This window comes from Aeromonas sp. 600724 (assembly GCF_049175135.1).
Lineage (GTDB): Bacteria > Pseudomonadota > Gammaproteobacteria > Enterobacterales > Aeromonadaceae > Aeromonas > Aeromonas veronii_A.
In genome coordinates, this window is the sequence record NZ_JAAKUM010000006.1 from 171,819 (window position 1) to 212,763 (window position 40,945).

35 protein-coding genes and 1 pseudogene (1 of these 36 running past the window's edge) are annotated in these 40,945 nt (G+C 53.7%); 24 read left to right on the forward strand and 12 right to left on the reverse strand.

The features are described from left to right. The 12 genes from G5168_RS07845 to G5168_RS07900 form a co-directional block, all read left to right on the forward strand. On the forward strand, positions 1-356 hold the 3' end of the coding sequence (locus G5168_RS07845; protein WP_421252052.1) for a tyrosine-type recombinase/integrase. It extends 850 nt beyond the left edge of the window; the window shows 356 of its 1,206 coding nt (coding positions 851-1,206); its start codon lies off the left edge, out of view; the stop codon is at positions 354-356. A gap of 129 nt (positions 357-485) precedes the next feature. Continuing rightward, the gene (locus G5168_RS07850; RefSeq protein ID WP_421252053.1) at positions 486-779 is read left to right on the forward strand and encodes a type II toxin-antitoxin system RelE/ParE family toxin; all 294 of its coding nucleotides are present in this window, start codon (positions 486-488) and stop codon (positions 777-779) included. A gap of 14 nt (positions 780-793) precedes the next feature. Then, positions 794-1,120 carry a HigA family addiction module antitoxin gene (locus tag G5168_RS07855; protein ID WP_057108202.1) on the forward strand — a complete coding sequence of 109 codons (327 nt, stop codon included), beginning with the start codon at positions 794-796 and terminating at the stop codon, positions 1,118-1,120. A gap of 69 nt (positions 1,121-1,189) precedes the next feature. Then, positions 1,190-2,038, forward strand: a complete 849-nt coding sequence (locus G5168_RS07860) for a Hachiman antiphage defense system protein HamA (RefSeq protein WP_057108201.1) — start codon at positions 1,190-1,192, stop codon at positions 2,036-2,038. Then, positions 2,028-5,180, forward strand: coding sequence for a DEAD/DEAH box helicase (locus G5168_RS07865; protein WP_421252054.1), 3,153 nt, complete (start codon positions 2,028-2,030; stop codon positions 5,178-5,180). Before G5168_RS07860 ends, G5168_RS07865 begins: the two co-directional genes overlap by 11 nt. 1,218 nt (positions 5,181-6,398) lie before the next feature. After that, entirely contained in the window at positions 6,399-7,271 is an 873-nt protein-coding gene (locus G5168_RS07870; RefSeq protein ID WP_069140164.1) for an integrase domain-containing protein, read from the forward strand. Between the two features lie 19 nt (positions 7,272-7,290). Continuing rightward, the gene (locus G5168_RS07875) at positions 7,291-7,620 is read left to right on the forward strand and encodes a hypothetical protein (RefSeq protein WP_089643898.1); all 330 of its coding nucleotides are present in this window, start codon (positions 7,291-7,293) and stop codon (positions 7,618-7,620) included. Positions 7,621-7,751: 131 nt separating this feature from the next. Next, positions 7,752-8,840, forward strand: a complete 1,089-nt coding sequence (locus G5168_RS07880; protein WP_421252055.1) for an XRE family transcriptional regulator — start codon at positions 7,752-7,754, stop codon at positions 8,838-8,840. A gap of 9 nt (positions 8,841-8,849) precedes the next feature. Further along, positions 8,850-9,359 (forward strand): hypothetical protein, encoded by a 510-nt coding sequence (locus G5168_RS07885; protein ID WP_089643900.1) that lies wholly within the window; start codon positions 8,850-8,852, stop codon positions 9,357-9,359. 308 nt (positions 9,360-9,667) lie between these two features. Then, positions 9,668-9,922, forward strand: a complete 255-nt coding sequence (locus G5168_RS07890; RefSeq protein WP_089643901.1) for a hypothetical protein — start codon at positions 9,668-9,670, stop codon at positions 9,920-9,922. Between the two features lie 78 nt (positions 9,923-10,000). Beyond that, positions 10,001-10,318: a hypothetical protein gene (locus G5168_RS07895; protein WP_089643902.1), complete on the forward strand. Its 318-nt coding sequence runs from the start codon at positions 10,001-10,003 to the stop codon at positions 10,316-10,318. Positions 10,319-10,410: 92 nt separating this feature from the next. Then, the gene (locus tag G5168_RS07900) at positions 10,411-10,680 is read left to right on the forward strand and encodes a hypothetical protein (RefSeq protein WP_096002393.1); all 270 of its coding nucleotides are present in this window, start codon (positions 10,411-10,413) and stop codon (positions 10,678-10,680) included. A gap of 337 nt (positions 10,681-11,017) precedes the next feature. Here G5168_RS07900 and G5168_RS07905 read toward each other — a convergent pair whose 3' ends face one another. After that, a complete protein-coding gene (locus G5168_RS07905) occupies positions 11,018-11,452 on the reverse strand; it encodes a hypothetical protein (protein WP_089643904.1) in 435 nt (144 codons plus the stop codon). Beyond that, positions 11,449-12,324: a hypothetical protein gene (locus G5168_RS07910; RefSeq protein WP_421252056.1), complete on the reverse strand. Its 876-nt coding sequence runs from the start codon at positions 12,322-12,324 to the stop codon at positions 11,449-11,451. Before G5168_RS07910 ends, G5168_RS07905 begins: the two co-directional genes overlap by 4 nt. A gap of 207 nt (positions 12,325-12,531) precedes the next feature. Between G5168_RS07910 and G5168_RS07915 the strand changes: the two genes are divergently transcribed. The 3 genes from G5168_RS07915 to G5168_RS07925 all read left to right on the forward strand — a co-directional run bounded on the left by G5168_RS07915 (position 12,532) and on the right by G5168_RS07925 (position 17,749). Then, a complete protein-coding gene (locus tag G5168_RS07915) occupies positions 12,532-15,969 on the forward strand; it encodes a conjugal transfer protein TraG N-terminal domain-containing protein (RefSeq protein ID WP_421252057.1) in 3,438 nt (1,145 codons plus the stop codon). Continuing rightward, positions 15,966-16,322, forward strand: a complete 357-nt coding sequence (locus G5168_RS07920; protein WP_421252058.1) for a hypothetical protein — start codon at positions 15,966-15,968, stop codon at positions 16,320-16,322. Before G5168_RS07915 ends, G5168_RS07920 begins: the two co-directional genes overlap by 4 nt. 62 nt (positions 16,323-16,384) lie before the next feature. Further along, positions 16,385-17,749 carry a hypothetical protein gene (locus G5168_RS07925; RefSeq protein WP_421252059.1) on the forward strand — a complete coding sequence of 455 codons (1,365 nt, stop codon included), beginning with the start codon at positions 16,385-16,387 and terminating at the stop codon, positions 17,747-17,749. Between the two features lie 27 nt (positions 17,750-17,776). Here the strand turns inward: G5168_RS07925 and G5168_RS07930 are convergent, their stop codons facing one another. Then, positions 17,777-18,037: a hypothetical protein gene (locus G5168_RS07930; protein WP_089643909.1), complete on the reverse strand. Its 261-nt coding sequence runs from the start codon at positions 18,035-18,037 to the stop codon at positions 17,777-17,779. A 171-nt stretch (positions 18,038-18,208) separates the two neighbouring features. Here G5168_RS07930 and G5168_RS07935 point away from each other — a divergent pair, with 171 nt between their 5' ends. The 6 genes and pseudogenes from G5168_RS07935 (at position 18,209) to G5168_RS07960 (ending at position 24,350) form a co-directional block, all read left to right on the forward strand. Then, positions 18,209-18,397, forward strand: a complete 189-nt coding sequence (locus G5168_RS07935) for a hypothetical protein (protein ID WP_089643910.1) — start codon at positions 18,209-18,211, stop codon at positions 18,395-18,397. A 2-nt stretch (positions 18,398-18,399) separates the two neighbouring features. Next, entirely contained in the window at positions 18,400-18,942 is a 543-nt protein-coding gene (locus tag G5168_RS07940) for a FlhC family transcriptional regulator (RefSeq protein WP_040552118.1), read from the forward strand. An 86-nt stretch (positions 18,943-19,028) separates the two neighbouring features. Beyond that, positions 19,029-21,827, forward strand: coding sequence for a conjugal transfer mating pair stabilization protein TraN (gene traN / locus G5168_RS07945; RefSeq protein WP_421252060.1), 2,799 nt, complete (start codon positions 19,029-19,031; stop codon positions 21,825-21,827). A 439-nt stretch (positions 21,828-22,266) separates the two neighbouring features. Then, a pseudogene (gene trfA / locus G5168_RS07950) lies at positions 22,267-23,115 on the forward strand (plasmid replication initiator TrfA); the annotation flags it as partial. Positions 23,116-23,880: 765 nt separating this feature from the next. Continuing rightward, positions 23,881-24,120 (forward strand): helix-turn-helix transcriptional regulator, encoded by a 240-nt coding sequence (locus G5168_RS07955; RefSeq protein ID WP_089643913.1) that lies wholly within the window; start codon positions 23,881-23,883, stop codon positions 24,118-24,120. Next, positions 24,117-24,350: a helix-turn-helix transcriptional regulator gene (locus tag G5168_RS07960; protein WP_089643914.1), complete on the forward strand. Its 234-nt coding sequence runs from the start codon at positions 24,117-24,119 to the stop codon at positions 24,348-24,350. Before G5168_RS07955 ends, G5168_RS07960 begins: the two co-directional genes overlap by 4 nt. 309 nt (positions 24,351-24,659) lie before the next feature. Here G5168_RS07960 and G5168_RS07965 read toward each other — a convergent pair whose 3' ends face one another. Then, the gene (locus tag G5168_RS07965) at positions 24,660-25,565 is read right to left on the reverse strand and encodes a LysR substrate-binding domain-containing protein (RefSeq protein WP_421236314.1); all 906 of its coding nucleotides are present in this window, start codon (positions 25,563-25,565) and stop codon (positions 24,660-24,662) included. A 120-nt stretch (positions 25,566-25,685) separates the two neighbouring features. Here G5168_RS07965 and G5168_RS07970 point away from each other — a divergent pair, with 120 nt between their 5' ends. Together G5168_RS07970 and fghA are read left to right on the forward strand one after the other, a co-directional pair. Next, positions 25,686-26,813 carry an S-(hydroxymethyl)glutathione dehydrogenase/class III alcohol dehydrogenase gene (locus tag G5168_RS07970; RefSeq protein WP_019446200.1) on the forward strand — a complete coding sequence of 376 codons (1,128 nt, stop codon included), beginning with the start codon at positions 25,686-25,688 and terminating at the stop codon, positions 26,811-26,813. A 48-nt stretch (positions 26,814-26,861) separates the two neighbouring features. Next, positions 26,862-27,698, forward strand: coding sequence for an S-formylglutathione hydrolase (gene fghA / locus G5168_RS07975; RefSeq protein WP_421223236.1), 837 nt, complete (start codon positions 26,862-26,864; stop codon positions 27,696-27,698). A gap of 50 nt (positions 27,699-27,748) precedes the next feature. Here the strand turns inward: fghA and G5168_RS07980 are convergent, their stop codons facing one another. Beyond that, complete coding sequence (locus G5168_RS07980) at positions 27,749-28,471, reverse strand: head GIN domain-containing protein (protein ID WP_421252061.1); 723 nt, start codon at positions 28,469-28,471, stop codon at positions 27,749-27,751. A 363-nt stretch (positions 28,472-28,834) separates the two neighbouring features. Here G5168_RS07980 and ovoA point away from each other — a divergent pair, with 363 nt between their 5' ends. Next, positions 28,835-30,985 carry a 5-histidylcysteine sulfoxide synthase gene (ovoA, locus tag G5168_RS07985; RefSeq protein ID WP_421252062.1) on the forward strand — a complete coding sequence of 717 codons (2,151 nt, stop codon included), beginning with the start codon at positions 28,835-28,837 and terminating at the stop codon, positions 30,983-30,985. Positions 30,986-31,063: 78 nt separating this feature from the next. Here the strand turns inward: ovoA and G5168_RS07990 are convergent, their stop codons facing one another. The 7 genes from G5168_RS07990 to ebgR all read right to left on the reverse strand — a co-directional run bounded on the left by G5168_RS07990 (position 31,064) and on the right by ebgR (position 40,697). Next, the gene (locus tag G5168_RS07990; RefSeq protein WP_129504946.1) at positions 31,064-32,014 is read right to left on the reverse strand and encodes a bile acid:sodium symporter family protein; all 951 of its coding nucleotides are present in this window, start codon (positions 32,012-32,014) and stop codon (positions 31,064-31,066) included. Between the two features lie 293 nt (positions 32,015-32,307). After that, the gene (locus G5168_RS07995; protein WP_158113477.1) at positions 32,308-33,753 is read right to left on the reverse strand and encodes an amino acid permease; all 1,446 of its coding nucleotides are present in this window, start codon (positions 33,751-33,753) and stop codon (positions 32,308-32,310) included. A 166-nt stretch (positions 33,754-33,919) separates the two neighbouring features. Then, entirely contained in the window at positions 33,920-34,258 is a 339-nt protein-coding gene (locus G5168_RS08000) for a tRNA-binding protein (RefSeq protein ID WP_026080427.1), read from the reverse strand. Positions 34,259-34,334: 76 nt separating this feature from the next. Next, positions 34,335-35,780 (reverse strand): amino acid permease, encoded by a 1,446-nt coding sequence (locus G5168_RS08005; protein WP_227341739.1) that lies wholly within the window; start codon positions 35,778-35,780, stop codon positions 34,335-34,337. 103 nt (positions 35,781-35,883) lie between these two features. Then, entirely contained in the window at positions 35,884-36,339 is a 456-nt protein-coding gene (locus G5168_RS08010) for a beta-galactosidase subunit beta (protein WP_149153830.1), read from the reverse strand. Then, positions 36,336-39,410, reverse strand: a complete 3,075-nt coding sequence (gene ebgA / locus G5168_RS08015) for a beta-galactosidase subunit alpha (protein WP_421172659.1) — start codon at positions 39,408-39,410, stop codon at positions 36,336-36,338. The genes G5168_RS08010 and ebgA overlap by 4 nt, the downstream gene beginning before the upstream one ends. Positions 39,411-39,731: 321 nt before the next feature. Next, positions 39,732-40,697, reverse strand: a complete 966-nt coding sequence (gene ebgR / locus G5168_RS08020) for a transcriptional regulator EbgR (RefSeq protein WP_058056272.1) — start codon at positions 40,695-40,697, stop codon at positions 39,732-39,734. Between the last annotated feature and the right edge of the window lie 248 nt (positions 40,698-40,945).

A 40,945-nucleotide genomic window follows, 5' to 3' on the forward strand; every position in this document is an offset into this window, starting at 1 on the left:
TCAAAGTAAGATCACTGGGTTCTGAGTACGTTTTCCCAGCCAGGCGCCGCAGCAAACTGCCCCATATGGGGCCTGACACCCTGAATCGTGCGATCTCCAAGCTGTTTGGACGAGAAGCAGGACGGAAGATCCAGCCACCCAACGTAATGGGCGACATCAAGCACTTCACCGTCCATGATCTCAGGCGAACCTTCAGAAGCCTAGCCTCCTCAGTTGGGACGCCGCGTCACATTGCGCGTCTCTGCACCAACCATCGGCAGGGAGGAGTAGATGGTATCTATGATAGGCATGAGTACTTCGAGGAGCGGAAAGCGGCTCACCAGAAGGTAGCCGATCTGGTCTCGCCATACCTATAGGCGGCTTGTCCGTGCAACCATCCCATATACCAACCATTGGAGTAACCATCCGGGACACTCCAGTCGGAATCAAGCTAGTTGACGCACAATGATGTTGTGCATATCATGAAGTAAAGAGAATCGCACGATATGGCTGTCGAGTTTAGAGACACGTGGCTGGAAGCGTTTTACGAGGATGACCAAAGCCACAGGAGGATACCTAGTATCATCGAAGGTGCATTGTTCAGGAAGCTGGAGATCTTGGACGCAGCGACCCAGGAGTCAGACTTGAGAATCCCTCCGGGTAACCGCTTCGAGCACCTTGAAGGGAATATGGCCGGGTGGTGTTCCATCCGGGTAAACAAGCAATACCGGCTGATCTTCAGATGGATCGATGGCGTTGCCCAAGATACTTATCTGGATCCTCATGTTTACAGGGGCTAGTGGAGGATAAGGTTATGAGAAACACAAAACGTCGCCCAGTTACGGTCGGTCAGATGCTGGTAACCGAGTTCCTGGAGCCTATGAACATCGAGATCAACGAACTGGCTGAAGCCATGGGTGTGCACAGAAACACCCTGAGTCGGATCGTTCACGACAAGGGGGCATTGACCGCACCCATGTCAATCAAACTGGCAGCGGCCTTGGGTAACACGCCGGAGTTCTGGCTCAATATTCAGCACTCAGTAGAGTTGTGGGATGTTCGGCATAGAGCCTTTGAGCAGGAAGCAAAGAATGTTAAACGAGTAACGCCTCACTTGGAGAACAGGGAAGCAGTTATTTAGCAGATAAGACCATAACGCTATGATCATACGGTCTAAGGTGGTCGCAACATAGAAGGATTATTACAACAAATGCCTTGGACTTCGGAGCATGTTAACTGGCTCATTGATACAGGTGAACGACTGAAAACTGCCAATGGCAAGGAGGTAGAAGTTTGGGCGTTCCGTCATGAGAAAGACGAGGCTGTACTCTCCGCTTGGGCAAAACACTTTCGCAACCACTACTGCTTGGACACCGATATAGATTTCCTCAGAGGTCAACAATCTCGTAAAGACTATCTCAATACACTTAAATTCCCTTGTAGCTCTACAAAGCTTGGCCCTGGAATCCGAGCAGGTGATTTTGGTGAAATTCTCGTTGCCGACTATCTTCAATGGCGTCTCGGCTTCTGGGTTCCCAGAGTACGGTGGTCGTCGAAGGTTGTCCGAGATGAGTCACCCAAGGGCAGCGACGTTATTGGTTTTCGCTTCCGCAATCAGGATTACTCGACGTCTCCAGAAGACCTTCTGATTGTATTCGAAGCCAAGACTCAGTTCTCAGGATCTGGGAAAAACAGGTTACAAGATGCTATTAATGATTCAGCAAAAGATCACCTTAGAATAGGTGAATCGCTCCACTTCATTAAGCAAAAGCTATTCGAGAAAGGAAGCAGAGAGCAAGCTCAGCTAATTGATCGATTTCAAAATCCAGTTGACATTCCATATAAAGAGTCCTTTGGTGCTGCGGCAATCATCTCAGATGAACACTTTGATGCGAATGTCATAGGGTCTTCGAATTGCGAGACAATCCCGAAGTCTCCAAAATCAAAGGAACATATCTCTCATCCAAACGGTGAAAATCTGGTCCTCTTGGTTATAAAGGGACCCGACATGATGGCTTTGGTCCACGAGCTCTACAGGAGGGCTGCGGATGAAGCCTGAACAGAAATCCCAACTACTGCTTGGCGTCACACGGTCAAAGGCCAAGATGATCGAGTATAATGTTCCGGAAGAACATCACATCAAAATCATACAAGATCCAGCCAAGCTTTTCCCTATTTCGATCGGGCTACTGGGTGACCTTGCCGCCACAATGAACAGAGACAATCCGGACCCTGAGTTACTCTCGGAACTGAGGAGAAGCCTACTCTTCTCTGCCCATTTTTTTGATTCGTATGTCCAGTCAAAGTTGAATGAAAGTCTAGATCCGTATCTCTTACTAGTTGGAGCTTCGTCGTACTATCTTTGTGATTTACCTGGAAGCGCCTCGGTACTAGCCCGGAAAGTAGATGCTGATTTCCCAGATCTAGATGCCTACGGCCTGGAAAATCTAATTTTTTGGATGTTGCGAGGAGATATATCTACATATTTTGGTGGTGCAGAGGGAAAACTCGGAAATTATATTGATGCCGTTTTCGAGGCGCTAGTCCAGTTTGTACAAAATGGCACTGGTGAAAAAGAAGTCCTCGACCAGCTTAGAAAGCTAAGGGGTGCTGTTTATGAATTAGGTTCTCCTAGGCAGCTTCTTCTCGGTGATATTGCTACCGCCCTAATCAGAAAAAAAATTCAGAACTCCTGTTGGATTGCTCTCCCTTTCTATTCAGGGCTTTCAAGAGATAAATGGCAACCCTCTATTCAGAAGAAGTCTTTCATCAAAGAGTTGTGGCCAGCACAACACCTTTTGGGAAGAGCAGATGTTCTCAAAGGTAAATCTGCTATCGTTCAAATGCCTACCAGTGCGGGAAAAACAAAAGCAACCGAGCTTATTCTTCGTAGCGCGTTTCTGGCAGATCGCGTGGCACTGGCCATTATCATCGCTCCGTTTCGGGCACTATGCCATGAGATAAAAAACAGTCTCATTGAGGCGTTCCACAACGAACCCACTAAGGTGGATGAATTATCCGATGCCCTACAGACCGACTTCGAGATTGCCGAGCTCTTGGGGCACCAACAGATCCTTGTTGTTACTCCCGAGAAGCTGCTTTACGTCCTTAGGCATGCTCCAGAGCTGGCTGATCACATTGGGCTATTAGTTTTTGACGAAGGCCACCAGTTTGACAGCGGCACCAGAGGCATAACATACGAACTACTCCTGACATCGTTGCGCTCAATGATCCCTGAAAGAACTCAGAAGGTGTTAATCTCGGCTGTTATCAGCAACGCCAAGTCTGTCGGAGAGTGGCTGAACGGGGAACCCAATGTTGTTGAAGGCACGACTCTGATTCCGACCTTCAGGTCAGTCGGGTTCGCGAGCTGGCTTGATCAATTGGGAAGGATCGAATACGTCGACAGCCGTGATGCCGAACAAGGCGAGTTTTTCGTTCCGAGGGTAATCGAAAGATTCACTCTTGGACGGAAACCAAGGGAAACAACTGAACGTTTTTTTCCAGAACAAGCGATGAAACCTAATGGCAAGCCAAATCCTGATTTTGGGAAAACAGTAGCACTTTACCTAGGGTTGAAATTGGCCCCGAATGGCAGTATCGCTATCTTTTGTGGGAGAAAATCAACAGCAGCAAGCATCTGCGATAAAATCGTCGATATTATCGAACGAGGCGCCCCCTTGGCCTTGCCGTCAGATTTCTCTGACACCCAGGAAGTTGAGCGGTTGAGACATCTGCATGTCGAAAATCTCGGCGCTGACGCCCCGGCGTCACAAAGCGCGGCTCACGGCATTTTCTCCCATCATGGCAATACGCCGCACGGTATCCGTCTGGCGGTGGAGCATGCCATGCGCAACGACCTTGTGCGATTCGTTGTTTGCACATCCACATTGGCACAGGGCGTAAATCTTCCGATTCGATATCTCATCGTGACCAGTGTTTACCAAGGTATGGAGCGCATCAAAGTTCGCGATTTCCACAACCTCATTGGCCGAGCGGGTCGCGCCGGGATGCATACTGAAGGCAGTATTCTGTTTGCAGATCCGGTAATCTATGATAAGCGAAAGGTCCGTAGGGACAAATGGCGCTGGGAGCAAGTGAAAGAACTCCTTGAGCCTTCTAATTCAGAGCCATGTATTAGTAACCTCTTATCGATCTTCGACGCCATCAAGAGTGATGACGAGAAATTCATCATCACAATGGAGGCTCTGGATTTTGCCAAGGCCTATATCAACGATCCCGATGAAGTTACCCAGTATGCTGCTAGGATAGCCGCACAACATGGGAACAAAGGATTCTCACGAGATGGTGTCGAGCGGCAGGTCGCTTGGAGAATCAGCCTCATCTGTGCCATCGAGAGCTTCCTGTTATCCCATTGGGATGAATCCGAGGATGGTCTTTCGGAAGCTGATGTGACCCGTCTGGCCGAAGGGACTCTGGCTTTCTTCCTGGCCGATGCTCAGAAAAAGGAGCATATCCGCGAGTTGTTTCAGCTTCTCGCTGGGAACATATCGGTAAATATCACAGATCCGGCTCGCCGCAAAATCTACGGCAGGACGCTTTACGGAATTCGGGATGCCCAAGCCATTGAGGGATGGGTTCAAGCCAACGTTGACAGCCTGCTTTCGATTGATGATGAAACAGAAGCGCTCGATCTTGTCTGGCCATTGCTTACCCAGCATATCAACGGGGGAGTGTTCACAAAGTTCGATAAACCGGAGGTTCTTAAAGAAATCGCGCATGGATGGATCAGTGGAAGGCCCTTTAACGATCTCCTCAAAATCATTCGTGAGCGAAAATGTAAGATGATTTGGGGCACCCGACGGCGAGAGTTCAAGGTCGACCATGTTGTCGATGTTTGCGAAGGTACGCTTGCCTACGAAGGAGCCCTCTTAGTAGGCGCATTATGTGAATTCGTGGGGGCATCAGACCAAAAAGAGGCTGGAGAGCTTATAAGTAAGCTACAACTTTTCCAAAAGCGTCTCAAATATGGATTGCCTACAGAAACTGCCATCTCCCTTTATGAACTCGGATTTTCTGATCGTGTGGTTTCCCAAGGCATTGCAAAAGAAATGGGTCTTATTGAAACACAAAAGGATGATTTGATTAATACCTTTAAACAAAAGCGAGACGCGGCTTCTGCTACGATAGAAAAATATCCAAGTTATTTCCATGAGAGGATGAATGAGTTTATTTTCTGATAAACAACGCCCCTCTGAAATCAACTGGACGAGCTAACCTCGTCCTTCTTTCCTGAATGATCAGACCATTGTCAGAGGTGTGCTCTGATTTCCTTTGATGAGATGACTCTTCCACAAGCCCTCAAACTGAGTATTTGGGCTACGTATAGCCATTTCTAGCTAGGCCCGGTTAAACATCTAAACAGCATCCAAAAGTCGCTTTTGGATACTTTACTTTAAAGATTGAACTGAGAGCTACTGTGCCACTATCGAAAACCAATCAAAAAGCGACTTCTTTATTTGTGGATGCTTCTTCTCAGAGCTTAGAAGATACTGAAAAGCCACCGAAAAGCGACTTTACGATGGGCTTGACGCCTCTATCAGCTTGATTAATATATAAGTTGTAAACGGTAGCTGGCCCAAAACAGCATTTTTCCAAATCCAAGGCGTTTGCCTTCACTTCGTTAACCCTCAGGGGGACTGTCCCCTAGGGGCACTCCTCCGTCTAAAACCTATCTCCCCGGAGGAAAAAGAGATGTTTATCATCACTGTGCTTGCTGCGTTCTGCTGCTGCCTGCGTTTGTGCATTCCGCAAGCGACCAGGCTTCCATATCGCGATCTGGCTGACAGCTATGTCGCGTTCCTGGCGCTCAATTCCGAGCGGCCAAACATAAGAGGGCCTCCCTCATCCGTCAGAACGAGTGCTGGATTTCCGGCTTACTCGATGCTCCACCCCGTCTCTGTCGCCGTAGGCGTAAACAGAGACGGGGGTATAACCCCCGACGGAAGCCTTGTGCCTCAACGGCTCAAGGCTTTCGCCCCGCGCACGAATGTGCGCGAACAATACCGCCTTCGGCGGTTGGCGCGCTTCGCGCTTCCTTTCCAGAGAATGACACGACAGTACCAGCCGGATCTGCTGGCAGTTTGTTCCGTCGGAACAGACCAGCCAGTGGAATGAGTAGTTCGCTCCATAGCAGTACCGCTCGTATGAAACGACCGTGGGCATCGGTTTATCTGCCCTGTGCCTGGGCGAGATCCCCAGCGTTGGCCTTAGCATGCAGAGCTAATTAAAAACTGCGTTTCACTTACCACCGAGTACGGACGGGCCAGCAACACGTTGATTAACAAGATCATAAGGAGCACACGATGCGCTCAGAGCGGACTAATCCGGATTCCCGGAATTTTGGTCTCCGAAGTCGCGATATGGGCAAGGCAGGCCTGAATGCACTGAAGGAAGGTATGAAGAGTTTCCAGTCCATAGCCACGATCCACGACCGATGGAGCGTGTTTAGCGACTGGATTAAGTCCGAACAGGGCATTAAGGACATGCGTGATATAGAAAAGGCTCATTTGATCGCTTATGCGGCGCACCTTAATGATCGCTACGAGCGGGGAGAAATCGCGCCATCCACGGCGCAGAACTACCTGAGCGCAGTGAATCGGGTGTTGGAGATTGCGCGAGGCGACCGGCAGGTACGTGTAGACCCCGTCTCCGAGGGTGGACTTCCAAAGCGCTCAGGCATCGCCACTGGCGACCGGAGTGTTTCGGAGGTGGCCCATTATGCCGCAATGGGGGCGGCCTCCGAGCGCCTTGGGGCTTTGCTGGAACTACAGCGTAATTTTGGTCTGCGGTTCGAGGAGTCGGCCAAGCTGGATGCTGCCAGGGCACTAAGAGAGGCCGAGAAAACCGGCTCCGTGAGCATAAAGGATGGCACCAAGGGGGGCCGGGCGCGCACTGTTCCGATCACCAGTGAGGCTCAAATTACGGCGCTCCAGCGGGCCGCCGCCATACAGGATGGCCGCAGCATGATTCCTACTGAGCAGAATTATCGCGAGTTCCGGCAAGAAGCCTACCGGGAGATTGGCCGCCATCCGGTGAACTTCCATGGTGAGCGGCACCACTACGCTCAAACCCGCTACCGGGACCTGCTGGGCGCGGAATGCCCGGTAAAAGCAGGAATAAAGCATGGCCGCGCCCATCATGAATACCTTGCCAAGGAACTTGGAGTATCTGTCGCCCACGCCAGGATGCTGGACCAGGAGATCCGGTCGGAGGTTGCGCGAGAGCTGGGCCACGGTCGTATCGACGTAACAAACTCCTATTTGGGGTAAGCAACATCAGGAGGAACCAATGGAAAAATGGGTTAGAGAAAGATCACATGTCTATGTCCGCCACGGCGGAAAGACCGCAAGGCGGGCGATGGTGAAACGCCTGATAGCGATTCTAGAGGACATTGCGGCCAATGAGAAAGGTGTTAAATCCCCATCCCAGGTAGGAAGAGCCCATATCCACAGATACTACGTCAGGCACCAGAGGCTGAGTGCGACTACATTGCGTGATCACTTCTATGCGTTCCGACTCCTGTGGGAATTGCTTGGTCGCGCTGGCGATCCTCCAAATCCTCCAAAGAAGGCTCACCTCATTGATAATCAAGCAGATACCGCGTTCTTGGATCGCTAAGCGCCCTGATTTAAATTGATTTTTAGAGAAAAGCCTATAGACTTGATGGTGTATCTTGCATTTTTTGATATGCAAGATTAGTATGTGCCGCCTAAACAACACGGGTCGTTATCATGCTTAGCGTAAATACTATGGTCGAAAGACTTGTAGCATATAGATTGCTGAAAAACGTAAATCAAGACGAGCTAGCCACCGCAATGGGGTTCAATGCTCGTCAAACTCTCTCTGCAATTGAAAAATATGAAAGAGCTTTAAAACCAGAAGAATTGCTAAAAGCATTAGATTACTTAAAGGTCAACTTTGAGGATTTTGTCGATCCCTACTCGTTAGTTGGTGAGGCTGTATATTCTTGGCGTCAGACTGACTCATCTCAGGACACTTTAGATTCTTTTGAAGCTGACACTAGCCGAATAATTGCCTTATATCGAGATCTACACAAACAGTTTTCATCAAAGAAACCAAGTGTTTTGCTGCCTAAAATATCGATAAAAAAGACCAGTAGCTTTGATGAAGCAGAGCAAATTGGGCAATCATTAGCTGATGAACTTGAACTTGGTGACTATCCAGCAGAGAGATTGGAAGAACAATTGTTCGATAAATTTAATATAGCTACTCTTTATCTGGATATGCCAAGTTCTGTTTCAGGAGCTGCTACAAAGTTGAATGATATGTTTGTCATTTTAGCAAATAGAAATGAAGTTATTGGTCGTATAAATTTTGATATTGCTCATGAGACTTTTCATTGCTTAACATGGGATGCGATCCCTCCAGCTTATATTGAAAAGGCATATTCTTCAGCAAATAGGCCTCATGAAGAAAAGCTGGCGGATGCATTTGCAAGCGCATTGTTAATGCCTAAAAAAAATATAGAGAAACATTTTCCTAATTCGTCTGAGTTTATCACTGAAGATTCTATAAATGTATTAGCCACAAAATTTGGAGTTTCATCTCAAGCGATGAAGTGGCGCCTAAAAAGTTTAAGGAAAATGACGCAAAGACAAGTGCAATCTTTGGATGAGCGTCTGTTAATTAATAATGGAAATCTAGTAAACTCAAACAAACCAAAACGTTATAACGCTCAATTTGTTGATTATTTATATAAAGCAATTGATACCGGATATTTATCGGTGCGTAAAATATCATCAACCTTAAAGATATCTTTTGACGAGTTAAGTTTGCTCTTTAAAGACTATGGGAAAGACTCCCCATTTGATCTATAAGGACTAATGATGATCAAGTCTGGTGATATTGTTTTAATTGATACTAATGTGATTTTAGAGTCCCACAGACTTTCTTGCTGGGGACATTTAGTTCAAGAATTTGAGCTTCATACTGTAACTAAGGTACTTGAAGAAACCCAAAATGGTTACTGCAATCGTAGCACTCAAATAGACTATGGGACTCTAAAAGATAGTTTTCATCACGTCTATGACGTAACACAAGTCGATCTGCTCACATGCGATATGACTTATCCTAACGCAAAAATTATGACGCTTGACCCTGGCGAGAGAGACCTTATCACTTATGCAACATCATTAGGGAAAGATTGCTGGCTACTTTGCAGCCCAGATAAAGCCGCGATGAGAACGACTCACGCCCTTGGTTGTTTGGACTCGGTAGTATCCCTTGAGACAATGCTTAGTGTTACTTCATTACAGCTGAAGTCAAAATTAAGGGATAACTATACAGAAAACTGGAACTCAAGAACCAAAACTTCAATTAAATTAGGAGCTTTTTAGCTATTGTTTCACACACGACTTCAAACTTAATCTGAAAGATATGAGTTTTTACTTTTACTTGCCAGATGTTCAGTCATTTTGACCGTCGCTCACTTAACTTGTTTCCACCTTTATTCTTACGATGCCCAAAAAGGGCAGTTCCAGCGAGTATCCTCTGACGTATTGCTTGTTAAAGTGTTCTCAACTTCAGCCCCGTGCTGAGTGAGCGCGATAGCTGGTCGCCAAAAACAAACAGCAAACTTAAATCCTTCCCTTAGCCGGGGGTTCTCCGGTTAAGGGAGAACCCTCAAAGAAATTTGAGGTGTTGTATGTCAAAAATCGAAGTTAACGGTCTGATTCTTCCACTTAATGATGCGCATGTTCATCAACGGCGTGGAGTAACAGCCGCTAGAACTGAATCTGGCGAACCACTTCATATCACCATATTGCGGTGTCTTGATGGTCGTCATACGAAAACTTACTGTGGATTAGCGAGAGCTGATAACTCAGAAGACTTCGTGAAAATCATGGAATGGGGTGACAAATTTGAGCCAATCGTGGATTGGTTCAATACCGTCCAATAAGTCCTTTCCTATCCCGTAACCGGGGTTCACCGGTTACGCGGTGCAGCCCCTTCAATTCCAAATTAATTGGAGGTGTTTATGTACTTTTCCACTTTCGTTTTGATCATGATTGTTACCGTTGGCGTCATTGCTTTCGGAGCTTCTATCGTTGCCAAGCTATTAAAAGCGGCGTCGATGGCAGTATATCGGTCCTTGAGAAAAACGCGGCCCGTACGGGTCGTCAGTCCGCTGGCTACTGTCAGCAGTTCATTGAACGGAGAATGGTTGAGAGCTACCTCCGGTAGCAATCAATCCGGCGTTTTCGATGCTATCGAATGCGCGCCGCTTGAAGGGGAACTGGTTTCTGAGCGAGCTGCAATTGCTTCCAATAAGAAGTTCTTGTCGGCCAAGGTGTGAATAACCTTTCAGAACGATAGCCTTAAATCACCCTGCCGGGTACTTTGCCCGGTTGGGCTAAGTCCCGGCTTTTAAACTCTTGGAGAATGAAAATGCTGGGACAAACTAAAACAGAAATCCATCAATTCGACGTGTGTGGCCGCGTGTATTACCGTGGGGTTAACTACACCGAAAAAGAAGGTGAATTAGCTGTTGAAACTGTAGAGGCTTCTTCTCATGATGAGGCTGAAAAGATGTTTAAAAGCTTACAGGATGAGTACGCTTGTGAGTGTAATCGGACTGTTGAGCGCGTCGATATCACTTTCACTATTGACTTGACGATAGCTGAAAGCGACAACGATGAACCGTACTTAGTGATTTAATCGCTAATAACAACGAAGGGCCAGCTCGTCTGGCCCTTCGTTATTTCTGGGAAGAGGAAATGTCTGAATCAGCTTTATGATCCTGTTTGGCCGTTGTCTGCTTGTTGTCCACGATGCGGAGCATCACTGATGCCTTGCGTTTGGCCTCGGCTACAACTTCGGGTTTCTCTTGCTCCAAGAGTTGCTCTAGTGTTCTTGCCACTGGAATATACCGTTTAATGATGTAAAGTTAGAGTATAGAACCGAATGATTGGGAGAGCTAGATGGACGCTTTTACAATAGGAATGCTGAGCTTACTGGCATTTTTTACTGTGGTCACTTTTGGAAGTTTGTACCTCTATAACAAATCCCGTAAAAACGGTACTGAGTAATCGTTGCGTTCAGGAACTTTCACATGTGAAAGTTTTCCATCGGTCATGGCATCAACTATCTCTTCGTCCAACTTGATGTCTACCATAGGCTCTCCCTTATAGGTGAACCGTGACCACTTGGTAGTTTGAAACACACCATGAGGTACCTCGTCATCATCTCCCAGCCAAGTGCGTAGTCGGAGATCGATAACCCAATCACCATCCCCCTCCAGTTTTACCCAGCAGTGCGGCACTACCAGGTCGCCATGTTTCTCGTCTTTTACATAGCCTATGTAGCTCCGGTGGGGAATGCCGCCTTTCCGAAGCAGGTGGCTGATCACATACGTCATGCCATCACAGTAGAGGCCGGTCTCCTCCAAAGGAAGCAGAGCGATCTCCAGGGCATCATGCCACACGCTCATCCTTGATCCGGCGTGATGAATAGTTCGGCCTTCCCTGTTGTCAGGATCACTGGTGCCGTGTAGCCGTCAGTATTCAGCTTTTGCGATGCAACGAAGATGAATGCCCATGACGGAAGCTCCCGGCTGATGCCTGCAAGCAACTGGTTCTTGTCCAGGCTGGAACCCTTAGGGATGTTCACTTTGATGCGGGAGTAATCCGTTTCGTCATCCGCATAGAAGCCATAACCGCTCTGCTCGCCTGCCACAAAATCAGGAGCTTTTCTCGGCGCCTTTGTGGGGGCATATACGGTCGTGGCCACATAACAGGACTGATCATAGTCTCGATTGGCGGTTTCCCAGTCAGGGCAACCGTGCTCGGGAGCGACAATCCGCACCGAGGAAAAAATGTACTCCGACACCAGGGGAAGGTCCTGATGTAGATTGCTGTTATCGACAATGTATTTGACATTCGCCTGCTGTAAGGACTTCTCAATGCCGTCGAGCAGGGTGCTCGATATCAGTTCCCAGGCTTCTCCGGCATCACTTGCTTGTGTTTCCGGAACCCAGCCAAATACGCTGTCTCGCTCCATAACGCCCTTTGGTGCAAAGGCACTGGTCAATACGCCCAAGCCCAATGACTTGCCCCAGTCCAATCCAAGCCCATGTCCGGAATTGAACAGCAGTGCGTCACCCGAGATATCCCATCCCTTGCTGATAACACCGTCTCGCTGATCCCTTGGGATGTCGTAATCTCTTGCGTCGTAGAGGCCTCCGGCCTGGGCCAAGTTGTAGGCGCGGCTATGGTCTCCCTTGTATTGGTAGCTGTTTGTCGTCGTTACGCAACCTGAGGCCAGTCCGGCAGCAAGAATTATTGCGTTTAGTTTCTTTGTCATTGAGGTTTCTCCTATGCAATGGAATTAGGTTGCCATAGGTTCTCCAAAACGCAACAACATGCAGGCATCTTCTTGAAATAAATGGAAATATGTTCTGAACGTACAAAGTTGGGATAATTGGGTAAACGCCAAAATTGGGCAGTTACAGAGTCGTGGTAAAGAGGATTGAGCGAATAGGCTATCTCCAAATTTCGGGAGAATAAGCCTATGTTTACAATTCACTCTATCGGGGACTCGTCATTCTTGGAGCAAATCCTGATTGCGGTGTCCATGATCACTGGTACTGGGGACTTCGAGAAAATGGTCAGCATTGGCCTGCTGCTCGGCGTGCTCATCATCTGTATCCAATCAGTTTTTCAGGGAGCAAAACAAATCAACTTCCAGCAGGTCTTGCTGGGCTGGGTCATTTATGCCTGCTCCTTTGGGCCGACCACGACGGTTGCCATTGAAGACGCCTATACTGGCGAGGTTCGTGTTGTTGCCAACGTCCCGCTATTGGTTGGCTTTGCGGGCGGGATGATCTCCAATGTGGGATACACCATTACCAACCTCTTCGAGACCGGATACGGGGTCATCGTACCGAACGTTACGGAAAGCCATTTCTCGGAGACTTTAAAGCTGCTGAATGACGTTCGCAGAAGAGCTTATGATTCCGGAGTCTTCACCGCTCTCAATGCGGCTAATGGCGGTGGATATGTCGATGTGCGCCTGTCCTGGAACAACTACATCCGTGAATGCACACTGACCAAGGTTGACCTTAAACTGATGTCTCTTGATGAACTTATGAATCGTCCTACCGAGACAGCACTTCGGTTTAACTCCCAGCTCTATGGAACTCGCCTTTACCTTTCTGCGGGTAATCCTGATGGTGCTGATTACACCTGCACTAACGGGTGGGTCGCCATCAGTAACGCCACTGCAAATTTGAATAGCCCTGTGGTTGTTGACGCTTTGAACAACTTGCTGGGAATTGATACCAGTGCCGGTGATGACGCGATCACCAAAATCGGCGATTCACTGCAAGCTATGGGAGCTTCGACAACATCATCCATCGATTATTTGAAAGCAGCCGTGCTGGAACCCCTTTACTACGAGGCTGCCGCTGGTCGCTATCAGGACTTACAGGACTACGGCTCCGCGCTGATGATTAACCAGGCCATTCAGCAGCGGAATACCCAGTGGGCGGCGGAACAGTCCATGTTCATGACGGTGGTTCGCCCAATGTTGACCTTCTTCGAAGGGTTCATCTACGCCATCACTCCGATCATTGCCTTTATCATCGTAATGGGGAGTTTTGGTCTCCAACTGGCGGGCAAATATGTACAGACCATCCTTTGGATTCAGCTTTGGATGCCAGTTCTGTCCATTATCAACTTGTTTGTTCACACGGCGGCATCCAAGGAGATGTCCAGCCTGAGTAGCTCCGGGCTGGACTCTATGTATGCGCTGTCATCGACAGGTGACGTGCTGCAACACTGGATCGCAACGGGTGGGATGTTGGCCGCTGCTACGCCGATCATTTCCTTATTCATCGTCACTGGTAGCACCTATGCCTTTACCAGCCTAGCCTCGCGCATCAACGGCGGCGACCACGTAAACGAGAAAATGCAAACGCCTGATCTTCTGCAACAAGATCCGATAATGAAAGGTCAGCCAGCGTTCTCGTATAACCAGTTCAGTGGTGCCATGGCTTCAGGAGCTGAATCGCTTGTCGATAAGGTGAACATCGGACAAACCCTGAGTTCAGTGGTTAGCAGCAGCCAGGCCGCATCCGCCCAAGCTACGCGGAATTTCTCCGAACAGCTATCAAACTCGGTTTTCTCCGGGGCATCGGCCGAGCAGAGTTACGCCAGGTTGCAGGGGCTGGGCCAAACCCTTAGGGCATCCGATTCGAGTCAGGCTAAGGCAATTTACGGTCAGGCTCAGGATTACGCACGGCAGTACGGATTGTCGGAAACACATACTGATGCCATAGCTGGTGCCATAGCTATGAAGGCTTCAGGATCTGTTGATGCAGGTAAGCTTGCTGCGGTGATTGGAGGGCCAATAGGTCGAATTGCTGCTGCGTCGGGAGCAGTTGGCAAAGACGCGCCATTGAAAGTACAGGGAGATATTTCGGGGTCTGCTGAGTCCAGGACGACGGATCAGCGTCAGCAACTGACTACGGATCTAGACAAGCTGACAAAGAATTTGGGCTTTTCCAAGGATGATTCCGCAGCGTTGACCCAAGATCTGGCGCGACAAACCAACACCGAGTCAGGCCAGCGGTTCACCAATTCATTGGGTGAGGAACAACGCGAGCAACTTTCCCAATCCGCGACACAAGCCGTTAGCGCTCAAAATACGTATCAGCGCCTTTCCTCCGCTCAAAGCTCAATTGGCACGGCCAGTCAAATGGATATGCGGGCATTGGCCGCCTCTGCCGTTGGTAGTCCAGCCGCAAGCACCGTGTTACAGAATGGGATGCGAATGGCGTCGCCGGAGACTCGTCAGGCCGCTGCCGAAAAAGCACGGTTCTATCAGGCATTGGGAATGGATTCCGCGCAGGCGTTAGCCGGTGGGCAAATTTACGCGCTTTTGAACTCTGGCAAGGGAGCCGAGCAGACTGTTGCGGCTGAGGCTATCTCGGCGGCTACTGGTGGTGTCGTCACACAGGGTGTGGGGCGGTTTAACGAGAACCAGTTGCTTGTCCAGCAAGCTCCGGCAATCACCGGCCTTTCCAACACCCAGCGACTCCAAGACCCCAGTCGTATGAACGAGAGGCAGCGTACCCAGGCCTATGGCAGTGTGCCTGGCGAAGAGGCGGTTTTCCAGCAGCATGACAAGAATATGAGCCGAGTACAGGACGTTCATGCCAATCAAAAGGAGTCGTTCCAGGATGAGCGATTGGGGTCACTGAGAACGCAGATAATGAACTCCAACGTAGAATCATCCACCGCATCCAATATCTTTGCCTCGTCCGATGGGGCTGGTCGATTCTTCGACAAGATCGTTGGCGGCTCAGGGGCGGCCATGGATGGATTCTCAAATGACTTTGCCAACTCGATGAACCAACTGGCACGGATGACGCCCGAGCAGCGCGATCAGTTTATTGCCGACGCACACAAGGGAGATCAATACATCAAAGATCAGTATGGCCTTCCAGGGTTCCTGGCTACTGGTGCGGCCAACCTGGGTAGGGACATTATCGGAGCAGGAGTTTCCGGTTTCTATGCAGCCAAGGAATGGCTCACCGGGAAATCGGACCTATCCGAGGCGGCCAAGGGCATGTCGGTTCGCGAGCGTGGTATGTTCTTCGCGGCAGCGTTTGCTAGTGCGAGCGAAGCAGGTGCAGAGCATGCGCAGGCCTTTGTTCAGCAGTACGGAGATGAGTTTCGTAATTTGGCCATGCAGACCGCGATACAAGAGCATGGCCTCCATTCGGATGCGGGTGCACGGTTGTTTGCCTCATCCATCTTGGGCGCAAGCGATGGAAAGGAACAGGAATATCGGGCCCAACTCCGGAGTGAAATGGGCGATGACGCCTTGGCGAACAAAACAGCGGATATCATTGAGTCCGCCGCAGGGGCCGGACGAGAGCAGGCCGGGGGGTATCTGGCTCCAGTTTCGCGCTATTTTGCAGTTAAGCAAGGAGGTGGTTCATGAATACGGCACTGGTCCAACTGAAACTTCGGGAACGCCAGCTTCAGGACGAACTGGAACAGGTATGGGCAAGCATGGATAGTCTGTTGGGAGCTCATGAAGCGTGCGGCCCCATCACTCCGCTCTTGGTCATCAATACACTGAAACTGATGATACTGGAAGGCCACGGGGATTGGCTCACTGGTCCTGTGGAAAGACAAGATGATTCGTTGGTAACGAGTGCGGAAGCACTGAGGGTTGCAAGTAAGGACACCTCAATTAATCAACATCTTTTACGGGGAATGTTGAGTCGAGGCCAGCGCATACCACGATTGGCTATACGGGGAGATAAATTACTCCTATTTATTGGTAAATGACTACGAATATTTATCACATCGTATTATTCTGAAAGTAAAAGATTATTTTGGGGAGAATGAAGGTGGACTCATCAGGGTTTTTAACTTTAGTCGCGGTGATCCTTGCCGCTTTATCGCTGCTTTCGCGTGGCCGAAAAGTAACCTACTTACATAAATTTGGCTGGCCACATTTCTTATTCTTTATAGTTTCTGTTTTCGTCATATTGTCCTGCCTTTTCTATGATTTTTTAAAAGAGATGGGCTGGCTTTTGCCATACACTTTCCTACCAGGATTTGATGAGGACAAACTTGTTTTAGCTACATCAATTGTTATTCTTTTGTCATTTTTGTTGACGGTTAATTTTGGTCAAACCATGAAGCATCGAGCTAACTCCTTATTTAAGAGCATAAATGAGTTGTTGGTTAATGGAGCGTTTGGTGATCTATCCTATGTTTTAGAAAGTAATATTGAATTTTTCGAAAAAGCAAAGCTAAGAGAAATGAAGTCAACGGAAACCATCATTAAAAAATTAATCTTATCAGAAGGTTTTCTATGTTTTCTAGAAAATCACAACTATTCTTTATTGAATAGAATTTTTAGGATGTACCCAGACAGTGATGTTTCAATAATTAAGTTTAATGAGTTTGTTTCGGCACAGCTTTTATCTAGAAAAACATCTTTGATGTGGGAAGCGGCTTTCTTATTTCAGAGTTATTCACCAAGAATCCCCAATGACGACACCCCATTATTGATATCCTTATATACGGATGAAAATAAAAACTTTAAATATTCTTTTTATGAGCATTTGGGTTTGGCGTTTGAGAATTTTCTGAAGAGTGAAGAAACAATAATAAAACTAAATGAAAGTCCCAGCAATGTCCAAAATGATTACTTTATAAATGACAGTTTACCTACATTATATATTTTTTTGTTTTCTAACCTATTGAAATATGATCTTTGTAAGGGCAGCATAATCCGACGAGATCAAGGAACGGTTCGGACGCCTTGGATATTTTATCATAAATTTATAAGAAACATGGTTGACTACAGAGAATTTGAAGGTCAATCTGAGAACGAATTTAAAACACGGATTGACTACTATTTATTTGAATCATTCAGAAATTACAATGACTTGCTTGACGTTGACTCTTTATTCACAATCGATGGATACGAACTATCAGACCTCATTGAATGTATAGCATCATCTTTTTACTACGTTTTTAATTGTGGTAAGTTTGATAGAGAATTTTCTGAGCATATATTGTCTTTCGCCATAAGCATATTCAGTAAAATAGATGATTCAAATAAGGGACTTTCAAGGAAATTTGCAACCTTATGTACTCATCAATATGAAGGTGCAGTAAGGACGGTTATTACAGAGACCAATAACTTTGAAGTTTTAAAAAATAGAGGCGCAAGAGAATTCATTAATCTATCCATGGAATAAGAACAAAGGTTGGCAATGCCAACCTTTTTAATAAGGGATTCCCCGCCAGTCAGATCCTGTATCCGAAGCATCAGGTATGGGAAGACTAACGTCTTCCTGGTAATCAAAGTTAACCGATTCCTGAAAATTGACAACTTGTGAACCCGCGTCTTTGGGATGTCTATTCGCAAAAATGGCGATAAGAATGGTTAATGGAATTAAGGACAAAATAAGCCCTCCGCTTCCAGCAATTTTGTATGCAGCGAACAAAGTTGCCAGCACTATGCTCCATCCAAATATACGTTTCATATTGAATACCTCCGGTCATTATATGACCAATATTTCATTATTACCTGAAACTGCAAGTCTTCAAAGTATCAAAAAATGACACTGTAAAAAAACACAGCATTTGGAGTTGCATATCTAAACTTTCGTGATAGAAAGGAATTGAAGCCCTAATTTTATCGTAGGAGATATGTGATGAAGAACACCAAGAAAAACAAACTGGTCTGGTTCGTTGCCGCCCTCTTTTCCTTGTCTATCGCGTCGCTGATTACGCTTGACGGGGTGGAGCGAAGCGATTGGCTTTACGCGGCAGCTCTTCCAGCAGTGATTGCAGCGTTGTGGATGCAATACCGAAATTTGTTCGCCAATTGCAAGGAAGCCTGACAATGGAGAAAAGCACGGATTATAAATCAGGGTGGCTAGGCCGATGGATAGCAGCACGCCACATGGCCTTGGCTGGCTACATCACCAAAATCATTATGATCGAGACGGGACTGACGTACAAACAGGTACGCAGGTTATATCAGGACATCGAAAACGATGGATACGAGCTGGAGCGCAGATCACGTACATTCCGTGGCGGGGCCACGCTTATTCACAGTCACACCTCCAAGATTCAGGCGTCACTGCTGATGCAGCTTTACCGCAATATTGGTGGTGAGGACGTAATCAGATCGATTGATATCAAAGCCTTGAACAAGGCATTTCGTATGTATCACGCTATTCGCAAGGAAGTTCCTGGTATGAAAGGAGCTCGATGGGCTCCTTTCGATATCACTGATGCCTGGTGTTTGGCATCCGAGCTCAGATGTGGTGATGCAATGCTTGAGCAGTGCGATAATTGTGAATGCACGTACTTTACCTCGGTCAACCAAAGGACCTGCGTGGAGTGTCCTTTTTGCGTCGCCGATAAGAGTAAAGCTGCGTGATTTTCCGCAATTGGGCAGTTTCGCGTAGGAGGTTTATTACTTCAGCCGAATAGCATGGTTCTCAAGATTTTATTGAGAGCCATGCTATGAGAAACCAAACACTCTTCATGAGAATGGTGGCCTTGCTGCTGACGGTCACGATGTCGGTACTGCCGATCCATACATACGCTGCAGGCAGTCGGAATCCGGACATTTCCTCCGTTGGGAAAGAAGCCCAGGCCTTTGGTCAAGACCTCGCCAACTCGTTCAGAGCCAACTCGGGTTCGGTTCAAAACGGCACGATCTCGATGCCGACGCTGAAAGACGGTCAATTCCAGATGAATGGCGGAAGCCAGATCAATGTGAATGACCTGTTTCCAGGAACCAGCGGGGGTGACGGCCAACCCGATAGCTACTATTTCCCGGATGCCAACAAACCCGATGTTGACATGCTCCAGGGTATTTACGATTCCGGCGACGACATGGACGACGTGGGCAACAGCGCCAAGGGGGCTCTTTGGTCCGACGCGAATAGCGCCGATCCATCCATCTCCGGTGCTGCCTACAAAGTACTCCTCGATGCAGCTAACCGCTCACGTCCAGATTTCAGTAAGGACCCGGTACTGAATCTGAGCAAACAGACCTACGAGGACATGGATCTGATTGCTGACGGGTTCGGAGATTGTTCAGCCGAAACAACCATCAACCAGAACACTATCAATGCGCATGTTCCTGAGTATGAGCGGTGCCAGCGTGTTGTGGACCAAAGTGCTGATTGTGAAGTTGTCCATGACTACGATGCTTCTGTGGTGAAGCACTATGACGGTCCATACAACCTCAAGTCTTGTGGCGAGGGGTGTACAGAGCTCTGGATCGGTAAAATAGGGGACGACTACTGGGCAGGTAACTGTAAGATCTACGAGGAATACACCCGTGTCCAGGTTAGCAACCCGGACGCTATCGTTTCTGCGACGCTTGAATATGCGAAGTGGGACGACTACATGCAGGTTTGGGTCGGTAAATCCGGCCAGGAAACCAAGGTCTGGCAGGGGCCGAACAACAACTTTCCGCCAGAGACAGCGGGTAAGTGTGAGCTCTCCACGAGTTGGGAGCGTAACCCGAATGTCGATGTGACCCCATACTTCAAGAACGTCAATGACGGCGATGTCGTGACATTCAAGATCAGGGTTTCTGTCACTGGCAATGGCGAGGGGTTTGGCCGTATCAGAATCCACTACGACCCGGCCAAAGCCATCACCAAGGATGAATGGTCTCCGCAAAGCTGTATGGACTCGGCCAAAGGCGTCATCGACGGTTTCGCAGAGGGCGAGATTGCCTGCGTTGACGACCCGACGGATGCGAGCGGCTGCACCTTTATCAACGGCATCAAAATCTGCGAGTCCCAACTCAAACCGTCACCGCTACCTGGTATTCCAAAGCTCTGCAAGAAGGTCCGAGTCAAAGCCGATTACGATTTCTATAAGGGGCAAATGGAATGCTGGACCGATCCCCAGGGTGAGATCCATTGCCCGGTCAACTCGGGCGGTAATCTCAATAGCTGTACCGAATTAGAGAACAACCCGCAGTGCGGATTTATCAGCTCCAAGTGCGTGGATGGGGCCGAAGGCGCATCCGGCACCTGCTACGTGCATGAAGATACCTATGACTGCGGTTCTGATGTCGCGGTCCCGACACTGGAGAAGGAAACCGAATACCAGTGCGGTGGGCCGATCCGCTGCATGGGTGACGATTGTCTTGACGTGACAAAGACCCAGAGCACGGACTTCGCACGCGCCACGGCACTGCTCAACGCGGCGCAGTTCATGACCCAGGACATGAGCTGTACCGGGCTGGACGGCGACAAAAATCCCACAGGCGATGAGAACGTTATTTGTTCCGCCTTTGCCGGTGAAGCCGGCGAATGCAAGATCGCCGTGGGCGGGGTTTCGGATTGCTGCGAGAAGCCATCCAATATCTCGCTTGCCGACTATCTGAATCTGATCATGGCCGTGCCAAAGCTCGACGGTGCCATCATGGCGCTTGGGTCGGAAGCCAACCCATCGGCTATCAAAGGCGCCTATCAGATCCTCCGGGAACCGGTATTGGAAGGCTGGACGGAGGTTACCAAGCCCTTCGCCAGTTACATCGAAAATATGTCTGGCGCGGTCGATTCCTTCTACCAACCCGTGGAGCAATTCGTTGACGAATTGATTGACCAGTTAACGGAACAAGTCAAAGAGGTCATGGCCGATGTCATGAAATCCCTCGGGCAAGATGCCGCCACCCAAGAGGCGGCTGCCGGAGGTGCAGGGAAATTGGCCCAGGAAAGCTTGATGGAAAGCGCCGCAACCTGGTTGAGCACCGCCATGACTATCTACACGGTCTATGTCGTGGCTATGGTTATGATCCAGATGATTTATAAATGCGAGGAAGAAGAGTTCACAATGAATGCCAAACGCGCCCTCAAGAACTGCTCCTATGTCGGCTCTTACTGCAAGTCTAAGGTGCTCGGAGCCTGTGTCGAGAAACGCGAGGCATACTGCTGCTTCAACTCACCGTTGTCCCGTATTGTCCAGGAGCAGGTTCGTCCGCAACTAGGCATGGACTTCGGGAACGCCGAGCATCCCCAATGCGGCGGTATCCCGCTGGATAAGATCGCAGAGATTGACTGGAGCAAGGTCAACCTGGACGAGTGGCTTGGGATTCTGCAACAGAACGGCAAGTTTCCGGACCCGAGCTCGCTAAACCTCGACAGCCTGACCGGAGCCGGTAGCGACTTCAACATTGACGGTAGCCGTAAGAACGCCCAAGAAAGGACACTGGAACGCTTGAACGGCGTCGACGTAGATAAGGCGCGGCGCGACTTGGCCTCCGAGATCTTCCCGGACTGGGACGGCTCGAATTGAGATCCACCCCGTTAAAGCCAGCATCATGCTGGATTTAATCATTGATGAAAACTTTCACATGTGAAAGTTCTCTCGTGATTCTCGTTCTTTGCGCCCGAAAAGGGCACTTCCAGAGGTGAGGTTTTTAGACGCCACCCAGCAAAATTGCCCCTGTGATCAAATTCATCAGGGGAACCTATGCAGCAGACAATCCAAATCGAAAGTGACACTGGTCACAGGCATCTACAGCTTCTGTCAGTGCACGAAGTAACGGCTCTACTGAAGATTTCCGCGCCAACGCTTCAACGAATCCGGGCCAACGATCCAACTTTTCCCCGGCCCTATCGTCTGGCTGGAGAGCGGACACTGCGCTATCGGGTCGACCAACTTGAATCCTGGCTGGCGTCTCGTCTGGTTGAGTCTGATGAAGCCTGCTAGTAGATATATGGAGAGCAATAAAAAGCGCCGCAAGCCAGCCGCCGAAGTGCTGGCTGCGAGAGTGGATGAAGCGAAGCAGGCGGCTCTACTTCAACACACGAAGCAGGAGATAAAAGACCTGCAACTCTCGCTATTCGACATTGCTCCCTGGTCCGACAATATGCGGGTCATGCCGAACGACTTCGCTCGATCGGCGCTGTTCACTGTGCGCAACAAGCGCACTCCCCGTGCGGCCTTGCAGAACCACCCCATTTACCATGTCAACAAAGACGTTAATATAACCTATACAGGTGTTGAGCTGCGCGCTCAGGACGACGAACTGGTTTGGCAGCAGGTACTGGAATATTCCAAACGGTCGCCATTGGGCGAGCCAATTACTTTCACGTTCTACAGACTTTGCCAGGATTTGGGTTGGTCGATCAACAAAGCCTATTACACCAAGGCCGAAGAATGCTTGTCTCGCCTCCAGGCGTCCGCTATGGCCTTTTCCTCCGCGCGGATCGGCCGCCTCGAATCACTGTCGCTTATCCATCGATTCCGCGTCTTGGATCGAGGCAAGAAAACATCTCTATGCCAGGTTGAAATCGACGAAGAGATCGTCGTGCTCTTCGCTGGCGATCACTATTCGAAATTCGTCTGGGAAAAGTACCGCAAGCTGTCGCCCACAGCCCGGCGGATGTTCGACTACTTCGCATCCCACAAAGAGCCCTATCCGCTTAAGCTGGAGACCTTTCGGTTGATGTGCGGCTCAGAATCAACCAGAGCAAAGAAGTGGCGCGAACAGGTCGGCGCGGCCTGTGACGAGCTGTGCGAGAACGACATGGTGGCAAGTGCCTGGGTTCATAATGACTTGGTGCACTGCAAACGGTGACTCTGGGTTTAAACACCATCTCTATCCCTTCTGAATTCCAACACCTTTCCCTCCAATCATTCCTTCTGCGCACACCACAAAACGCCTTGGACGACCGACCAGCCTGTGCATAAGTCCTGAATTATATCTGGGGAATGCGGCCAATACTGATAAGTGGGGGGCTTTCATTGACATTTGAGGGGCAACCCCCTCGGCAAGCTACTGACAAATGAGGGGCGCGTTGCTATTTTGGCTGTTTCCGAGCCGCGACAGCGCGGTAAAACGCCAGCGCAACCTCGAGTTATCCACTATTGCTGTGGGCAACCCTGTTGGAAACCCAGCCGGATTACTGACATTTGAGGGGCAACGTTATTGATATTTGAGGGGCCAACTATTGACATTTGACGGGCACCTTATTGACATAAGAGGGGCAGAATATTTTATTTTTATTCTTCAAAATCAAATTATTACGCTGGATATCCACACCCATATAACCTTATCTTTAACCTCTTATTTAACCTTTTCTATAAACCAATATTTATTTTAACCCGCTTGCTCAAGAAACAATCAAGCGTCATCTGTGAAGTCTACACCGTTAGAGTCTGATCATCAGGTACCCCATGAACCTAGTCAGAAAGCCACAGAACTCAAGGCGGTGACCCTGCATGTGAAATCAGAGAGTAGCAATACCGCTCAAATTGTCCGAAAAGGGCAATTCCAGAGGTCGGCCTCGAAGGGTGATCAAGAGAAAATAACAGCAACTCCTGACCACCCAAGGGAAAGATTATGACCGAGAATCAACTGGTATCTGTGCTAGAACAGATCCAATCACTGGCCATTCCTGCCAAAGAAATCATGACCATTAATGACTGTGCCATCTATACGGGCCTGTCCACCTCGTACTTGTACAAGTTGACGTCCAAGAAAGAGATCCCGTTTTTCAAACCGATGGGCAAAAGGGTCTACTTCAAGCGCTCCGAAATCGACCAGTGGTTGCTGCGTAACAAGCAAGGGGAAGCCTCATGACACAGGCGAACCGATTCTCTCCGCCGCCAGCGGAGACTCGGGGAAAGATCCTCAGAGCTTACAATGAGTCCGAGCGGTTGATCAAAGAGGCCGAGCGCGAACGCATCACCGCCATCAGCAGGACAACCTGGTGGCGGCTGGAGAGGTCTGGTGAAGTCCCACGGCGTAAAAGAGTCGGGGGAAGCACAGTATGGCTGCTGTCGGACCTATTAGCCTGGATGCAGAAGTAGCCTCCTCTCTCGACCCTTGGATGGGATGTGGTACCCTACGTCTACGGCTGAACTTCAATATAACTTTGGCCAACTGGTGAGTAATGTGGTTAGTGGCCTCCTTGAATAACGCCAAAACTCATATATAACACATTGATTTTAAATAAATACCCCCAAACACTCCACAAGCAAATCCAGAACATCGAATGATGGGTCGCTGACTATCCGGTTGTTACCTGCAAAAGAGCCCTTGATTCCTCAAGGGCTCTTTTATTTTCAGGCCATCGCACCTGTCGCCCGCCGCCGGTGAGTCAACGGCTGGGGAGAGCCCTAGCCTATGGGCATCACCAGCGCCGGTTGGTGAGGGTCGCTCAGCCGCTCGGCCAGATAGTCCACCAGCAGCCGCACCTTGGGGGAGAGGTGGCGGTTGTGGGGATAGAGGGCCCAGATTCCCTCCGCCGGGGCCCGCAGTTCAGGCAGCAACTCGATCAGCTCCCCTCGGGCCAGATGGTCGCTCACGTAGTAGTCCGGCAGCTGGATGATGCCGATCCCCTTGAGCGCCGCGTCCAGCAGGGCGTGGCCGCTGTTGCACTGCAACAGGCCGCGCACCCGCACGCTGTGGGGGCGGCCATCCAGAGTGAAGTGCCACTCGTCGCTGTTGCCTACCAGACAGGTGTGGCGGGTCAGCTCGGAGAGGCTGTTGGGCATGCCGTGGCGAGCGGTGTAAGCCGGTGAGGCGCAGACATAGGGCACCCGCTGCGCCAGCTTGCGCGCCACCAGAGTCGAATCCTTGAGATGACCTAGCCGAAGCGCCAGATCGTAGCCTTCGTGCACCAGATCCAGCAGCTGGTTGGTGAGGTTGAGGGTCACCTCCAGCTGGGGGAAACGCACCATGAAGTCGTTCACCAGCGGGGCGATGCGGCTCTCGCCGTAGGAGACTGGGGCCGTGATGCGCAGGGTGCCCTGCGGCACCGCCTGATGGCGCCCCACCGCCAGCTCCGCCTCGTAGAGGTTATCGAGCAGCTGACGGCAGTGGCGATAGTAGATCTCGCCAAGCTCAGTGAGTCGCACCTGACGGGTGGTACGCAGCAGCAGCTTGGCCTGCAGCCGATCTTCCAGCTGTGCCACCTGCCGGCTCACTTGCGCCACCGACACTCCCAGCTTGCGCGCCGCCGGGGTAAAACCCCCCTGCTCCGCCACGCTGACAAATTCACAGATCCCTTCCCAGCTGAACATTATTACCTGTGTGTAAAAGTGATTTGAGATTTGCCCTCATTATCACCAAATCGGCGGGAAACTACACTGAATGCCCGAACTCATCTCTGTTCACCCTGCTCAACAATAAGGACATCCGTCATGGCACAGGTTCAAAGCATCAAGTGTAAGGCCGCCATCGCCTGGGGCCCGGGCCAGCCCCTCTCCATCGAAGAGGTGGAAGTCATGCCACCGCAAGCGGGCGAGGTGCGGGTGCGCATCGTCGCGACCGGCGTCTGCCACACCGATGCCTTCACCCTCTCCGGTGAGGATCCGGAAGGGGTCTTCCCCTGCATTCTCGGCCACGAGGGGGGCGGCATCGTCGAATCGGTCGGCGAAGGGGTCACCAGCGTCAAGGTGGGGGATCATGTGATCCCGCTCTACACCCCCGAATGCGGCGAGTGCAAATTCTGCAAATCCGGCAAGACCAACCTGTGCCAGAAGATCCGCGCCACCCAGGGCAAGGGGCTGATGCCGGACGGTACCACCCGCTTCTCGAAAGATGGCCAGCCCATCTATCACTACATGGGCACCTCCACCTTCAGCGAATACACGGTACTGCCGGAGATCTCCATCGCCAAGGTGGACCCGGCCGCCCCGCTGGAAGAGGTCTGTCTGCTCGGTTGTGGCGTCACCACCGGCATCGGCGCCGTGATGAACACCGCCAAGGTGAAAGAGGGTGAGAGCGTCGCCATCTTCGGGCTGGGGGGCATCGGCCTCTCGGCGGTGATCGGGGCTCGTCTGGCCAAGGCCGGTCGCATCATCGCCATCGACATCAACGAGAGCAAGTTTGAACTGGCACGCAAGCTGGGCGCCACCGACTGCATCAACCCGAACGATTACGACAAACCGATTCAGGAGGTGATCGTCGAGCTGACTGACGGCGGCGTCGACTTCTCCTTCGAATGCATCGGCAACGTCAAGGTGATGCGCGCAGCGCTGGAGTGCTGCCACAAGGGTTGGGGCGAGTCGGTCATCATCGGTGTCGCCGGAGCGGGTCAGGAGATCAGCACCCGTCCGTTCCAGCTGGTGACCGGTCGGGTCTGGCGCGGCAGCGCCTTCGGCGGGGTACGCGGTCGCAGCGAACTGCCGAGCTATGTGCAGCGCTACATGCAGGGCGAGTTCCGCCTCGATGACTTCATCACCCACACCATGGGGCTTGAGCAGATCAACGAGGCATTCGATCTGATGCACCAAGGCAAGAGCATCCGCACCGTCATCCACTACTGAGCATGATCACCCCGCCCGCCACTGCGAGCGGGGTGCAGGAGTCCTTCGATGAATCTGGAGATTATCAGCAGCAACAAGAGCTTCGGCGGCTGGCACAAGCGCTATCGCCACAGCGCCAGCGTGCTCGGCTGCGAGATGAATTTTGCCATCTATCTGCCGCCTCAGGCCCTCACCGGCCAGAAGGTGCCCGTACTCTACTGGCTCAGCGGCCTCACCTGCACCGATGAGAACTTCATGCAGAAGGCGGGTGCCCAGCGTATCGCCGCTGAGCTCGGCATCGCCCTGGTGGCGCCGGACACCAGCCCCCGCGGCGACGGGGTGGCAGACGATCCCGGTTATGACCTCGGCATGGGAGCAGGCTTTTACGTCAACGCCAGCCAGAGCCCCTGGCAGGCGCACTACCAGATGTATGACTACGTCACCCGCGAGCTGCCTGACTTGATAGAGACCCACTTCCCGGTCTCGACCCGACGCGCTATCAGCGGCCACTCCATGGGCGGTCACGGTGCGCTGATCGCCGCGTTGCGAGAGCCGGGTCGCTACCGCTCGGTCTCGGCGTTCAGCCCGATCTGCCACCCTAGCCGCAGCCCCTGGGGCCAGAAGGCGCTCGGGGCATATCTTGGCAGCAATCCTCTGCTGTGGCAGGAGTGGGATGCCTGCCAGCTGCTGCGCCACCAGCCGGTCACGCCGCTGCCCACCCTGGTAGATGTGGGGCTGGATGATCCCTTCCTCGCCGAGCAGTTGCATATCGATGCGCTGGCCGAGGTGGCCGCCAGCAAGGGGTGGCCGCTGGAGCTCAACAGCCACGAAGGCTATGACCACAGCTACTACTTCGTGGCGAGCTTTATCGAGGCGCACCTGCGCTTTCACGCCCGCCACCTCTGATCAAAACAGGCCCGTTGCGGGCCTGTTTCAGTTGTGGTGATCGGTTGATATCAGCTGCCCGCGCGGGTCACTCCGCCGGAGCCTGCGATCTGCTGCTCCACCTTGGGATCGCCCCAGTAGGCGATGTTGCCTGAACCGGCGATGCCGACTTTCAGCGTCTCCTGCGCCCGTACCGCCACATCACCGCTGCCGGCGATATTGACCTCTACCTCGTTGCCGCGCATCTCGCTCCCGAGCACATCACCAGAGCCAGCAATGTTCAACTCGATGGCCTGTGCCGAACCGCTGCCCAACTCCAGACTGCCGGTGCCAGCGATATTCCCTTCCAGCCGTTTCAGCTCCAGCTGACTGGCAACAATGTCACCGGTACCGGCCACCGACAGCACCAGCTCATCGCCCTTGAAGCCGCTCAGATCGCCGTTGCCGGTCCCGGCCAATGCCAGTTCGTTCAACACAGGCAAGGTGATGGTCAGCTCCAGCGGCTCGGTAGGATCGAGCCGGTAACCCTCCTTCACCTCGATCTCCAGCTTGTCGCCGCTCTCGGTCAGCACCAGATAGGGTAGCAGGTTCTCCTGCCCCTTGATCAGGATGCCGCGCGGCTCCCCCGCTACCAGATGGAGGGTGGCAGGCACCCCCGCCAGCACACGGGTCACCCCATCACCGAGCGCCTGCTGGCGCTCAACCACAGCCTCCGTTCCGGTCACTCTGGTCTGATCCAGCCAGTGACAACCACTGAGCCCCGCCATCAACATGACAACCATCATCCATTTCATCGCTACTCTCCTCCTTATGTGTTGCCCATCCAGGGCCAATTGGTTTTCATGCTCTGCAAAGCGTGAGCCAAAAATTAACATGATGATTCAAAAGGAAATAACTATTTCACCCAGAACAAATCGAAGAATCCAGAGAGCCATTTAGACCATATTTTGGTGAAAATAACCATTCTCGAACGGATATGATTGTGGCTGATTGGCGGGTCGTTCTACCGGTCACTATGCTGACAGCCCGTGGAAGTTTTTGATTGCCCTGCCGGTCTGTTGAGCCAATAGTGGTACTTCGTGCGTACCAAGCTCTCCATTGCGGTAATGTCATTACCACTGTCTTGTCAGTCTTCACTGCCAACAAGGAGTCAGAGCGTGACCCAAGCAAGCCCTCTCTATTCCACTGCCACCGGTCTGCCGGAGCCGACTCGCACCCCGCTGCTGACCGGCAGCGATCCCGAGCAGAAACGGCGCGAGCTGCTCGCCTACTTCTGTCAGACCTTCGATCTCTACGACTCGCTGTTCGACTGTCTGGCCGATGAGCGGGCCTGGTTCAACAAGGCGATCCCGCTGCGCCACCCGCTCATCTTCTACTACGGCCACACCGCCGCCTTCTTTATCAACAAGCTGCTGGCGGCGCGCCTGATCGATCAGCGGCTGGATGCCCGCATCGAGGCCATGGTCGCCATCGGGGTGGACGAGATGAGCTGGGACGATCTGGACGAGACCCACTATGACTGGCCCAAGGTCGCCGAGCTGCGCAGCTATCGGGCCAAAGTCCGTTCGCTGGTGTGCGATTTCATTCGCCAGATGCCGCTCACCCTGCCCATCGATTGGCAGAGCCCGGCCTGGGTGATCCTGATGGGGATAGAGCACGAGCGCATCCACCTCGAAACCTCCAGCGTGCTGATCCGCCAGTTGCCGCTCGCCTGGGTGCGGCCGCAGCCTTATTGGCCCGCCTGCACTGAAGCCCGCCACCACATTGATCAGGTGCCCGCCAACAGCCTGCTGCCGGTGGCTGGCGGCAAGGTGCGCCTTGGCAAGCGGGACGCCACCTACGGCTGGGACAACGAATATGGCGAGCGCCATATCAAGCTGGCCCCGTTTCAGGCCAGCCGCATGCTGGTGAGCAATGCCGAGTACCTCGCCTTCGTCCAGGCGGGCGGCTACGGCCAGCAACAGTGGTGGGATGAGGAGGGATGGGGCTGGCGCCAGTACGCCAAGGCGCAGATGCCCACCTTCTGGGTGGGTGATCCCGCCGAGCACGGGCAATTGCAGCTGCGGCTGATGACCGAGCAGGTCGCCATGCCATGGGACTGGCCGGTGGAGGTCAACCAGCTGGAGGCGGCTGCCTTCTGTCGCTGGCAGGCAGCTCGCACCGGTCTGCCAATCCAGCTGCCGAGCGAGGCGGAATGGATGCTGCTGCGAGAGCAGCTACCCGGCGATCAGCCGGACTGGACGAAAGCCCCCGGCAATATCAATCTGGCCCGTTTCGCCTCCTCCTGCCCGGTGGATGCCTGCCCGCAAGGGGAGTTCTTCGATCTGGTAGGCAATGTCTGGCAGTGGACCAGCACCGCCATCGATGGTTTCGACGGCTTTAAAATCCACCCGCTCTACGACGACTTCTCTACCCCCACCTTTGATGGCAAGCACACCCTGATCAAGGGCGGCAGCTGGATCAGCACAGGTAACGAAGCGCTCAAATCATCCCGTTACGCCTTCCGGCGTCACTTCTTCCAGCATGCGGGTTTCCGCTATCTGGTCTCCCGTTATCAGGAACCCGTTATCGTGAATCCCTATGAAACCGACACGCTGGTCGCTCAGTACCTCGACTTCCAGTACGGCCCGAGCCACTTCGGGGTCGCCAACTACGCCAAGACGCTTGCTGATCTTGCTGGCGAGCTGTGCAGCAACCACCAGCGGGCGCTGGATATCGGCTGCGCCACCGGCCGCGCCAGCTTCGAACTGGCCCGCTACTTCCAGCATGTGGACGGGGTCGACTACTCGGCCCGCTTCATCGATGTGGCGCTGGCCCTCGCCAATCAGGACAGCTTCCGCTACGCCATTCCGCTGGAGGGTGAACTGGTGGAGTATTGTGAGGCGCGCCTGTCGAGCCACGGGCTGGGGGCGAGTCAGGCTGAGCGCATCCACTTCAGTCAGGGGGATGCCTGCAACCTCAAGCCCAAATATGACCACTACGATCTGGTGCTCGCCTCCAACCTGATCGACCGGCTGCGGGAGCCCGCCCGCTTCCTGCGGGACATAGCTCCCCGGCTGCGCAGCGGTGGCCTGCTGGTGCTCACCAGCCCCTACACCTGGCTGGCGGAATATACCCCACCCGCCAACTGGCTCGGTGGCATTCGTGAAAACGGCGAGGCGCTCACCACCTATCAGGCGCTGCAACGGCTGCTGGCGGCGGAGTTCGAGGAGCACTGCCCGCCCCGGGATGTGCCCTTCGTCATCCGCGAGACCGCCCGCAAATACCAGCATACGGTGGCGCAGCTGACCGTCTGGCGCAAACGCTAATCCGCCGATCGGCATGCAGATGAGAAGAGGGAGGCCAATGGCCTCCCTCTTGTTATGGCAGTCAAAACGGCGCGAGTATCAATCTCCCTGCTCGTGATAGCGGCGCGCCAGCACGGCGCACACCATCAGCTGGATCTGGTGGAAGATCATCAGCGGCAGCACCATGACGCCGACGCTGGCGGCGGGGAACATAACGTTGGCCATCGGCACTCCGTTGGCGAGGCTCTTCTTGGAGCCGCAGAAGACGATGGTGATCTCATCCGCCTTGTCGAAGCCGAGACGACGGCTGATCCAGACGTTCCAGCAGAGCACCAGCGCCAGCAAGACACAGCTCAGCAGCACGATACTGGCCAGATCGTACCAGCCTACTTGATGCCAAATCCCCTGCACCACCGCCTCGCTGAAGGCGACATAGACCACCAGCAGGATGGAGCTCTGATCCAGCTTGCCGATGAGCGGCCGATGGCTGTCGACCCAGCGGCCAATGAGCGGGCGCGACAGGTGGCCCACCACGAACGGCAGCATCAGCTGCATCATGATGGACTGGATGGAGTGCCAGGTGTCGATCCCCTCCCCTTGCACGTGGATCATCATCCCCACCAGCACCGGCGAGAGGAAGATGCCGAGGATGCTGGAGGCCGAGGCGCTGCACACCGCCGCCGACACATTGCCCCCCGCCATCGAGGTAAAGGCGATAGCCGACTGCACGGTGGCTGGCAAAGCGCAGAGATAGAGGAAGCCGAGGTAGATAGCCGGGCTCAACCAGCTCGGTACCAGCGGAGTGAGCAGCAGCCCGAGCAGCGGAAACAGCACGAAGGTGCTGAGCATCACCACCAGATGCAGCCGCCAGTGGCCCAGCCCCGCCAGCAGGTTCTGGCGCGACAGCTTGGCGCCATGCATGAAGAACAAGAGCGCCACCGCCAGCTTGGTCAGCAGACCGAACCAGACGGCCACCTGCCCCTCGCAGGGAAAGAGGGAGGCCAGGGTGACCACCGCAATCAGCACAACAGTAAAGGGATCCAGACGCACGAAAGGTCTCCATCAGAAGGGCATCCTGCTGCCGTGGCGACAGTCAGGATTGGGGAGGACAAGAAACAGAGCGGGAGATGTCTGGCACCTCCCGCTAAAACGAACCTCCAGCTTACCCCGATAACGGAGAGGCGCAACGTTGTGCAGCGGTTAATTGTTCATCAATGCTTAACGCCTTTGCTTTGTCGAATAGCGGAAGTTGATGAGCCGCGGCCAGATAGCGCCAAACCGGCGCGAAATGGATAAAAAAACGGGCGACCCAGGCCGCCCGTCTCGTTTTTTCGCTCAGCCGATCAGCGCTGGCTGGCCAGCTGGCCGTTGCCGGTTTTCTTCTCATTGCCGGCGAGCTTGCGAGCCTGCCGCTTCTCGAAGCGGGAGATCCACCAGTAGGCCAGCGCCGAAAAGACCGCGGTCATAAAGACGTTGATGAAGAAGGCGCGCACCAGATCCACCCCGGCCGGGAAGGCGGAGGCGCTCATGCTCACCACGAAGATGGCGATCAGCACCGAGACCACCGCCATGCCGAAGGTGCGTGAGCCCATGCGGAAGTCACGGGGGGTATCGTCATGTTTCCAGCGGAACACGAAGTAGGCCACCATGATGAAGATCGGCGGCAACATGGCGGTGCCGGCGGTAAGGTTGATGGCGGTGTTCATCATCTGCTGCACCGACTCGGAACCGAAGCCGTTGACCACCAGCATCGCGAACACGAAGACAAACTGCCACCAGGCGGCGCGCACCGGCACGCCGTGCTTGTTGAGCTGGGTGGTCTTCTCGCCGTAAACCCCCTGAGGGATCTCGGAGAAGTGGATCTTCACCGGCGCCGAGGTCCACATCATCATGGAGCCGAACATGGCGATAAACAGCACCACGCCGACGAAGCGGCCCACCAGCGCCTCGGAGAGCCCGAAGTACTGCGCCATGCCGGTGAAGATCTCCACCATCCCGCCGGCATAGGTGAGGCTCTCGCGCGGCACGAACACGTTCACCAGCAGGGAACCGACCGCATACATGGCACCGATGACGATACCCGCACTGATGATCACCTTGATAAAGGACTTCTGGCCGCCCTTCACGTCATTGAGGTAGGCGGCCGCCGTCTCGGCACCGCCCGCCGCCTGAAAGATCCAGCACATGATTCCGAGGGTAGCCCAGTTGACGGTGGGAGTCATCGCCTCCAGGGTGATGGGCTGAGCCGGCACATGATCGCCACTCAGGGCCATCAGGGCGCCCAGCACATAGATGGCGAACAGGGCAAACACACCGTAGGCCACTATTTCGGCAATTTTGCCGAGCCAGCTCGCCCCCTTGGTGGAGATATGGGTCGCCGCCGCAAACAGCACGATGGAGATGATCGAGGTGACCATGGGCGAAAAGCTGTACTCATAGCCCAGCATGGCGTAGGAGGCGTAGGCAATGACGTTGGGCAGCAGGGAGACGAACCAGAACAGGTTCACGAACCAGTAGAGAAACGAACCCAGATAGGCCATCCGGGTGCCGAGCGGCTTTTTCAGCCAGTCGTACATCCCCGACTCGGAGTTTTTGTTGGCCGAGACGAACTCGGCGATGATGAAGACGAACGGGATGAAGTAGACGATGGTCGCCAGCAGGAAGATAGGGGCGGAGCTGAGCCCCAGCTCGATGTTGTTGTTGACGATGTTGCGCACGTTGAACACGGCGGCAAAGGTCATCGACAACAGGGCAAACTTGCCTATGGTGCCGCGTACGGATTCAGACATGGTGTCCTCCAGTGGACTTGCGCTCCCTGCGGGTAACGCTGTGACTCTGTGATGTGTTCGGCAAGGGTCTGTCGGCCCCGCGCTTTACTCTCTTGTTATGATCGGGCCGCGAGGGCGGCCTCGTTGCTGAACCGGTGCCGTCTCCCGCACCGGCTCGCAATACCATTCAGACGATCGGGGTGCCCGGCGCCATCGGCACCCGCGGCTGCAGCAGCACGCTTTGGCTCTCGTCCGGGGTCTCGGCGCAGAGCAACATGCACTCGGAACGCTCACCGCGCATCCTGGTGGGCTTGAGGTTGGTCAGTACCACCACTTCGCTGCCCATCAGCTCCTCTTCGCTGTAATAAGGCACCAAACTGGTGACGGTCTGCAGCGGCCGCTCGCCACCCACGTCGATCTGGACGATGTAGAGTTTGTCGGCCCCGGGGTGACGAACCACCTCCAGCACCTTGCCCACCTTCATCTCGACCCGTTTGAATTCGGCAAACTCGATCGTCTCGCTCATGCTCTTTTCCTTTTATGGTTTAACGGTTTGCGGGTGGCCAACTGCCACCCGATTTGATTGGGATTCAATTCAGTGCCTATGGCGTCTGCATGGCAACCTGCGCCGCCGGCTGGGCCTCTTTGGCACGCGCTTCGGCACTGAGGGAGGCCTCGTATCTGTTGTATTTCCACCAGGCGAAGCCGAGGAAGATCACGATCCCGCCGACGTTGTAGAAGATGATGGTCATGATGTCGGCACCGGTCGGGAAGGTGGAGGCGAGGAAGCCCACCGAGAAGATGGCGATCAGCACCGAGACCACGGCGATGCCGGTGGTACGCGAACCCATCCTGAAATCCCGCGGCAGGTGATCGAGCTTCAGACGCAGATTGAGGTAGGCCAGCATGATGAACAGCGGCGGCAGCATGGAAGCGGCAGCGGTCATGTTGATGACGGTGTTCATCAGATCCTGCGCGGTGTTGGAGCCCAGGGTCGGGATCACCATCAGCGGCAGCACGATGAGGTACTGGATCCAGGCTGCACGGGCGGGCACGCCATTCTCGTTCAGCTCGACCGTCTTCTTGCCGAAGATGCCGGCCGGGATTTCGGAGAAGAAGATCTTCACCGGGGTCGCCGTCCACATCAGCAGGGAGCCAAACATGGCGGTGAAGGAGACCAGACCCACGAAGCGGTTCATCAGGATCTCAGGCAAACCGAAGTAGGCTGCCAGCCCCTCGAACACCTGCACCGAGCCGCCGGTATATTGCAGGGTGTCGCTGTGGACGAAGACGTTGATCAACAGCGATGCGATGGAGTAGAGCACCCCGATAAAGATCCCGGCGACGATGATCACCTTCACGAAGGATTTGGAGCCCCCTTTCACGTCATTGACGTAGACCGCCACCGACTCGGCGCCACCGGCCGCCATAAAGATCCAGGTGGTGATGCCCAGAAACGCCCAGCTGAAATCGGGGATCATGGCCTCTACCGTGATGGGGTCAGCCGGTTGCACGCCGCCCACCAGTGCCGCACCCGCCAGCAGAATGTAGGAGAGGGTCAGCAGCAGCATCAGGGACGAGGTCACCGAGGTGATGGGGCCGAGCATCTTGGCGCCGTTGGTGGAGACGTAGGTGGCAAAGGCGAACAGCACCATGCTCAATGCCGTGGTCGCCACCGGGGTGAGAATGTACTCGTAGCCGAGGAAGGCATAGGAGGCGTAGGCAATAACCCGCGGCAGCAGCGAGGTGAAGAAGAAGAGGTTCACGAACCAGTAGGTGTAGGCGGAGATAAAGGCCCAGCGACCGCCGAGGGAGCTCTTCACCCAGGCGTAAACCCCCGCTTCGGAGTTCTTATTCAGTGACACAAATTCCGCAATGATCAGGCAGAACGGAATGAAGTAGAAAATGGTGGCCAGAAAGAACATCGGGGCCGAGGCCAGACCGATTTCGATGTTGTTGTTGATGACGTTGTTGAAGCTGAATACCGCCGCGAAGGTGAGCGACAGCAGACCAAACTTGCCTATCGTATTGCGTTTGGAATCAGACATGGGGCATCTCCAGACCTGTAGTTATCTCAGCGAAAGGGCGGGGCATGGTTTGTAGGGTGTGCCCCGCCCTTCCGGCTTTTATCAGTGCAGAACCGGCGGCTTGTTATTTGTTCTTGAAGTAGCCGCCTTCGACGGTGACCTTGATGATCACCTTGCGCACCGGCCCGTCGCCGACAAACCGGTAAGCCTCGTCGTTCTCGAAGATCACCACCTGACCGTTGCCGACTTTCTGGCGCTCGCGCACCTCGCCTGCCAGCCACTCGCGGTCGGTGGTGTCGTCATAGGCCTGCTCGACCCGCAGATCCGGCTTGGCAGCCCACTCCACCGTCTCTTCCCCTTCCAGGTAGTAGTGGACGTCGAAATAGCGGCGCTGCCCCTCGAACAGTGAGGTGGCCGGGCTGGCCCCCTCCTGCAAGCGGTAAGTTAGGGAGTCACCGATGGAGTGGCAGATACCGGGCTTGAGGTTCGGCAGGTTGTTGATGGCCTCCACGCAGCGGCCCCACTTCTTGCCCTCCCGGTAGATGTTTTTGAACAGGGTCAGGTTGTCCAGGGTGATCATGCGAGGTTCCTCCCGCCGTTGATGGTGAGATCGAGCCCGGCCAGCGCAGCCGGATTGAGGTTGCCACGGGCGATGGGCAGCAGGGTCAGGCCGAAGCTGAATGGCTCGAAGCGCACCCGCCAGGAGTCCAGCACCTCGGAGCCCCAGGAGTTGGAGCCGAGCCCCAGTACCTTGTGATCCAGATTGAGGGTGAGATAACCGCAGGGCTCCAGCTCGTTGATGTGCTGCGCCGCGTGGATATGCTCCCAGCTGTAGGGCCAGACGCTCAGGTTGATGGGGGCATCGGGTCGCACGTAGAGACCGGCGCCGTGGCGGTTGGTCAGGGTCGCCCAGCGCACCTGCTGGCGGTTGCCGTTGTCCTGCGGGAAGGGGTAGTGCTCCCACATCTCGCCGACTGTGCTCTGGAAGCTGTCGATCCAGTTGCTCTGGCGGCTGTCCTGATAGTTTTCACCCGGCCCCATGCCGTAGTAGTGCACCCGGTCGAGATCCTGACGAATGCCCAGCTCGAAGCCGATCTTGGGGATGATGTCGTCATAACCGCCGTAGGGCTGGCCGGACAGTGCCACGTGCAGCTGGCCGTTCGGGCTCAGGGTGTAGACGTAGCGGCAGCGCATGCCGAAGTCGAACACCGGCGGCGCGATCAGGCTCTCGACCGTCACCTCGACCGCGTCACCCAGCTGACGCCAGCTCAGGGTACGGAAGTGCTCCTGCATGATCTGCAGGTGGTTCGGGTGCCACAGGCTCTCGTACTCCTGCTTGTGGTTGTCAATCATCGGCTTGAAGAAGGTGAGGCGCGGCGAGCGCTCAATCAGCTCGATACCATCCTGCTGCCAGCTCACCAGCTTGCCGTCGAGGCGCGAGAAGCGCAGGTCAAAGCCGCTGCCGCTCAAGGTCAGGTCGAGGCGCTCGTCGGCGATATGCAACGGAGTGGCGTTGGGGTTGGCAAAGGGTCGCAGCTGGCGAGTCGACTCTTTCAGCTGGAACTGGTACTGGCCCAGCTCGTGCTCCGCCGCGCTGTAACGGGTGGCACTGGCCTTGATGACCCGCAGCTGGACGAAGGTTTCCCGCCCATCGAAGGATGGCAGTTCGAGTTGCAGCTCATTGGTGGCACCGGGAGCAATCCCTTCCAGCCGGATTTGCTGGCTGGCCAGCAGTTCGCCCTCGGCCTTCACCTCGACCAGCAGGCGGATATCGTCGAGAGTGGAGAACCAGTAGCGGTTTTCCACTTCCAGCTTGCCGCTCGCCAGATCCAGCGCCCGCACCTTGACCGGGCAGATCACCTGCTTGTATTCGCGCAGGCCCGGCCCCGGGGTTTGATCCGGGTAGATGAGGCCATCCATGCAGAAGTTGTAGTTGTTGGGGTAGTCGCCGTAGTCGCCGCCGTACTTGTAGACGGGGCGCCCCTGCTCGTCCTGATCCAGAATGCCGTGATCGCACCACTCCCAGATGTAGTGACCCTGAATGTGGGGATGGCGGTCAAACACCTGCTGATATTCGCTGAGGCCACCCGGGCCGTTGCCCATGGCGTGGGCGTATTCGCAGAGGATGCGTGGCTTCGCCATGGGGAACTCGCCGAAGCAGTTCATCTGGGAGACGCGGGAATACATGGTACTCACCACATCCACCACCTCGGCGTCGCGATCCTCCTCGTAATGCACCAGCCGGGTCGGGTCGATTGCCTTGCAGCGCTGGTACATGGCTCTGATGTTGCAGCCGTAGCCGGACTCGTTGCCCAGGGACCAGATGATGATGGAGGGGTGGTTCTTCTGGGCGTGCACGTGGCGCTCGATCCTGTCCACGAACACCGGCTCCCAGAAGGGATCGTCGGTGATGCGGCTGAGATCGCCGACGTTGGCGAAGCCGTGGGTCTCCACGTCGGTCTCTGCCATCACGAACAGACCGTACTGGTCGCACAGCTCGTAGAAGCGCGGGTCGTTCGGATAGTGGGCGGTGCGCACCGAGTTGAGGTTGTGCTGCTTCATCAGCACGATATCGCGCTCTACCCGATCCATACCGACTGCGCGGCTCTTGAGGTGATCATTGTCGTGGCGGTTCACCCCGTGCAGCTTGAGGTAGTGGCCGTTGACGTAGAAGAGGCCATCCTTGACCTTGATTTCACGCACCCCGACCCGCTGCGGGATCACTTCCAGCAGCGCCCCCTGACCGTTGTAGAGGGAGAGTTGCAGCTGATAGAGGTAAGGATCTTCGGCGCTCCACAGGTGCGGGTTGGCCAGATCCAGCGTGAAGCGGCAATCACACTTGCCGTCGATGGCGAGATTGTCGAGTGTGCCACTGGCGATCTCGCTGCCCTGATCCAGCAGCGACCAAACCAGACGGTGATCACGGGCAGGTGCACCCAGATTCTCCAGCTGGATATCGCAGCTCAGGGTAGCGCTCTGGTTATCATCGGCCAGCGCGGTGCGGATGAAGAAATCCTGCACATGGGCGGCCGGTTTGCCCACCAGATAGACGTCGCGGAAAATCCCCGCCATCCACCACATATCCTGATCTTCGATATAGGTGGAGTCGGCCCACTGCATCACCCGCACTGACAGCAGGTTCTCGCCAACCTTGGCGTAGGCACTGATATCGAACTCGGCGGTGAGGCGACTCCCCTTGCTGAAGCCGACGTAGTGGCCGTTCACATAGACCTCGAAGTAGGTCTCCACCCCGTCAAACTTGATGATCACCTGCTCGCCGTCCCAGGCCGGGCTCAGCGTGAAGCTGCGCTGATAGGCACCGGTGGGGTTGTTGGTCGGCACGAAGGGCACATCGATGGGGAAGGGAAAACCTTCGTCGGTGTACTGCAGCTGGCCATGTCCTTCCATCTGCCACATGTTGGGCACGGTGAGCTGGCCCCACTCGCTCATGGGGCTGTGATAGAAGGCCTCCGGCACCTGCAGGGGGTGGTCGAAGTAGTGGAACTGCCACTGGCCGCCAAGACTCAGAAAACGGCGGCTCAGCTCGCGCTGCATGGTGGCCGCCAGCGCGTGGTCGGCATAAGAGAAGAAGTAGGCACGCGGGGCCAGCCTGTTTTCACCAACGAATTGGACGTTTTCCCAGTTATTCACATGTCCTCCCGGAACAAGGCAACGTTAACTGGGTAAACTTTAGATAAACATTTACTAAATATCAGCTTTGGATTGGTAAAGTTTTAACCTGATCACAATGAACAGATGGTTTTGTGAGCGAGATCAGAAGCGGGAGATAAAGGAGGGCAAGATATGGATGAGTGGCATAGATGTTGATAGCCGTTGGCTGAAATGCAATAAAATCAACTATAAAACAATACGATATGACGTCACGGGATGATATGGGAAATAAGTTTACTTGGGAGAGGAGTCGCACCACCGCAAGATGGCACGACTAAAAAGCAGAATGTTTTACTAAAATCAGCGAGTGGTGCCACGCAGGGTCAACTTGCTCGGTACCAGCACCCGAAGGGGAATATCCCGCTCGTCTCGCAGCCGCTCAACCAGCAAATTGACCCCCTGGGAGCCCATCAACTCGGAGTGGATCCGCACCGTAGAGAGCGGCGGGAAGGTGAACTTGGCGGTCGGGATATCGTTGACGCTGATAAGCTCGATCTGCTGGGGAATCGCCAGTCCCTTCTCATGAATGGCACGCAGCACACCGATGGCGATGGAGTCGGAGGCGACGAACAGCGCCTTGGGCCAATCCCCTGCCAGCATCTCCTTCGCCAACTGGTAGCCGGAAGCGCTGGAGAAGTCCCCACGATAGAGATCGCTCTCCTGCACCACCCCCAGCCGCTGACCATAATCCCGGAAGGCCAGTTCGCGCAGATCCGGATTCTCATCCTGGCCACCGATATAACCGATGCGCTGGTGTCCCTGAGCGATAAAATAATCCACCACTTGCTGGCTGATCAGGGCGAGATCCACATCGACCGAGTCGAATTCTCCCTGTGAACGGCAGTCGACAAACACCAGCTGGCTGGAACAAGCCCTGAGCTGGGCCAGACGTTCGGCTGTGAGGGTACCGACCACCAGAATGCCATCCACGGCGCTCAATTCACGCCCTTCACCACAGTTGTAGAGATGAGTCAGTTCGATATTGAGGCGGGCACTCTGGGTCTCGATACCATAACGGATGGCGAGATAGTAAGGGTCGTTGACCTCGGTACTCTGGGGATAGGCATAGACCACCAGAAAGTGCAGCTTGCTCTTGTGTACCCCCTTGCGGGCGCTGCTGGTCTTGTACTCCAGCCGTTCGGCAATCTCGAAGATCCGCTGCTTGGTCTCTTCCTTGACGCTCAGGCTGGGATCCTCGTTCAGTACCCGGGATACCGTCGCGAGAGAAACCCCCGCTTCCTGTGCAATTTCCTTCAACGTAGCCATCAATACCTCGCTGGCAGCATCACGTGTTAATCGGTAACGGCTAAAGAGTAACGGGCAATCCCTTGATAGCCCAGCACTTTTACTAAAATGCCGGCGGCGGTGCAGATTTTTGGAACCCAGAAATGCAAAAAGGCCTCCCGGATGGGAGGCCTCTTCTAAATAGGTGCCTGACAGTGTCCTACTCTCGCATGGCGAATGCCACACTACCATCGGCGCTACCGCGTTTCACTTCTGAGTTCGGCATGGGA

Coding starts and splice junctions, on each gene's coding strand:
- G5168_RS07850 (WP_421252053.1), top strand. CDS start 486: ATGGCTGTCGAGTTTAGAGACACGTGGCTGGAAGCGTTTTACGAGGAT.
- G5168_RS07855 (WP_057108202.1), top strand. CDS start 794: ATGAGAAACACAAAACGTCGCCCAGTTACGGTCGGTCAGATGCTGGTA.
- G5168_RS07860 (WP_057108201.1), top strand. CDS start 1,190: ATGCCTTGGACTTCGGAGCATGTTAACTGGCTCATTGATACAGGTGAA.
- G5168_RS07865 (WP_421252054.1), top strand. CDS start 2,028: ATGAAGCCTGAACAGAAATCCCAACTACTGCTTGGCGTCACACGGTCA.
- G5168_RS07870 (WP_069140164.1), top strand. CDS start 6,399: ATGAAGAGTTTCCAGTCCATAGCCACGATCCACGACCGATGGAGCGTG.
- G5168_RS07875 (WP_089643898.1), top strand. CDS start 7,291: ATGGAAAAATGGGTTAGAGAAAGATCACATGTCTATGTCCGCCACGGC.
- G5168_RS07880 (WP_421252055.1), top strand. CDS start 7,752: ATGGTCGAAAGACTTGTAGCATATAGATTGCTGAAAAACGTAAATCAA.
- G5168_RS07885 (WP_089643900.1), top strand. CDS start 8,850: ATGATCAAGTCTGGTGATATTGTTTTAATTGATACTAATGTGATTTTA.
- G5168_RS07890 (WP_089643901.1), top strand. CDS start 9,668: ATGTCAAAAATCGAAGTTAACGGTCTGATTCTTCCACTTAATGATGCG.
- G5168_RS07895 (WP_089643902.1), top strand. CDS start 10,001: ATGTACTTTTCCACTTTCGTTTTGATCATGATTGTTACCGTTGGCGTC.
- G5168_RS07900 (WP_096002393.1), top strand. CDS start 10,411: ATGCTGGGACAAACTAAAACAGAAATCCATCAATTCGACGTGTGTGGC.
- G5168_RS07905 (WP_089643904.1), bottom strand. CDS start 11,452: ATGAGCGTGTGGCATGATGCCCTGGAGATCGCTCTGCTTCCTTTGGAG.
- G5168_RS07910 (WP_421252056.1), bottom strand. CDS start 12,324: ATGACAAAGAAACTAAACGCAATAATTCTTGCTGCCGGACTGGCCTCA.
- G5168_RS07915 (WP_421252057.1), top strand. CDS start 12,532: ATGTTTACAATTCACTCTATCGGGGACTCGTCATTCTTGGAGCAAATC.
- G5168_RS07920 (WP_421252058.1), top strand. CDS start 15,966: ATGAATACGGCACTGGTCCAACTGAAACTTCGGGAACGCCAGCTTCAG.
- G5168_RS07930 (WP_089643909.1), bottom strand. CDS start 18,037: ATGAAACGTATATTTGGATGGAGCATAGTGCTGGCAACTTTGTTCGCT.
- G5168_RS07935 (WP_089643910.1), top strand. CDS start 18,209: ATGAAGAACACCAAGAAAAACAAACTGGTCTGGTTCGTTGCCGCCCTC.
- G5168_RS07940 (WP_040552118.1), top strand. CDS start 18,400: ATGGAGAAAAGCACGGATTATAAATCAGGGTGGCTAGGCCGATGGATA.
- traN (WP_421252060.1), top strand. CDS start 19,029: ATGAGAAACCAAACACTCTTCATGAGAATGGTGGCCTTGCTGCTGACG.
- G5168_RS07955 (WP_089643913.1), top strand. CDS start 23,881: ATGACCGAGAATCAACTGGTATCTGTGCTAGAACAGATCCAATCACTG.
- G5168_RS07960 (WP_089643914.1), top strand. CDS start 24,117: ATGACACAGGCGAACCGATTCTCTCCGCCGCCAGCGGAGACTCGGGGA.
- G5168_RS07965 (WP_421236314.1), bottom strand. CDS start 25,565: ATGTTCAGCTGGGAAGGGATCTGTGAATTTGTCAGCGTGGCGGAGCAG.
- G5168_RS07970 (WP_019446200.1), top strand. CDS start 25,686: ATGGCACAGGTTCAAAGCATCAAGTGTAAGGCCGCCATCGCCTGGGGC.
- fghA (WP_421223236.1), top strand. CDS start 26,862: ATGAATCTGGAGATTATCAGCAGCAACAAGAGCTTCGGCGGCTGGCAC.
- G5168_RS07980 (WP_421252061.1), bottom strand. CDS start 28,471: ATGAAATGGATGATGGTTGTCATGTTGATGGCGGGGCTCAGTGGTTGT.
- G5168_RS07995 (WP_158113477.1), bottom strand. CDS start 33,753: ATGTCTGAATCCGTACGCGGCACCATAGGCAAGTTTGCCCTGTTGTCG.
- G5168_RS08000 (WP_026080427.1), bottom strand. CDS start 34,258: ATGAGCGAGACGATCGAGTTTGCCGAATTCAAACGGGTCGAGATGAAG.
- G5168_RS08005 (WP_227341739.1), bottom strand. CDS start 35,780: ATGTCTGATTCCAAACGCAATACGATAGGCAAGTTTGGTCTGCTGTCG.
- G5168_RS08010 (WP_149153830.1), bottom strand. CDS start 36,339: ATGATCACCCTGGACAACCTGACCCTGTTCAAAAACATCTACCGGGAG.
- ebgR (WP_058056272.1), bottom strand. CDS start 40,697: ATGGCTACGTTGAAGGAAATTGCACAGGAAGCGGGGGTTTCTCTCGCG.